Raw genomic sequence first — 57,671 nt, 5'->3', positions numbered from 1 at the left:
AACAGTTAGACCAGTGATTAGTGCCCCTATGGCAACAATGACAGTTAGGATAAACATGGTTTTTGCTCCCCATTGTTGGATGGCTGTCAACCCCACAAATGGTCCTAATACCATTGCCATATTTGTCGACATGACAAAGTATCCCATTCCTTCTCCTCTACGTGAGCTTGGGATAAGGTCTGCAACAATCGCTCCTACTGCGGTAGTGGCCATTCCAAATCCTACTCCGTGCAATAACCGAATGATAAGGAAGCCTGTTACCGTTTGGGGGAAAAAGTATAAAAGCGAAGCGGCTGCGAAAATAACAAGAGCTGTTAATAACACTTTTCTATTGCTGCCACGTTCAAGCCATTGGCCGGCAAGTGGTCTTGATATGATGGCTGATAACAAGAAAACAGTGGTCATTAAACCTGCCTGTGAAGCATTACTGTCAAATTCCTGCAAGGAGAAAATTGGCAGAGTTACGAGTAAGATATAGAAGGTTAAAAATAGAAAAAAGTTACTCAAGGAAATGTTTATAAAATCCTTCGTCCATAATTTAGGTTTGTTCATGTTTTTTTTCACTCCTTTACAAAAGCTGTTTTAACCAAACACTTTGCAATGTCAATAATTCTTGCTGTGAGGTTTCTGGAAAACTCTTTAATAATGTCTGATTACACTCCGTAACAACCTGTTCCCAATTTGGAAATTCCTTTATTGCTTCCTCTGTTAATTCGATATACTTCTCACGTTTGTCCTTGCCAGGGATTTGTTTTACATATCCTTGTTTAACAAGCCGTTGGATCGTCCGGGTCATCGGAGGAGCTTCAACAAATAAATAATCAGAGAGTTCTTTTTGGGTTAGTGAGCCTTTTGTATGTAAAACAAAAAGGACAGACCATTGCGCACTATATAAACCAAATGGTTTTAGAGCGTCATTAAGTCTATTGGTCAATTGTCGGGAAAGTTGATGAAGAGTATGAAATAATGCGTGGTTAGTCAAATTTTAGTTCACTCCAAAGTTAATATAAGTACATTACTTACCTGGGTAATTATTTTATTTACCTAGGTAACTATATCGATTTAAGACGAAAATGTCAAGAAATGTTCACCATTAATGGAGCTGGCGCGATTATCACAAATACCTTCAGAATCAAAATTCAGACGAAATAAAAAAGTCCGCGGATTCCATTCCGCGGACTTCATTTATCTTAATACATTAAAGTATCTCGCCTCTGGATGGGCAAATACCATGGCTGATACGGATGCTTCTGGCTCCATCATGCAGCCGTCCGTCAATTCAATCCCGATTTCCTCTGGTTGAATCAATGCAAATAATTTTTTCTGATCCTCTAAGTCCGGGCATGCTGGATAACCAAATGAGAAGCGCTGCCCCTGATACTTAGCTGTAAATCGATCCTGCATCGTAAACGTCAGCGGATCTGGGAATCCCCAGCGGTCGCGCATTTGACGATGAATCAATTCTGCAAAGCCTTCTGCTGATTCAAGCGCTAAAGCTTGCAAGGCATGACTCTCAAGGAAACGGCCTTCTGCCTTTAACTGGTCTGCCTTTTCACGGATTCCTCTTCCCGCAGTTACTGTAAAGAATCCAACATAATCTTTCTCCCCACTGTCAACAGATTTTACAAAGTCTGCTAAACATAAATGAGGTGCAGATTCCTGACGTGGAAAGTCAAATGTTTCAATAACAGTACTAGGCTCCTCTGGGTCATAAATAAATATTTTATTTCCCTCAGATTGAGCTGGAAAGAATTGATAGACAGCCGCAGGTAAAATCCAATTACCCTCATTAGCATCTGCTAATAAACCATCCACTACTTCTTTTACCTTTACGGCTTTTTCATTTTTCTCTGCAAGTAAATTAGCAATTTTACCTTTAACCCCTAGGTGGTGGCCAATTAACATTTGCATATTGATATATGGCTCAATATGGGATAGGGAATAGGTTTTTAAGATATGTTTCTTCGTATCCATCGGTGTAAAAACCGGAACTTCTGTCGAAACAGATGGTCTTGTTTTAACTGCGGTGGATACAGCTGAGCGAATAGGCAAATCGCGCGGAAGTTCAATCGCAGCTAGTTTTTCCCTTTTTTCAGCAATCAGTTTTTCGTACTCTTCTGGAGATTGAAGCTGATTCGCAAGTGATAATCCAGTCATAGCATCCTTGGCATAAAGAACAAGTCCATCATACTCTTTTGCAATTTTGGTATCGGTAAACTTTCTAGAAAGGGCAGCTCCTCCTACCATGATTGGAGTTGAGATACCAGCTTCCTTCATATCTTGTGCTGTTAACACCATTTGCTGTGCAGATTTTACTAGTAAGCCAGATAATCCAACGATGTCCGGTTTTTCTTTTTGGATGACTTGAACCAATTCTGTAGGTGTTACTTTAATCCCCAAATCATGAACATCATAACCGTTATTGCTAAGGATAATGTCAACTAGATTTTTCCCAATATCATGTACATCACCTTTTACAGTTGCTAAGATGACTTTTCCTTTGGAAGAAGAAACATCACCCTTTTCCATATAAGGTTCTAAATAAGAGACAGATGCCTTCATAACTTCAGCACTTTGGAGAACTTCGGCAACAATCAGCTGATTGTCGTTAAACAGTCTCCCTACTTCTTTCATGCCTTCCATTAATGGTCCATTAATGATATCAAGCGGGGCAGGGTACTTTTCAATCGCTAACGCCAAATCCTGCAAAAGACCTTCCTTCGTACCTTCGACCACGTAGTAAGAGAGTCGTTCTTCCAAACTCATATTTGGTACTGTACTCTTTGTCTCTTTCTTCTTGCCTCGATAAAATTCAGTAAAGGTAGCTAAGGTTTCATCTGTTGTGTTAAATAAAAGGGCTTCTGCTAATGCAACTTCTTCCTTTGAGATAGAAGCGAACCGCTCTAGTTTTTCAGTATTTACAATCGCATAATCAAGACCTGCTAAAGTACAGTGGTATAAAAACACCGAATTTAATATTTCTCTGCCAACAGGTGGAAGACCAAAGGATACATTGCTAATTCCAAGAATGGTTTGTGTCTTAGGAAGATGTTCTTTGATTAGCTTAATACCTTCCACCGTTGCTTTTGCAGATCCAATATACTGTTCATCACCTGTACCAACTGGAAAAACAAGCGGGTCAAATATTAGATCCTGGGGCTTTAAACCATACTTGTTGACGAGAATGTCATGAGATCGCTTGGCAATTTCCAATTTCTTTTCAGCTGTAACACCCATACCTTTTTCATCAATCGTACCAACGACGACAGCAGCTCCGTATTTATGAATCAGTGGGACAACTGCCTCAAATCTTTCCTCACCATCTTCAAGGTTAATCGAATTAATAATCGCTTTTCCTTGAGAATACTTGAGTGCTTTTTCAATTACTTTTTCATCTGTGGAATCAATAACAAGCGGAGCTTTTATTTTCTTCACTACTTCTGGAATGAAATTCTCCATGTCAGTTAATTCATCCCGATCAGGGTCCGCAAGACAAATATCAATAACATGTGCACCGCCTTTAACCTGTGCACGTGCAATTTCTGCTGCTTCTTCAATCTTACCTTCATTAATTAACCGTTTGAATTTACGAGAGCCAATGACGTTTGTCCGTTCACCAACCATAATCGGACGTAGTGTCGGGTCATCGTAAACAAATGGTTCAATCCCTGATACCATATGGAAATCAGAAGACTGAGCCTCGCGTGGTGAGTACTTTTTCATCTCTTCTGTAATGGCACGAATATGGTTAGGTGTTGTACCACAGCAGCCGCCAACAATATTCAGCCATCCGTGGGCAGCAAAATCAGCAAGCTTCTTTGCTAACGTTTCAGGTGTTTCATGATAATGTCCTTCCTCATCAGGCAGCCCTGCATTTGGATAACAAATAATCGCTGTTGATGCAAGGTTAGAAAGGGAACGAACATGATCCTGCATAAACTCAGGACCTGTTGCACAATTTAACCCAACTGCAACGGGACTCATATGCTCTAAGGAGATATAAAATGACTCAATGGACTGACCAGCAAGAGTGGTACCCATCGGCTCGATTGTACCCGAGACGATTAATGGAAGTACTTTTCCTGTTTTATCAAATGCATTTTTTATTCCAATAAAGCCAGCCTTTACATTCAGCATATCCTGACTTGTTTCAAGCAGCAGGAGGTCCACACCACCGTCAATCAGCCCAATGGCTTGTTCCTCATAAGAAGCAGCAAGTGCTTCAAAGGTGGTTCCGCCAGTAACGCTTAGCGTTTTTGTTGTCGGTCCCATTGAACCCGCAACATACCGCGGCCACTCGGCTGTTGAAATTTTTTCCGCTTCCTTCTTGGCAATTTGACCAGCAATTTTATTTAATTCATATGCTCTAAATCCTAAATTGTAGTCATCAAGAACAATACTTGTGGACCCGAAGCTGTTGGTTTCAATAATATCCGCACCAGCCTCCAAGTACTCACGATGAATTTTTGCGATTGTCTCAGGAGCTGTTATATTCAGATACTCATTACAGCCCTCGTATTGCTCGCCGCCAAAGTCTTCTGCTGTTAAATTTGCGTCCTGAATCATCGTACCCATGGCGCCGTCCATAACAAGAATCCGTTTTTGTAGTTGTTCACTGAATGGAGCTTTCAACATAGTTGTTCCCCCTTACTTGACTTGCACGCTGTTTAGCATATATAGCTAATTCCGTTGTTAGTTCATACCGTAAAAATGGTGTGATTAAATAAATCCCATTAAATAAATCTAGTGCTGTGTCAATTAACGATTTCGTTATTTCAATTCCTTCACGTGCTGCTAGAAGCGGTTGATCATTTAATGCAGACATCCTGTCACGAATCGATTGGGAGATTTTTATTCCAGGTACTTCATTATGAAGAAACTCTGCATTTCTACTGCCTGTTAGAGGCATCAGCCCAATATAAATAGGCGCTTTAAGGTGTTTTGTATGCTCATATACTTCAATCAATTTTTCCTCAGAGAAGACAGGCTGTGAAATAAAATAATCTGCGCCATATTCAATCTTCTTCTCTAGACGTTTTACGGCCTTTTCTACTGAACGAACATTTGGATTAAAGGCACCGGCAATGCTAAAGGCAGTTTTCTGGCCAAGGTCTTTTCCTGAAAAGGATAAGCCTTCATTCAATTGTTTAATCATTTGTATTAATTCAAATGAAGAAACATCATAGACTGACGAGGCGCCAGGGAAGTCGCCGACTCTTGCTGGGTCACCTGTAATCGCCAATACATCATTCATTCCAAGTGTATGAAGCCCCATTAAATGTGATTGGAGGCCGATAATGTTTCGATCTCTGCAGGAAATATGGATAAGCGGGCGCATTCCTAGTTCCTGTTTTACAAGATAACCAAGTGATTCATTAGATATCCGAACCTGTGCAAGCGAATTATCTGCAAGAGTTATAGCATCAATACCTGCGTGCTTTAATGCCTTCGCCCCTTCAAAAAACTTGGTTGTGTCTAGTTTTCTAGGAGGATCTAATTCTACGATTACCGATGGCTTTTCCTTAACTAATTCCTCTAGTGGCTGGAATTCTCTTTTTGGAGCATTACTTTCAACGACAATCCTTTGTTTAAATTTTACGACCTTTTCCGTAACTGGCTCACTATTTTTTAATTCTTGAGCGAATGCTCGGATATGCTCAGGTGTTGTACCACAGCAGCCCCCTAGTAGACGTACCCCTTCATTTCGGAAGGCGATTGCTGATTTGCTAAAATAATCGGCATCGCCCTCAAAGTGAAATTTACCGTCCGTATAAGCTGGCAGACTTGCATTTGGATAGGCTGATAAATATGCATGTACAGGAAGTTCAATCTGTTCTAAGCTTTTAAGCATATGATGTGGACCAAGTCGACAATTTAAACCTATTACATCCGCACCAAGGTTTTCGAGACTAGTCAGCGCCTCATTAATGGGTGTTCGGTCTTGTAGGATACCGGGTTCCTGAAGGGAGACCTGAGCTATGATAGGTAGATTGGTCTCTTTCCTAGCAATTGAAAGAACAGTACGAAGCTCCTCCAGGTCATAAAATGTTTCTAATAGCAGTCCATCGACCCCTTCTAACAATAGGCAATATAATTGTTCACGAAAGCTTCGTTTTAATTCTTCAATTGTAATTGTATTGGTCTTAATCCCGCGATTTCCGCCAATCGTACCTAGGACATATGCATCCTTTTGGGCTGCCTTTTTGGCATTTTCGACAGCTGCAGCATTGATTTCTTTAACAGAATCCTCAAGACCGTATCTTTGTAATTTTAAGTAATTGGCCGCATACGTGTTTGTTTGTATTACGTCAGCACCAGCATCAATATAAGCTTTATGGATTTCCTGTATCTTATCTGGATGTGAAAGGTTTAGTTCTTCAAGACAACTATCCTTTCCAAAAGAGTAGAGGAGAGTACCCATGGCACCATCAGCAATTAGTATTTGCTTCTCTAATTTTTCTAATAGACTCATATTATCCGCCTCTTTTTACAGTCAGTTGTTGTTCATTTACCACTTGAAGGGCTTGTGAAAAATCCTTTATTAAATCATCTGGATTTTCTAAACCAACAGAAAGGCGGAGAAGACTATTTTTGATTCCTCGCTTTTCTCTCTCTGCTTGCGGCATTGCAGCATGGGACATTTTAGCTGGATAGGATAAAATGGATTCTACCGCACCAAGGCTCACTGCAAATACAGGTAATTTTACATTTGAGACAAAAATCCTAAGAGCTTCTTCATCATAGAGGTCAAAAGATAATACAGCTCCTGCTCCGGCCGCCTGTTCTTGTTGCAATTCATGCTGTGGATGATTTTTAAGAGCTGGGTAATATACTTTTTCAACAAGTGGATGTTCCTCTAAGAACTCGGCAATTTTAAGAGCTGATTTCTGTGATTGTTCTAGTCTAACGTGAAGGGTTTTTAATCCCCTCAGTACGAGCCATGCATCCTGTACCCCAAGTACAGCACCAAAGGAATTTTGTAAAGAGTACAGTCTCTTTCCTAATTCTTCATCTTTTACAACCGCGAGGCCAGCAACGACATCACTATGACCAGACAAGAACTTAGTTGCGCTATGTAAAACAACATCCGCACCAAGCTCTAAAGGTCTCTGGTACTCAGGAGTCAAAAAAGTGTTATCTACATAAGTAATGGCGTTAATTTCTTTAGCCAAATCACTAATTGCTTTAATATTCGTTACCTTTAATGTAGGGTTAGACGGTGTTTCAACATAAAATGCCTTGGTATTAGGCTTAATGGCTGCTTTTACTTGATGAATGTCAGTCATATCAACAAAAGTATGTTCAATTCCGAAACGAGTCAGTACTTGAGTAACCATTCGAAACGTACCGCCATATACATCCTCCGTAATAACGATATGATCCCCGGAGGAAAGGAGGAGGAAGGCGGTTGAAATAGCTGCCATTCCCGATGAAAAAGCAAAGCCTCTTGTTCCACCCTCTAATTCAGCGATTACATCCTCGAGTGCTTCTCTTGTTGGGTTTGCACTTCTAGCGTAATCGTATTTTCCGAAACTTTCGATATCAAACTGATGGAAGGTGGATGCATGCTGGATGGGCACACTTACTGCTCCCGTGTTTGGATCAACCTTATGCTGATTATGAAGGAGCTTTGTTTCAAAACGATATTCTTCCGAACTCATTATCCAATCACTCCTTCTTTTAATTTAGCTAATGCCTGTTCAAGGTCTTGAATAATATCGGTTGGATCTTCAAGCCCTACTGAAAATCGTAATAACCGATTACAAACACCCGACTGAATTCGAATTTCTTCTGGAATATCAGCATGGGTTTGTGTTGCAGGGTACGTAATAAAGCTTTCTGTCCCGCCAAGGCTTTCCGCAAACGTAATAAGTGAAAGTTCCTGCAGGAATGGGTTAATCCAAGACTCATCCTGTAAGCGGAAGGAAACCATTCCGCCTCTTCCCGGGTAAAGGACATCCGTTACTCCTTCATGTGCAGAAAGGTAATCTACTATTGTTTTCGCATTGCTTTCATGCCGCTGCATACGAAGGGATAAAGTTTTCATTCCGCGCATCACCAGCCAAGAATCAAAGGGACTTAATACTCCACCTGCCCCGTTATGGTGAAATGCCAGCGCCTCACAAATTTCTTTCCCCTTTGCAACAATAAGACCAGCAAGGACATCATTATGACCGCCTAAGTATTTGGTAGCACTATGAATAACAATATCCGCTCCAAGCACGATAGGCTGCTGGAGAAGCGGGGTATAGAAGGTATTATCCACAATCAGAATAATTCCGTGTTTCTTTGCAATTTTTGAGACAGCACTGATATCAGATTGCTGCATAAGTGGATTGGTCGGAGTTTCAAGGAAAATAGCCTTAGTTTTTGGAGTAATCCGGCGCTCAATTTCTTCAGGACTACAGGTATTCACATATTGAGTCTCAAGTCCCCATTTTTTAAAGCCCTGTTCCAGTAAACGATACGTTCCTCCATATAAATCTTCGCTTACAATCCACTCGTCACCAGATTGAAATAGGGAAAGAATCGTAAAAATGGCAGCCATACCCGAACTGCAGGCAAATCCTTGATCTGCCCCTTCTAGGTCAGCAATTGCCTTTTCAAGGAGCTGCCGAGTAGGATTCCCTGTTCGTGAGTAATCATAGCCTGTGGATTGTCCGATACCTTCATGACGGTAAGCAGTTGAAAAGTATACGGGAGGATTAACGGTGCCTGTCACCTTATCACTTCTATTTCCAATTTGAGCTAACTTCGTGTCAACCTTATAAACCATTTTCCTAATCCTCCTTTTATATAAACAAAAAAAGTCTTCTATAAGAAGAAGACTTTTGGATGCGTATTCGCACAGGTCATTCTTCTTATCTCACAAGTTAACCAATAACTTGATGGACTTAGCACCTTTTCAATGAAATAAAGACATTGAAGGTTGCTGAGACTTCATAGGGCCATTCCCTCAGCCTCTCTTGATAAGAAAGTATAATATTTAGACTTTTTATAAAATTTACTACACTAAAGCAGAAGTGTCAATTACTATTTTCAGGAAATCATTTATAAAGGAAGACTTTTAAATTATCCTTACAATCGATGGTTGCTAGTAAGACATTGTCTATTTCCGTATTATATTGGTTTTTCAGATTATGAATGAGCCAATCCTTTTTTTTATTGAGTTGTGTTAATTCTTGAAAATTAATTCTACCTTCTTTAACAATTGTTTTAGGGAGATCAAAGGGTTCGGTGACCAAGTTATAGGTTGATGGGGTGATTGCTTCGTATTTTGGATCCAAAAAAACAGAAATCTTCCCATCGGCTTCCCACAATGCTAAGGCAACTTTGCTGACATCTTCTACTTTTTCTTCCCGTAATTCTTCTAATAAAATATCAATTGATATTCTAGCTTTATTTAACCCTTTATAGATAATCTCTCCGTCTTTAACAAGTGTAATCGGTGGAGGAGTAATTAGTTTTCTAATTCGCGGCCATTTCATTACAGTATAGACACTTCCAATATACAGGATCACCAACACCACTGTAGTTGTAAGGGAACCTTTTAGCCCAAGATGTTCATCCGACAATGGATGGGCAATAATGTTTCCGATAATTAGAGCAATTACGAAATCAAGCAGTCTTAGCTGCGCAATGGAACGCTGGCCCATCGCTTTGGCAACTAGTATCAAGAAAAAATAGCCTACTACCGCACGTAGAATCCACTCTATTGTCGTCAAGGATTCTTGACTATGAATGAAATTCATCGAAGACACATCCTTTATTAGTTAAGCCCTACTTTTCTAAAAACTTAACACAAACCGGGTATGGTACTGTAATATCAGATGTCAAAAGAGTTAGTTTGCCGGAATTTTCATCTCGCGAAAACAACACCAAATTGCTGGATTCTTGATTGGAGGCAACAACGAATTTTCCCGTTGGGTCAATTGAAAAATCCCTTGGCCAGTCTCCCTCGGTAGAAGTGTGCTCCAAGAAACGAAGTTCCCCTGTTTCCTCGTTGACCTGGAAGAGTGCAATACTATTATGACCGCGATTTCCAGCGTAAACATAACGGCCGTCCTTAGAAATATGAATCGCACTTCCTTGGTTATTTTCTTTAAAATCTTCCGGAATGGTGGAAATATACTGTTTTTCAGTGAAATGACCATTTTCAGGTTGATAGTTTAAAGCAATTACCTCGGAGCTGAACTCTGTCATAATATAAGCGTACTTGCCATTAGGGTGAAAAGCTAGGTGTCGTGGACCGCTACCGGCTTTAATTGGCAGCAGGCTCGCTTTTTTAAGTGTGCCATCTTCATTTACTTTATAGGAAATAAGAGCATCCGTTCCTAATTCAACTACTGCTAAATAGTTTTCATCAGGGGTTAGCCCTGCATAATGAGTATGTGCTTTTTCCTGCCTAGGGTCTGGGCCAGAACCCACGTGTTTGATGCTTGAAACAGCTGGCTGAACGAGTCCCTCGTTTGAATCAAGATTATGTGATTCTACATTCCCTTTATGGTAATTGGCAGTAAAAACATATCTGTTTTTACTATCTACACTAATATGGCACGGTGGTGAACCTTCAACAGCCTGATTATTTATCGCGGATAACTCACCGTTCGCTTCAATAGAAAATGCAGCAACACCGCCAAGCTCGCCTTTCTTCATAACAGAATATAAATACTGTTGATTTCCGCTGATCGTTAAATAGGTAGGGTTTTCTATAGCCGCAGCCAGTTTAATATCGACTATCGTTTTGGCAGTGGTGTCTAACTTGAAAGAATAAATACCTTTACTCTCTCCTTTTGTATAAGTTCCAATATAGCCTATGTAATCGGTATTTTCAGTCATCATTTATCTCCTCTAATTAAGTTAATCATTTTATTTTATCAAACTATGGGTAAATTATTAAAAGTTTTGTTTGAGAAAGTAAAAAGTCCACAGATAATCCGTGGACTTTTTGAAGGAATATTAACGAATTAAGTTGTTTTTTTCACTTCTGCAGTCGAACTGCGTATAATCAACTCTGGTTCGTATATGATAGACTGTGGGTAACTGCTGCTGTTTCCTTCAACTGCTGAAACAATCCACTTTGCAGCTTCAATACCCATCTCCATTTTCGGGTGAGAAACCGATGTTAATTTTACTTCGGTTGCCTCTGCTAAAAAGGAGTCATCGTACCCAACAATGGATACATCCTCTGGGACACGTAGATCAAGACCTCTTAACATTTCAATTACGCTTAATGCTGATTGGTCATTGTAGCACACAATGGCTGTAGGCATTTTTTCATTTGTATAAAAATTCTTTAATTGTTCAACTATTTTGCTTTGCTGGTCCTCTGTTGTATAGGTGACAACCATATCTGGAAAAAACGTTATTCCATGCTCTCTAAAAGCCCGGATAAAGCCTTGCATTCGGTTAACCCCTTGAAGGTCATCACTTTTGAATATTCCAATTATCTTCTGGTGGCCTAATTTAATTAAATGTTCAGTAGCAATAAAGCCGCCATACTCATCATTCATAATAATATGCGGTGGCATCAGCTGTGAATAGTATTGGTTAATCATTAAATAAGGGGTATTGTTTTGTTCTAGTTCTAAATAGTAACTAATATTAGGATTAAAATTACCGCTTTTTGTTGGTTCAACAATTAGCCCATCAATATTTCTGCTTAACATGGTTTGCAGGCACTGTTTCTCCTTTTCGACATCATTGTCTGTACATGCGAATGTTAAGGAGTACCCTTGGGTTGTCAAATAGGACTCAATACCTTTAATAATAGAAGGGAAGATATAATCTGAAATATAGGTGGTTATTACACCAATATTTTTCCCATTTGTATTTGAAATTTGAACCTGAGGCTCAGCGGATTCTTTTTTTAATGAGCAAAACGTTCCTGCTCCTTGTTCACGATAGAGCCATCCTTCGTGTACTAAATCGCCAACTGCCTGGCGAACGGTATGCCTAGAGACACCAAACATTTTAACTAGTTCATTTTCGGAATAGATTTTTTCACCAGGTTTAACGGCCCCGCTTGTGATCCATTCTGTTATTTTTTCTTTAACCATATTATATTTGGTTTTTTGTGCCACGATTTCACCACTTTCAACTTGCATACTAAAAATATTACTTATACGTACAACAACCAATGTATAGTCTAATAGTATCAAATAGAATAATGATACGCTATGAGTAAATTATGCACAAATAAAGATTTCATTAGACATGTAAGAATTAATATAAAAATATTTATTAAGATAGGCACTAAAAAATTTTATTTCTGAAAAAAATACCGTTGAAAAAATAGAGAAAGGTGGTACAATCGTCTTAAAGGTTATACGTACAAGTTAGGGTATAGAAAAGTGAAAATGCATACTTGTAGGGTATGGAAAAGGTACAGAAGATTTCTTATGCCCTTGTACGTATAATGTTGTGTGAAGCATATATATATAAATCATATTTTTGTAAACGCATTCTTACATAAAAAGGCAGGGTGATAGGGAATGACGAAATATTCGATTGGTGTAGATTATGGAACACAGTCTGGAAGAGCGGTGCTTGTTGAGGTGGGTACAGGGAGAGAGGTTGCTACTGCTGTTAAGGAATATACCCATGGGGTAATGGATGAGTACTTACCAGATGGAAAAACAAAGTTGGAACACGATTGGGCTTTGCAGCATCCAGCTGATTACCTTGAAGTCTTAGAAATTACAATTCCAGAAGTTTTAACCAAAGCACAAGTTTCGGCAGAAGATGTTATCGGTTTAGGAATAGATTTTACAGCTTGTACGGTCCTGCCAATTGATAAGAATGGAACACCGTTATGCTTTCAACCAGAATATAGCAGCAATCCTCACAGCTATGTAAAGCTATGGAAACATCATGCTGCACAAGACGAAGCAAATCGTTTAAACGAAATAGCAGAGGAACGTGGAGAAAAGTTCCTATCTCGCTATGGCGGGAAAATATCATCTGAGTGGATGATACCAAAAGTTTGGCAAATTTTAAATGAGGCACCAGAAATCTATACTGGTGCAGACCAAATACTAGAAGCAACTGATTGGGTTATTTCACAATTAACGGGAGAAATAACCCGTAACAGCTGTACGGCTGGTTACAAAGCCATTTGGCATAAGCAAGATGGATATCCATCAAACGAATTCTTTAAGGCGCTTGATCCACGGTTGGAAAACGTTGTCGAGGAAAAATTATCAACAAAGATTTTCCCGATTGGTGCCAAAGCGGGAGAAATCACTGAAAAAGCAGCGAAGTTAACTGGGCTGAAGCCTGGTACGGCGGTTGCGGTTGCGAATGTAGATGCACACGTCGCGGTTCCAGCAGTAGGAATAACGGAGCCTGGTAAATTGTTAATGATCATGGGAACTTCAACTTGTCACATTCTGCTTGGGGAAGAAGAGAAGGTAGTTCCGGGTATGTGTGGTGTCGTTGAGGACGGTGTAATTCCAGGATATATGGGGTATGAGGCTGGACAATCATGTGTAGGTGACCACTTTGAATGGTTTACGGAAAACTGTGTACCACAAAGCTACCAAGAAGAAGCGGATGCAAGGGGAATTAATATTCATCAGCTGTTAACTGAAAAGGCAAGCAAGCTTGAAGTTGGTGAAAGTGGACTATTGGCATTAGATTGGTGGAATGGCAATCGTTCTACTCTTGTTGACGCTGACTTGACTGGAGTATTGTTAGGCGCAACCCTATTAACAAAACCTGAAGAAATCTACCGGGCATTAATCGAAGCAACCGCATTTGGTACTAGAATGATTGTTGAGACTTTCCGAAACAACGGTGTTCCAGTAAACGAAGTTTTCGCTGCTGGGGGAATTGCCGAAAAAAATAGAATGATGATGCAAATTTATGCAGATGTTCTAAATATGGATATTAAGATCTCCGCTTCATCTCAGACACCTGCATTAGGTTCTGCTATGTTCGGTGCAGTAGCAGCTGGAAAAGACCGCGGCGGTTACGATACAATCACAGACGCTGCAAAAGACATGGGACGAGTAAAGGATTATATCTATCAACCTATTAAAGCGAACGCTGATAGTTATCAACAGCTTTTCAATGAATATGCCCGTTTATATGACTACTTTGGACGCGGAGAAAACAATGTAATGAAGACCCTGAAAAAAATTAAGAAGGAAAGCTCCTTAAAGAAAACGGAGGAGACAGTATGTTAGAAAAATTAAAAAAAGATGTTTTGGAAGCAAATTTACAGCTTCCAAAACATGGACTCGTTACGTTTACATGGGGAAATGTTAGTGGAATCGACCGTGATCAAGGACTCGTCATTATTAAGCCAAGTGGTGTTCCATACGAAGCGCTAAAGCTGGAAGATATGGTTGTAGTGGATTTAGAAGGAAACATTATTGAGGGAACAAAGCGCCCTTCTTCTGATACCCCAACACATCTTGCGCTTTACCGCTCATTCGAACATATTGGTGGAATTGTGCATACACATTCGCCTTGGGCTACTTCTTGGGCACAGGCTGGCCGTTCAATTCCTGCTTTAGGTACAACACATGCTGATTACTATTATGGTGAAATACCTTGCACACGTACCTTAACAAAGGAAGAAATAACGAGTGCATATGAGTTAGAAACAGGAAATGTCATTATTGACACATTTGAAACAGGGGGCATTGATCCATTAGCAATGCCGGGTGTTCTCGTTTCAAACCATGCGCCGTTTTGTTGGGGAAAAGATGCCAGTCAGGCTGTTCATAATGCAGTAGTACTTGAAGAAGTAGCCAAAATGGCCCTGCATACTTTTCAATTAAACTCGCAAATTGAACCAATTGATCAATTTTTATTAGATAAACACTATCTTCGCAAGCATGGTGTGAATGCTTATTACGGTCAAAAGTAGACAATTTTTTATATGGTCACATCTTAATATGCATATTTATTAATCTATTAAACTCCAATCAAACACATTTTAAGGGGGATTTACCTTGTTAACGACAAAAGCGTATGAATACTGGTTTGTTACTGGAAGTCAATTACTTTACGGAGAAGATGTACTAAGAGCAGTAGAAGAAAACTCAAAAACGATTGTCAATGGCCTGGATGATGACTCAGCTGTTCCTTATAAACTCGTATTTAAATCCGTTGTTAAAGATTCAGATGCAATTCGTAAATTAATCCTAGAAGCAAATGCAGATGAAAATTGTGCAGGTATCATTACTTGGATGCACACATTCTCACCATCGAAAATGTGGATTGCGGGCCTCGCTGCACTTCAAAAACCACTCTTACATTTAGCTACTCAATTTAATCGCGATATTCCATGGGATTCCATTGATATGGATTTCATGAACTTAAACCAATCCGCACATGGTGACCGTGAGCATGGTTTTATCCACAGCCGTATGAATGTAAAACGTAAGGTAGTGGTTGGACACTGGGAAAATCCTGCAGTTAGAGAACGGATTGGCAGCTGGATGCGTACTGCAGCAGCGTTTGCAGAAAGCAAAAACCTTAAAGTAGCAAGATTTGGCGATAATATGCGTCAGGTAGCGGTAACAGAAGGTGATAAGGTCGAAGCGCAAATTAAATTTGGCTGGACTGTAAATGGATATGGTGTTGGTGACTTAGTACAAAAAATGGATGAGGTGTCTGAGCAAGAAGTAGATCAGCTTTTAGCTGAATATGAAGAGCTTTATGATTTAGTCCCTGAAGGTCTTACAGAAGGTCCAGTGAGAGACTCCATTCGTTATCAAGCGAGAATTGAACTAGGAATGAAAGCATTCTTAATAGAAGGAAACTATACAGCATTTACGACTACTTTCGAAGATTTACATGGTATGCGTCAGCTTCCTGGTCTTGCTGTTCAACGTTTAATGGAGCAAGGCTATGGCTTTGCTGGAGAAGGTGACTGGAAAACAGCAGCATTAGTTAGATTGATGAAAATTATTGCTGGTAACGAAGGAACATCCTTTATGGAAGACTACACATATCATTTTGAGCCAGGAAATGAAATGGTTTTGGGTGCCCATATGCTTGAGGTATGTCCTACCATTTCAGCAACTCGTCCTAAAATCGAGGTTCATCCACTTGGAATTGGCGGCAAGGAAGATCCTGCGAGAATCGTATTTGATGGAAAAGGCGGCTCTGCATTAAACGCATCAATTATTGACCTTGGACATCGTTTCCGTCTGCTTGTAAACGAAGTAGATGCCGTACAGCCAGAAAAAGAAATGCCAAACCTTCCTGTAGCTAGAGTTCTTTGGAAGACACAGCCGTCCCTAAGCCAAGCTGTTGAAAATTGGATTCAGGCAGGAGGAGCTCACCACACAGGTTACTCCACTAAAGTGACAACTGAACAATTAAGAGACTTTGCTGAATTAGCTGGTATTGAAATGGTCGTCATCAATAACGATACTAACACTCATGCCTTCAACAATGAATTACGTTGGAATGACCTTATTTACCGTTAAATCTAACATAAATAAACAAACTTGGGGCTATTAGCTATAATAGCCCTCGTGTTTAATATTGGAACACATTAGTGATTGAATAGTAAAAAGGCGGGGAATTAAGTGACTGAAAAAAGTCTATGTAGAGGCTGCTCTGATAGTGTAATTGTAACGGAAGAGGTAATCGAGGAACTTGTGAAAGAAACCGAGGAAGATTTATCTGTAATTGTGTCCGATGATGTCTACGAAGCAAGATTAAAAATTTGTAATTCTTGTTCTTCCCTCCGGTACGGGACCACTTGTGCTCTTAGTGGATCGATTGTCCGTTACCGGGCTAAATTTAAAAACAAAGCATGTCCGCTGGCAGGAAATCCAAAGTGGGAGAAGGTCAACTAACGAAAGGAATAGTGCGAAAAATAAAGCTAAGATGATTTTAGACTAAGATGTATTAATAGCTGAATCTGTTATGGCGATTTTCCATGTACTAATCTTGTATATCTTCTTCCAACGATATTTAATTGGAGGAATGACAACAGGCGGGGTTAAAGGGTGATATAAACTATTTTACTATTTTGCAATTTGAAGGGAGAAAACTATGAGTAATAAAGCAAAGATGATACTAGAGAAAGATTTTAGGATTTCGGAAATAGATAACCGTATTTATGGTTCATTCGTTGAACATTTAGGTCGTGCAGTTTATGGAGGGATTTATGAGCCAGGGCATCCACAAGCAGATGAGATGGGGTTTCGCCAGGATGTGATTGAAATGGTAAAAGAACTTCAAGTACCGCTTGTTCGTTATCCAGGAGGAAACTTTGTTTCGGGGTATAACTGGGAGGATGGAGTCGGACCTGTTGATCAACGTCCTCATCGATTAGAACTCGCATGGAGGACAACAGAAAAGAATGAAATCGGTACAAATGAGTTCATGAGATGGGCAAAGCTGGTTAATGCAGAGGCTAATATGGCGGTGAATTTAGGAACGCGTGGCATTGATGCTGCTAGAAACTTAGTGGAATATTGCAATCATCCAGGTGGTTCTTATTACAGTGATTTACGTATTTCACATGGTGTAAAAGAGCCATATAACATTAAAACATGGTGTCTTGGAAATGAAATGGATGGTCCATGGCAAATTGGACATAAAACAGCTGCTGAATACGGACGTGTTGCTCAAGAAGCAGCGAAAGTTATGAAATGGGTTGATCCAACCATTGAGCTTGTTGCTTGTGGAAGCTCAAATCGTAATATGCCAACATTTGCAGATTGGGAAGCAACTGTTCTAGATCATACATATGACCATGTGGAGTTTATCTCATTACATCAATATTACGGTAACAGAGATAACGATATTTCCAATTATCTAGCATTGTCACTCGAGATGGATGATTTTATTCGTTCGGTTATTTCAATTGCGGATTATATTAAAGCAAAAAAGAGAGGCAAAAAGAAGATAAATCTATCATTTGATGAGTGGAATGTATGGTATCACAGTAAGGAGCAGGATAAGTTAATCGAACCTTGGAGTGTTGCACCTCCGCAGTTAGAAGATATTTATAACTTCGAAGATGCCTTATTGGTTGGTTGTATGCTGATTACTTTGTTAAAGCATGCAGATCGGGTGAAAATTGCCTGCCTTGCTCAATTAGTAAATGTAATTGCACCAATTATGACAGAAGAAAATGGACCGGCATGGAAACAAACCATTTTCTATCCATATATGCATACTTCCGTTTTTGGTCGAGGAGTATCCTTAAATCCAATCATTTCAAGCCCTAAGTATGATAGTAAGGATTTCACGGATGTACCATATTTAGAATCAACAGCTGTATACAATGAAGAACATGAAACTTTAACGATTTTTGCTGTAAACCGTCACCTTGAAGAAGGATTAGAGTTAGCTGTCGACATCCGTAATTTTGATGGTTACGAAGTAATTGAGCATATTGTTTTAGAAAATGATGGCAACCTGAAGCAAACCAATTCTGCCAAAGGAACTCCAGTAGCACCACACTCAAACGGTAATGCAAAATCAGAGAATGGCGGGGTAACGGCTGTATTGCCTAAATTATCTTGGAACGTAATTCGTTTAGCGAAGCGCAACTAATATGATAGTAGGAGGAGCGGGAGGACAAATAGGTGAAAGAATGTGTTACCAAGTTCGTCACAGCTTGGAATTGACGATGACCTTGTAAAAGCAGCTTATCTGAAGCTCATAAGCAAAGAAACCGGTTCACGGCTTTAACATTTTTAAATATGGCAGCCCCTAACTAGTCCAGAAAAACCAAATTATACCTTTTAGCTGGGACAACTTATTAAATTGGTGAAGGAGAATTATAATGAAATATCGCAGGCTGGGAAATAGTGGCTTAAAAATAAGTGAAATTGGGCTAGGAAGCTGGCTTACTTATGGGAAATCAGTTAATAATCAAACTGCACATAATTGTATTCATAAGGCATATGAACTGGGTATTAACTTCTTTGATACAGCAAATGCTTATGAGAACGGGAGAGCAGAAGAAGTCCTAGGTGAGGCTTTAAAAGAATATCCTAGAAGTTCCTATGTGGTTGCAACAAAGGCATTCTTCTCAATGGGATCAGGACCCAATGATCGCGGTCTTTCAAGGAAACATATTATGGAGCAATGTGACGCCAGCTTAAAACGCTTGGGATTAGACTATATTGATCTCTATCAATGTCACCGCTTTGACCCAGAGGTACCAATGGAAGAAACATTGTATGCACTTGATGATTTAGTTAGGCAAGGGAAAATTCTATATGCCGGTGTGAGTGAATGGAGTGCTGCTCAAATAGAAAAAGCAGCAGGAATTGGTAAAGCCAATCAGTTAAGGCCGATTATTTCAAACCAGCCTATTTATAACATGCTTGAGAGATACATTGAAAGTGATGTTATGCCTGTTTCCGTTGAAAACGGGCTGGGCCAGATTGTCTTTTCACCTTTGGCACAGGGGATTTTAACTGGTAAGTATAAGCCAAATGCAGAAAAACCAGCAGATAGCCGTGCAGCGAATGATTCGGTAAACACTGTGATTAATAGCTATTTTCGAGATGATGTTCTTCACTCTGTCCAAAAACTAAACAGTTTGGCGAATGAATTAGGAGTGACACTAAGTCAATTATCACTAGCTTGGATCCTGCGCCATCCGGGCATTAGTTCTGCGATTGTTGGGGCAAGCAAACCACAGCAGATTGAGGAGAATGCAAAAGCAATAGATATTACTCTCGATCACGAGGTTTTAAGAGAGATTAATACTATCCTTGAAGATATAAAAGACTTTGCACCGAGAAGATAATACCAAGTATTCTAACAATGTAAATATGATAGGTAGAGTATGCCCATTGGGTATGCTCTCTATTGCGGTATTAGTTAAATGCATTTATTTTTCAAAGATGATAAACTCTAATAAATTATAAGAAGGAGTTTGATCATGGCAAAACGAAAAAATAGTTCTAAAAAAGGAACGAAGAAACCTGCGTCCTCATCCTCATCATCAAAATTTGTGTTTTGGATCATTGGATTGATCGCAGTAGCTATTATTGGTTTTATCTTTCTAGCGAATAACCAAAAAAACGATGAGCCTGTAAAGGAAGAGATTGATTATGCAAATCAACCCTTTCTTGGGAAAGAATCTGCACCTGTTTCTATTGTTGAATTTGGTGATTACAAATGTCCGAATTGTAAAAACTTCGCTGACACCACTGTTCCATTAATTGTAAAGGAATTTGTTGATACGGGAAAAGCGAAATTCTATTATTTCCATTATCCATTTATCAATGTTGATTCCAAACGGACAGCTAAATTTTCAGAATCAGTTTATCATGAGCTTGGTAACGAAAAATTCTGGGAGTTCCATGACCTAATCTATAAGAAGCAACCAGAAGATACAAGGTATGAAAAGGTAGATGTCTTTACGGAAGATTTCTTAAAGGAAACACTCCAAGAAATAGCGAGTGAAGAGGAAGTTAAAAAGGTAGCAGACTATTTTGATACGAAAGAACCTGAGGATGCTTGGGAAGCGGATAATGAACTAGGTGAAAAATTAGGAGTGAATGGAACACCTACCATTTTTGTTAATGGTAAACGGTTTGATGGTCAATCCTTGGATGATTTAAATAAAATGGTTGAAGATGCTGCAATGGAGAAAAAGGATGAGTAAATCCTTATTACTTGCATGGGTTGCATCGCTTATTGCAACCATTGGAAGCTTGTACTTTAGTGAGGTTCTTCATTACATTCCATGTACACTTTGCTGGTACCAAAGGATTTTTATGTATCCATTAGCCATCATGCTAGGGATTGCCTTTTATCAGAATGATAGAGGAATTGTGAAGTACGCTTTACCACTATCCATAATTGGGATGATTATTTCCGTCTACCATACTGCACTGCAAAAGATACCATACCTGCAGCAATTTGAAATGTGTACAAGTGGTGTGCCCTGCTCAAAAGATTATATTAATTGGCTTGGCTTTATCACCATTCCAATCTTGGCGTTTACGGCATTCACGATTATTACCTTTTGTTTAGTAATGATTGCTCGTGGCAATAAGGGAAAATAGAACTAAGACTCAGCAGGTGCTGAGTCTTAGTTTTTTACTGTTGGGTAGTAAAAAATTTAGATTGATTTACCGAGAAATGCGGTTAACATCCAAACGTGTTTTTCTAAACCAGAATGAATAGCAAGGAGCATATCTCCTGTTGTTTCATCATCCTTTTCTCCAGCAAAGCTCATTCCTTCTTTTAATTCACCAATGATAATAGAGAAGTCATTGATAACAGCTTGAACCATTTCCTCGGCACTTTCATTACCATCTGCTTCCTTAATAGAAGATAGTTCAAGGCACTCTTTCATAGTTGCTACTGGTCTGCCGCCAATTGCTAATAAACGTTCTGCTAACTCATCGACATGCAATCCAGCTTCGTTATAGAATTCCTCAAATTTAGCATGTAAGGTGAAAAATTGACTGCCCTTCACATACCAGTGATAATTATGTAACTTGATATACAATACGGACCAATTTGCTATTTGTTTGTTAAGTACGCTGACTAACTGATTTTCCACGTGTATACCTCCATTATTTTTGTCTTCTACTATATTATTACCTAAGATTCAGATAGAAACCTGTACCAAATTGAGGGATATTTTGTCAATCTAGTGAAGATTAATTATGTTACAAGGATATTTTATGAAATAAGCCTGAAATAGAATGTAACAATTTTTCCTTGATTATCCACTAAAGGAATTAATGAGGAGATAGTGTCACATTGGTTTATTATTCCAATTGATAGAGAAATGCTTTCATACCAGTAGCACTTTATCCAATTCTTTATCTGGATATTTTTGGGTAATGATATAGTATGTTACAACTGGTAGCCTTATTAGTAGAGAAACAAACGAGAATACTAGGAGGCTAACAAAACATGAATAAATTTAAAAAAATTATCATTGCAGCGGGATTAATCTTTTCAATGTCAGCATTTACGGGTGTAACCAAATCAGAAGCAGCTACAAATCATAAAGTACAATACGGTGAAACCTATTGGAAGATTGCAACAAAGTATGGAGTACCGATTACAAGCTTAATGAAGGCGAACAACGCAACAGGTTCTCTATTATATGCTGGTTCAAATCTAGTAATCCCCAATGCTACTATTTCAGCAGCTGATAAAGACTTAATGGCACGTCTTGTTCAAGCAGAAGCAGTAGGGGAACCTTATGCAGGGAAAGTTGCAGTTGCAACTGTTATTTTAAATCGTGTGGCAAGCCCGGATTTCCCTAACTCAGTCAGAGAAGTAATCTATCAAATTTCGAATGGACACTATGCGTTTACTCCAGTCCAAAACGGTCAGATTAATCAAGCAGCTGATGCTGCTTCTAAAAAGGCTGTTAATGAAGCACTAGCTTTCCAAGGAAAAGGAAATGGTTCTTTATTCTTCTATAATCCAAAAACAGCAGTAAGCCAGTGGATTTTTTCACGCGAAGTAACAGTAACAATCGGTAATCACCGTTTTGCAAGATAATAAATAGTTAAAGGAAGCTAGTCACTATTGTGGCTAGCTTCCTTTTTTAATATTCACAGTCTAAGTAATTTTATAGTGTGATTCAAATTTATAAATGTAATACCTTGGCTTTAATATTCAATATAATGCTTTAAATTTAGGTCTTTGCTGTGTTACGATAACGGAATAAAGCGGACTGGGAGAAGAGGGTGTTTTAGATGATACGTACAATGTTATTTGATGTGGATGGCGTTTTGTTAAGTGAAGAGCATTACTTTGATGCATCAGCTTTAACTGTTTGGGAATTGTTAATTAGTAATAATTATTTGGCATTGTCACCCGAAAAATACAAAACAGACTGTACTCCAACAGAAATGAAGGAAATTCGGGAGACTGTGTTTGGAAAAAATGATGAGACCCTAAAGCTTATGAAGTCGAGGGGACTTAATGCGAATTGGGATATGATTTATTTGTCTTTTGGCCATCAATTCATTCATCTTTTATCTCAAATTACGGAAAACGAGCAGGAGAGAATAAATAGCTGGCTGCAAGAACCCATTACTAGAGAAGTTTTGCTTGAAATAGGCGGGGTACTAGATAAATATAACGTTAACTTAGATTTCAATCGATTTGTTCCTGAATTTGAACGTTCAACGGAAACAAAGCAGGAATTGTTCAATTATCTAAATCAATTAGTGGAAGAAAAGCTGGGGGTTCAAACGAACATCTTTAGTGGAATTAGCGAGCTATGGTCAGTATGTGAGCATATCTGTCAGGAATGGTACGTTGGTGATGAGAATGTGGAAAACTCCACTGGTAGACCTTCTGTGCAGTTAGGGAAGAAGGGTTTCTTAGCGAATGAGACTACTTTAGCTGCTAAAGAAGAGATTGAAGCACTCTTTTCATTCCTTAAGGAATCTGGGGTGAAAATAGGGATTGGAACCGGTAGACCTGAGCTTGAGACTATACAACCCTTCCACCACTTAGACTGGCTAAAACACTTTGAAATCAATCATATTGTCACTGCAGATGATGTGCTGAAAGCAGAAAAGGGATTAAATGAAAGAAGGTCACTGTCAAAACCAGAACCGTTTACGTACATTTTGGGTCTAAAGGGCAGAGACACTTCAGTCGAGGATTGTTTAAATACGCCCTTGCCAATTGATAATGGTGAAGAGGTACTCGTGGTGGGGGATTCCTTGGCAGACCTTCTGGCTGCGAGAAAAATGGGATGTCAGTTTGCCGCTGTATTGACAGGATTATCCGGAAAAGATGCAAGAAGTACCTTTGAAAAGCACGAGGCAGACTATATTCTTGATACAGTGCTTGATGTGAGGGGGATTATTGAAAAAAACTAAGAGGGATTGCCATGCAATCCCTCTTTCAATTATTTAACTTGTTCTAACTCAAGTCTTCCTGGATAAAAGGAATCAACATTTTCTAACTCTAACGATTGAGCTATGTTTAAACCGTTAATTTGTGTAAGGGCACGAATTACCTCTGTAGTAATTTGCTTATCAAGAGTTAACACCATGACAGCTTCCCCACCGACAGTCGTTCTTCCTACTTGCATCGTTCCAATATTAATATCATAATCACCGAGAAGGGATCCAACCTTGCCAATCATACCAGGGACGTCCTGATGTTTTATAAGTAAGAGGTGGCTTTCTGGTCGTACATCAATACGATACTCGTTAATTTTCACGATTCTTGCGCCATAGCCGTTTAAGACTGTCGCACCAATTTTAGCTGTTTCTGATCCTTTTGTAATAGCAAGCTCCATATAGTTGGCAAAGCCTTTATTAGTAGCATTTTTCTGGACATTATAGGAAACTCCCTGTCCTTTCAATAGATGAAGCGCATTTATCAAATTAACAGAATCACTTAGATGGTAGGAAAGGATTCCTTTAATCATGGTTCGAGTTAATAGTTCCGTATCCTCTTCGATTAAATCACCATAATAATTGATTTCTATTTTAGAAGGAGCATGTTTCAATAATTGAACTACAAGCTGACCCATTTGTTCTCCAAGGAGTAAGTATGGCTGCATCTTTTGTTGCGACTCCCCAGACATTTGCGGCATATTTACAGCATTACGGATAGACTGTGTTTCGAGAATTTCAATGATTTCTTCACTTACTTCTTGGGCAACTTTTTCCTGCGCCTCTACAGTAGATGCTCCTAAGTGCGGAGTTACGATAATATTAGGGTTATCTAACAAATCTGGATTAGCAATAGGTTCCTTTTCAAAAACATCAAGTGCTGCGCCTGCGACATGTCCAGCTTGAATGGCTCTTACCAATGCCTTTTCATCAATAATTCCGCCTCGTGCGACGTTAACAAATCGGACTCCTTTTTTTGTTTTGCTTAGGTAGTCGTCGTTTACAAGTCCTTTGGTGTCGTTTGTAAGTGGTGTATGAATCGTAATGAAATCAGACTCACGTGCAATTAAATCAAGACTAGCTTTTTTCATTCCTAGTTTTTCTGCTCGCTCTTCCGTTAAGTAAGGGTCGTATCCCAGTATGTTCATTCCAAAGCTTTTAGCACGCTTCGCGACTTCGGTTCCGATTTTCCCCATACCAATAACACCAAGTGTTTTTTTGTATAATTCTACACCCTTGAAAGAATTACGGTCCCATTCTCCGCCCACAGTTTTTTTGTGAGCTTGGGGAATCATTCTTGCCATAGAAAGCATCATCGCTAAAGTGTGTTCTGTGGCAGCGATTGTGTTGGCACCAGGAGCATTTATGACAATGATTCCTTTTCCAGTAGCAGCATTCACATCAATGTTATCTACCCCTACACCAGCTCTTGCAATTACCTTTAGACGGTCAGCATATTGAAGCAATTCCGCCGTTACTTTTGTTTGACTGCGTACAATTAATGCTTCGTACTCTCCAATAATATTCTTTAGCTCTTCCAGCTTTAGTGTAGGCTGGCGCTCAACGATAAAATTTGGGTGATCAAACAACTTTTTTAATCCAGTATCACTAATACCATCTGTTACAAGTACCTTAAACATTCTTTCCTCATCCCTTTCATTTTCCTAATATAAAATAAAAATCCCTCATAACAGACAGATTTGTCTTGTTATGAGGGACGTGATCTACGTGGTGCCACCCTCTTTTGCTGCTAGAAACATGCAGCCTCAAACATGTTAACGGGATTTCCCGGGCATTCCTACTATATTTCAGTCTGCCAGTTCAGAAGGGCTGGGCTTGACTAAGAAAATGCACCGGTTCACAGCAGCCACCGGCTCTCTTAAGCATTCTCTTACTGCCGTCTTCATCATTACATTTTAAATATTTACCTGAATTTAAAGAATATTCTACATCGATACCTTTAGTATTGTAAAGGGATAAAATGAATAATTTTTTGAGTATTCAAATTTAAAAATTTTTTTAATAAATACAGGTCAATACTGGTGCGGTGTTAAGCGATTACATTGAATTTTTAAAAAAATTAGTCTATTGTAATTATATTGAGAGAATCATATAATGTCTACTATATAAATACAATTGTACGCATGTGGTAGACAGTTTTGGGAGGGGTTAGTATGGAAGCAATTAAAATTGGGTTACTCGGTTTAGGAACAGTCGGTTCAGGTGTTGTGAAAATTATTAAAAATCATCAAGATAAATTAATGCATCAGGTGGGCTGTCCTGTTGTAGTTAAGAAAATCCTGGTCCAAGATTTACATAAAACAAGACCAGTTGATGTGGATCCGGTTTTGTTAACGTCATCCCCATCTGATATCCTGCATGACCCCGAGATAAATGTTGTAATTGAAGTGATGGGTGGAGTGAAAGAAACAAAAGAATATTTGTTAAGTGCCCTCCGTCAAGGAAAGCATGTGGTGACGGCAAACAAGGATTTAATGGCCCTTCATGGATCAGAATTATTATCTGTTGCTTCTGAAAATGGATGTGACTTATTCTATGAAGCAAGTGTTGCGGGAGGCATTCCTATCCTAAGAGGATTAGTGGATGGCCTTGCTTCTGATCGCATTACCCAAATGATGGGGATTGTAAATGGAACCACTAATTATATTTTAACAAAAATGAGCCAAGAAGGTTTAGCATATGAGGAAGTCCTCAAAGAAGCTCAAGAGCTTGGCTTTGCAGAAGCAGACCCTACTTCAGATGTTGAGGGATTGGATGCAGCCCGAAAAATGACAATATTAGCTACCTTAGGTTTTTCAATGCATATTGACCTTGACGATGTAAAAGTAAGTGGAATCTCAAAAATTACAGAAGAAGACTTACGTTATGGAAAACAGTTAGGTTATACAATGAAGTTGTTAGGTTATGCTCACCGTGAGGGTGAAAAAGTAGAAGTAAGTGTCCAGCCTACATTCTTGTCCGACAATCATCCATTGGCTTCTGTTCAAAATGAGTATAACGCCGTTTATGTATATGGTGAAGCTGTTGGTGAAACAATGTTTTATGGACCAGGTGCTGGAAGCATGCCAACGGCAACAGCAGTTGTTTCTGATTTAGTTGGGGTTATGAAAAATTTACGACTCGGTGTTAATGGCCGAAGCGCAGTAACACCGCAATACCCTAAGCGCTTAAAGGATGATAATGAAAAGTATTCTAAATACTTCTTACGAATCCATGTGCAGGATGAGGTTGGCGTATTTGCAGAGCTTACTTCCATCTTTGCAAAGTATGGTGTAAGCTTTGAGAAAATATTACAGCTGCCTGTTAAGAAGAATGAGACATCTGAAATTGTCTTAGTTACACATCGGGCATCACTGACAAATTACGATGCAATCCTTTACGAATTAAATGATTTACCAGCAGTTAAAGAAATAAAAAGTGCATATAGAGTGGTGAGGAAATCATTATGAGATGGCCAGGATTAATTGAAGCATATAAAGAATTTTTACCAGTAACGAATGAAACACCTATGCTTACCTTGAACGAAGGAAATACCCCTTTAGTAAAGCTTGAAAGGCTTTCAAAGGAATGGGATGTTGAGCTTTACGTTAAACTTGAAGGTGCAAATCCGACGGGTTCTTTTAAAGACCGCGGGATGGTAATGGCAGTTGCAAAGGCGATAGAAGCTGGTAGTAAAACGATTATCTGTGCTTCAACAGGGAATACTTCTGCAGCGGCTGCAGCTTATGCTGCCCGAGCTGGAATTCGATGCATTATTGTGATTCCTGAAGGCAAAATTGCCTTAGGGAAGCTTGCTCAAGCAATGATGTACGGAGCAGAAATTATCTCCATTGAGGGGAATTTTGACCAAGCACTACAGATGGTCCGCAATATTAGTGAAGAAGAACCGATTGCCCTTGTGAATTCGGTTAATCCTTATCGTTTAGAAGGACAAAAGACAGCTGCCTTTGAAGTGTGTGATCAATTAGGGGCTGCTCCAGATATTTTAGCGATACCAGTTGGAAACGCCGGTAACATCAGTGCCTATTGGAAAGGGTTTAAAGAATACGCAAATCATAAGGGAACAGGACTGCCTAAAATGTATGGCTTTGAAGCAGCAGGAGCAGCAGCACTTGTTCATAATCGTGTATTTGAAAATCCAGAAACGATTGCAACAGCGATTCGAATTGGAAATCCCGCTAGCTGGAACTTAGCTGTTGCTGCTGTAGAAGAATCCAAGGGTCTATTTGATGAAGTGAGCGATGATGAAATTGTAGCTGCTTATAAGAAAATAGCTGCTGCTGAAGGAATCTTTGCAGAACCGGCTTCATGTGCGTCAATCGCTGGTGTGATGAAGTCCCTTCAAAAAGGCAAAATCGAAAAGGGATCTAAGATTGTTGCTGTGCTTACCGGAAATGGTTTAAAAGATCCGGATACAGCTATTCAAAGCAGCTTTGTAGACGTAAAAAAATTACCAAATGATGAGCAAGCCGTGACACAACATATCAAGGGAGTTGTCAATCGATGACTCTAACTGATGGGAAGTTTGTAATCCAAGTACCAGCAAGCTCTGCTAACCTAGGGCCTGGCTTTGATTCAATCGGTGTTGCCCTAGACTTATTTTTAAACTTAGAGGTAGAAAAAAGTGAGAAGTGGGAATGTTATTCCACTTCTGAAGAATTAAAGGATCTCCCAACAGACGAACAGCATTTTATCATTCAAATCGCACTTCAAACGGCCAATAAATATGGAAGGGAGCTATATCCTTGTAAAATCAAGGTTGAGAGTGACATCCCATTGGCTCGAGGTCTTGGTTCAAGTGCCTCAGCAATTATTGCCGGAATTGAACTTGCTGATTATGTTGGAGCAATAGGATTATCAAAAAAAGAAAAGCTATTGCTTGCAACAGAAATAGAAGGCCATCCTGATAATGTTGGTGCATCTTTATATGGAGGGCTTGTAATCGGCAGTTATCAACAAGGAGAGGTTGAAGTCGTTTCGATCTCTGATATTTCTTTTGAAATGGTTGCCGTCATCCCGAAGGAAAGCTTGCTAACGAAGGATTCTCGCGGTGTTTTGCCAATTGAATTTTCCTATCATGACAGTATCCGTGCTTCTTCAATCGCAAATGTATTAGTGGGAGCACTACTAAGTAAGAATTGGGAGTTGGCAGGTAAGATGATGGAAAAGGATATTTTTCACCAGCCTTATCGAAAGCCGCTGATTCCATTTTATGATGACGTTGCGATCTTCGCTAAAGCTGAAGGAGCATTCGGTGTGGCCTTAAGTGGTGCGGGCCCGACAGTATTATGTTTTTGTGAAAAGGGCAAGGGTAAATTACTACAGCAATCTTTAAAAACAGCGTACCCTGACATGACAGCTAAAATGCTAAGCATAGACTTTACAGGGAGTACAGTATCCCAACTTAATAATTGCATTGTGAAATAGGGCCGAAATATTCGGCCCTTTTTTCTATATTGGCAAGTGATGAACAATTAGAGGTAAACTATTAATAAAGGAGGGGATTTTAAATGCCATTTATAAACAAAGTTGTTATTGTAACTGGGGGAGCTAATGGAATTGGGCGTGGTATTGCATCTGCCTATGCGAATAAGGGAGCAAAGGTGCTGCTTGCAGATGTGGATGAGAATTCAGGTAAAAAGACAGAATCAGAACTTAAACAAGAAGGATTCGATGTACTTTTTGTTCAGACTGATGTGAGAAATCCTAGTGATATTAATTTCATAATGAAAACGGCAAAAAACACCTTTGGCCGTGTAGATGTGTTAATTAATAATGCTGGGAAGGGTTTGTTCAAATCACTGTATGATGTAACGGTAGAGGAATGGGATGATATCATTCAAACCAATTTGAGAAGTGTCTTTCTCTGTTCTCGGGAAGCAGCAAAGTATATGAAAATAAAGAAGGTGGTGCAATTGTAAATATAGCTTCAACCAGGGCGACGATGTCCGAGCCAAATTCAGAGGGCTATGCTGCAACGAAAGGTGGGATTGTCGCCATTACTCATGCATTAGCCGCCTCTCTAAGTAATGATCGAATAACCGTTAATGCCATTTCACCTGGATGGATACACACTGGCGACTATTCACAATTAACAACCATTGACCATGATCAGCATTTTTCAAAACGGGTTGGTACACCAGAAGATATCGCAAGAGCTTGCCTTTACTTAACAGCGAAGGAAAATGACTTTGTTACAGGAATTAATTTGGTTGTTGACGGCGGCATGACAAGAAAAATGATTTATGAAGAATAATATGATAAAATAGTGTAAAAATTGAAAAAATAGAAAGGAGGATAAATAAATGAAGCTGCCAATTATTCAAACAAAACTGCGAATTCCAGTTGTTAAAGATGAATTTATTCGAAGAGCCAAGCTTACGAGGAAGATGAAGAAAATTCCTGAATATCCTTTGACCATTATTCATTCAGGAGCTGGTTTTGGAAAAAGTACGGCGCTTGCTTTATTTATGAGGGATGAAAATATCCCAGGCTGCTGGTACTCCATCTCATCAATGGATGACGACATCCTTCCGTTCCTTTCTTATATCCTCCATTCAATAAGAGGAACTATTCCTGACTTTGGACAGGATATTGAGAAGTATATTGAGACAATGGATCGCTACATAAGAGAAGAAGATTTAAGTTATTTATGTTCATTATTTATTAATGAGATTCTTGAAATTAATTCTGATCTCACATTAATTTTGGATGATTACCATCAAATTGAGCATTCATATACGATTAATAGCTGGATTGAAAAATTATTGCAGCATATACCTTCTAATTTACACATGGTTATCTCAAGCCGCAGTCGTCCTGGCTGGAAGCATTTAACGAAAATGAGGGCAAACGGGCAGCTTTTAGAAATTACACGGGAAGATTTAGTGCTTACCATTGAAGAAATGGAATTGTTATTAATCGACTTATATGGATTAGAAATAGAGCCCGCTCATTTAGACAGTATTTTTCAGCTTACAGAAGGGTGGATTATTGCACTGTGTATGATAGCACAGCAGATTCCTCTTACTGGGGATATTTCAACCCTTTTAGAACATTCCTCCTATTCACTCCAAGATTTATTTGACTACTTAGTAATGGAAGTCTTTTCGAAACAGCCTCCAATGATTCAGCAATTTTTAGAACAAACATCCATCTTAGATACTCTTGAGGAAGAACTTTGTGATGAAGTAATAGGAATTCAAGGTGCTTCTAACATGCTTGAGCAATTAAAAGAGAGAAATTTGTTCATTCAAAAGATTGGTTCAAAACATTATCGTTACCATGCACTTTTTAAAGAGTTTTTAGAAAATGCCTTTTTAAAAAACAACCCCGTTACCTACACTGCACTACATGAAAAATGTGCACGGTTCTATGAAAAAAGACTGATGTGGGAAGAGGCACTTTATCACTATAAAAAAATCAGTCATTACAAAGCAATTGCTTCTATCTTACAAGAAAATGGGATTAAAATGCTTGAAGGCGGGAAGCTAAAAAGCCTGTCAGATCAATTGACGTTGATTCCAGTGCTAGAGCTAGATACGTATTATCTACTCTGGTTTCTTAAAGCAGAAGTCCACCGATATCGCTCCCAATATCACGAGGCCGAGGAATGTTATGATAAAACCTATTTAGAGGCCGAAAAGAGACAAGATTATCTCGGGATGAGCAAGGCTCTAGAAGGAAAAGCGAAGATTTATTTAGACACCATTCAGCCTCATCAAGCCGAGAAGTTATTATATGAAGCGATTGAAGCGAGAGAGAAAAGTACAAGTTCAGAAGAGGAAAAGGCAAAGTTATATTACTTACTCTCTGAAAATCTATTAAACTCTGGAAAATCAACTAACGCTGAGAAATGGCTGCAAAAGGCAAAAACGTACAGCCCGTCAATATTGGATGGGAATATTGAAGCAAGGTTGTTTTTAAGAACAGGTCGTTTTGAAGAAGCAAAAAGATTCCTTCTCCACCAAAAGGAAGAATTAACAGGTAAAAATAGGATTGAACTTCCCAAATCCCATAGAGAAACAGAATTATTATTATCTTTAATAGAATCCTTTACAGGAGAAGGATTGAAGGCAAAAGAATTAGCACAAGCAGGCATACAACAGGGGATTAGTTTAAAAGCACCTTTTGTGGAAGCTTGCGGCTGGATTCGGATGGGGCATGCCGTGCAAATTCTCAATAAATATGATTCGGATTTAGCAGAACAGTGCTACAATACTGCATTAGATATTATGAGCAGGCTGAATGTAGAAAGAGGAAAGGCCGAACCGTTAATGGGACTTTGTATCCTTTACGGAACAAGGGGAGAATATGAGCGGGCATTAGAAGCAGGGAAAAGGGCTTTACAGGAGACTGAAAAAGTTCAAGATATCTGGCTTTCCGCACTAATTAGTCTATGTATGGGAATCACCTGTATTTATAATGAAAGACTAAATACAGGATTATCCTACTTAGAAAAAACGAGAGCATTATTTTATCAGTGTGAAGATTCCTTTGGACAGATGTTATGTAGTTTCTGGCTAGCTTATATTTATTACTTAGAAAAAGAACAAGATATGTTTAGAGAAAGTATGGATAAGTTCTTATATATGGTTCAAAAAAATAATTTTGAGTTCTTTTTTCATAAAGTGTCAGTTTTTAGTCCAAGGGATTTACAACTGTTTGTTCCGCTGTTAATAGAGTGTACAAAAGGAGATATTCAAAAGTCATTTGCTGTAAAGGTCCTACAAGATATGGGAATCACGGCATTGGATTCACATCCTGGATATTCGATAAGAGTTCAAACACTGGGGCAATTTAAGATCTGGCTTGGAGAGAAGGAAGTTGGGGAAAAAGATTGGCAGCGTGAAAAAGGCAAGGAATTGTTTCAGCTCTTTATTACAGTAAACGAACTAATATCCAAAGAGGAGATAATCCAAATTCTCTGGCCAAATCAAGATACAAAAAATGCGGACCGTGATTTTAAAGTTGCATTAAATAGTCTCCAGCATGTACTCGAACCAACTCGCAAGGCAAGGGCAGCACCTTTTTTCATTATAAGAGAAGGGATGTTTTATGGAATAAATCCTCATGCCAATATTGAATTAGATACAACTCAATTCCAAACCTTAATTGAACATGGTTTAAATGAAATATCCCAGGAGAAGGTGATCCCTCTTTTAGAAAAGGGATTAAAGCTTTATCATGGAGAATACTTGCCAGATCGAAGGTATGATGATTGGTGTATAAGTAAGAGAGAGAGTATGCTGGTTTATTTTTTAAGAGCAGCTGAGAAAATAGCTCAAATAATGGTCCGCCAAGAAAAGTATGACCAAGCCATTTATTGGTGTGAAAAAATACTAAAGCGTGACCGGACCTGGGAAGAGGCCTATCGATTGTTAATGTATTGCTATTATCGAAAAAACAATCGCCCACAGGCAATGAAATGGTATCAAAAATGTTTGACAGTCTTAGAGGAAGAGCTTGGGGTCTCACCATTGGAACCAACAAAGCAAATGCACGACATGATTATCGAATCAGAAAAATATATAATCTAATCGGATAGACCTAGGACTTCTAAATATACCAAATGAACGGAGCGGTTTCTTTATGAAATGGCTCCCTTTCAATTGCGAATAAGCCCGTAAGAATATTTGTAAATTTATGTTAAAAGCACTTGACCTAAGAATACTTTTTGGACATAATAATAAAGTAAGAATTTTCATAAAATTTAATTTAATAAGAAAAGTAGTTTACTAGACTTCTAAAAACTATACCAGTTAAAAACAACAAAAATGATAACGCTTTCTTTACGAAGGAGGAAATGATTTGCTTGCTTTATTGTCATTATTGATCATTACAGGTGTCTGCCTTTTTCTTGCTCTAAAAAAGAAAAGACCCTTCTTCCTAGCTGTACCCATCCTATCCATCTTTGCTTACTTCCTCATTCAAATCATCCTTGTACCGGCACCATTTATGGAAACCATCAAATTTATTTTTAGTCTAAGGTAATGATTTTTCCCGAGCCTTGTTATAGGGCGCGGTGAGAATAGCAGCCGCCAAGCTGCAGTTTCTTAATAGGGGTGGTGCCGAGAAAAATCTGGTTATCAGCATTTTTTATTTCATTTAAATCAATCAATACTTACCGGGGGTGGAGTTTTGAAGAAAATTGATAAGAAAGTAGCAGACAGCTATTTTCGTGAAAAGACTCGAAATATGGTTATTTATTTTATCGTGTGGTTTCTAGTTTCATATGGGGTTGTCCTTTTTGCGGAGCCTTTGAGTGAATTTACAATTAACGGTTTTCCACTCCATTACTTTATGGGAGCACAGGGAGCAGTAATAACCTTTATTATCCTTTTGTTTGTTAATGCAAAGCTGGGTGACGCCATTGATAGGAAATATGGGATTGATGAGGAGAAAAATAAACAGATTAGTTCGGGAAAAGTACTTGATCATTAAACCCTTGAGAAATACTGCTCACTTGACTGTAAAGAGAGCAAAAGGAGCTCATAAAAATTTTTGTAAGTGAAAAAGGGGGATGACATTGGATACACAATTTTTGGTCTCATTATCCATTATTTTAGCAACATTTGCATTGTATATTGGAATTGCCATTTATAACAAAGCAAAGGCAACGTCGGATTTCTATGTAGCCGGACGGGGTGTCCCGCCAATTTTTAACGGAATGGCAATCGGAGCAGATTGGATGAGTGCCGCTTCATTCATTGGTATGGCTGGAACCATCATGCTTCTTGGCTATGATGGCCTTGCGTACATAATGGGATGGACAGGCGGATATTTGCTGTTGACATTCCTATTAGCGCCGCAGCTAAGGAAGTATGGACGCTATACAGTACCGGACTTTATCGGTGACCGTTTTGACAGCCATACGGCCCGAGTCATTGCAGCTATATGTACAATCATAATCAGTTTTACTTATTCTATTGGACAGCTTTCTGGATCAGGTGTGGTAATTGGCCGATTATTCGAGATTGATGCTAAAGTGGGAACGATGATAGGGGTTGTTCTTATTGCCTTCTATGCAGCGTTTGGCGGTATGAAAGGAATTACTTGGACACAGGTAGCTCAATATATCATTTTAATTATTGCTTACTTAATTCCAGTAATTTTTATGTCACTTCAACTTACAGGGAACCCAATGCCTTGGATTTCTTATGGTGAGCTTGTTGGTAAAATGGGAGAACTCGACCGTGAATTGGGTATCTCGGAATACTTTGCACCATTTACAAATGGGACGAAGTGGCAATTTTTGGCGCTTATGTTTACACTAATGGCTGGTACGGCAGGATTGCCGCATGTAATTGTCCGTTTCTATACGGTTTCAACGATGAAGGCTGCTCGCTGGTCAGGTGCCTGGGCGTTGCTTTTCATCGGGCTGCTTTACTTATCAGCACCTGCTTATTCTGCATTTTCACGGTTCATCCTGATGACAAAGGTTGCAGGCAGCAAAATAACAGAACTGCCTGCATGGACAAAAACTTGGGTTGATACAGGTAAGCTGCAAGTAGCAGATGGAAATGGAGATGGAGTCCTTCAATGGAGCGAATTAATTATCTCCAATGATATTGTTGTTATGGCGACACCGGAGATTGCCAATCTTGGGATGTTTGTAATCGGCTTAGTGGCAGCAGGTGCGATGGCAGCTGCATTATCAACTGCCGGAGGTTTGATGATTGCTATTTCATCATCATTTGCCCACGATATTTACTATCGTGTCTTAAAACCAAATGCAACCGAGAAAAAGCGTCTATCTGTTGCCCGCTGGTCAATCGTCCTTGCAACTCTTTTCGCTGGTCTTATCGCGCTTAACCCTCCAGGGGCCATTACACAAATCGTTGCCTGGGCATTCGCACTTGCAACTGGAACCTTCTTCCCTGCACTAGTGCTTGGAGTTTGGTGGAAGCGTTCAAATTCCCAAGGTGTTATTGCTGGGTTGCTAGTTGGTTTAGGCGTCACGTTGGCATACATTTTTGCAGCGAAATATGGCGGCTTTACGATCCTCGGCATCATTGATACAGGTGCGGGAGTTTTTGGTGCAGCAGCTGCATTTGCTGCCAACATCATCGTTTCACTTATGACACCGGCTCCTTCTCAAAAGATTCAGGATGAGGTTATGGACCTTCGCTATCCAGAACAAATGGTTTATAAAAATGGCGATGTTTGGATGAATGATGATGGATCAAAATCAGTATAATTTGTACAATTTAGAGGCCGTGAGGTTTCACCCCTTTTTTTGCGGGGTGGACCCTGACACGGCCCAATCTCTCCTAGCTTTGTGTGAAATCCGTCAATTTAAAAAAAATGAAATCATGTTCAAAAAAGATAAACCCCGTGAAGGCCTTCTGCTTATGATTGAAGGTCTTTCAGAGGTAGTTGTAAGAAATGAAAGCAATAACAGAGATGAAGTCTTGGAGGTCTTACAAAAAGGAGAAATGATCGGGTTCTCAAAACTAGCTGATTTCCTTGGAGAGTCAAAACCGAGTATGAAAAACGATGTCATGGTTGAGGTAAAAGCTGTTAGTGCTGTCAAGGTATTATATATTCCTTTCGAGGTCGTAACGAGAAGATGGGATGATCCGGCAGTCCATGACTATTTGCTGACACAGGTGGCTACTCGCTTAAAGGATATATATACATCCCTAGCTGAACAGGTCAAGCTTGCACGGGATTATGGTGAAAATGATACGATCAAGCTTCGTGTCCAGGATATTATGAGTGAAAAAGTTGTCGCAGTTACGTCTGAATCAACGGTACAGGAAACAGCTCGGCTTATGCATGAAAAGAGAATAAGTTCAGTTCTGGTAATAGAAAAAGAGATTTTAAAAGGGATCATTACTGAAAGGGATATGGTGGCAAGAGTGGTTGCCCGAGGTGTGCCAATGACGGCCGCAGCCCAAGAAATTATGACTCCTAACCCCCTTTCTATTTCTAGGTTTGCTTTTTATTATGATGCCATTTCTATGATTCTTCTAAAAGGAATTAAACACTTACCGGTAATAGAAGATTCAAAGGTAGTCGGAATCGTTACATTATCTGATTTATTACGGAAAAAAAGCGAAAATGTTATGAAAACCATTCAAAAAATCGAACAAGCTGATAGAGGCAGCCTTCCTTTGGTGAAGAGTGCCATTTATGAAGTAATTGAAACTCTGGTGAGAGATCGGGTTCCGATATTAAAAACCTTCGAAATCGTAACTAATTTGTACGACCGTCTTGTTTTAAGAATAGTTGAGCTTTCTATTCAAAAACTGCAGGAAAGCGGAAGGCAGCAGCCCTGTTCTTTTGCCTTTTATCAAATGGGCAGCAGCGGCCGTGAAGAGCAGTTTATCCTGACTGATCAAGATCATTTTCTTGTTTATGAGGATGATGGAGATAAAGAAAATGCCTATTTTACTGAATTAGGAAGAGAGATTACTGACAACATGGAATCAGCAGGTTATGCCCGGTGTAAAGGGTTGATGATGTGCAGTGAGCAGAAATGGCGCGGGTCTCTGGCTGTCTGGGAAGAACGTCTTCGGAAATGGATGCTTCAATCCACAAATGACAATTTGTTATTAGCTGAAAACTTCTTTTCATACCGGTTCATTGCAGGCAGTGATAAATTGCATGAAAAGTTTGAGAAAGTGATTTCAAATCAAATGGAAAGGTCGAGAATTTTTTTATACCAGCTTGCGCAAATAGAGAGAGAGCGTATGATTCCTACTCTTGATCACCCTATTCGTTCTTTATTTAAGCTCGAGCGAAAAACCATTGATATGAAAAAGGAGGTTTTATTTCCCTACCATCATAGCCTGCAAATATTATCTCTTTTGCATGGAAACCAATCGGGAACCCCGATAGAAAAAATTGATTGGCTTATGAATAAGAGAGTCTTTTCCGATGTATTTGGAGAGGACCTCAAGGAAGCAATCAGCCATATCTTAACTCTCTATGCCAACCAGCGCTGGCAGCAGGTAAAAAGCGGCAATGAACTGACATCTATTGTCTCTTTTACTAGATTGTCTACCCGGGAAAAAGAAGAATTGATATTAAGCTTAAAAACAGTAAGGGAGCTTCAAGGTCAGGTGTTTACACACTTTTCGTTATAGCTCCTAAAGAGGAGGCGGGTAATGTTTTTTCGCAGAAAAAATGTATCGTGTGCCTTTAAATATGAAAATATTCCGCTGTCAACTCCCCTGGAAAACCTTGATTTTGTTGTTTTCGATACAGAAACAACAGGATTTCAGGTGGCGACAATGGACCGAATCATTGAAATTGGCGCTGTTTCTGTAAAGGGACTAGAAGTTCGTGAGTCTGATACTTTTCAGACCTATGTTAACCCCAATCGGAAAATTCCTCAGGAAACGGTAGCGCTTACCTCTATTTCTAATGTGCAGGTAGAAGGTGCACCACAAGCTTTAGAGGCAATAATGAGTTTTTTTGATTTCGTCGAATCGAGAGAAGCCGTATGTTTAGTAGGTCATTATGTCAGTTTTGATGTGCTTGCCTTGAAAAGTGAATTTAGCAGGGAAAAGCTTGCTTTGAAAAAATTTCTGACCATCGATACGCTTGATCTTATCGGATTTATTGCACCGTCCTATGATATGAGGGATTTAGAACGATATGCAATGGCTTTTGGAACAAGAATCTATGACCGGCATAGCGGATTGGGAGATGCGTTAACAACCGCTTATTTATTTATTGAGCTGCTATGGCAATTTAAAAATCGAGGATACAGCACGTGGGGAGAATTAATAAAAGCAACCGACAGCCAAATGAGATCGCTGCAATAAAATTAACGGTATTTATCTAGTGCAGCTCAACTGAGCTGTATTTTTTTTGTCTAGCTGCAGCGCCCAGGGGCTTCCGCTTTTCGTTTTTGTAACTTGCTTGTAACTCTTGTTTTCTATTATTAACTCAAAGGCATTGCAATGGTTTTTTACAATTAATTAGGGGGAAAAAAAGTGAAGGTATTTAAAGGCAGAGTTTTCTTATTAGGATTACTTATTTTTATGATGGTTTTTGCTACAGCATGCAGCTCTGAAAAGACAGAGGGAGATACAAAGGGTAACGGTGAACAGGCTGAGACTAAGGAGCCAATAAAAATTGGTGTTCTTGCCTCAACAACGGGTGCCCTAGAATCTTATGGTAAACAAACATTAAGAGGGTTTGAACTAGGTCTTGAATATGCAACCGAAGGTACTATGGAGGTTGCTGGCAGAAAAATAGAGTTTGTGGTTGAAGATACAGAAACGAAGCCGGAAGTTGCCGTTCAAAAAGCTACCAAGCTATTAGAAGAAGATAAAGTTGACTTTTTAGTGGGATCTTCCAGTTCTGCTGATACGCTAGCGGTGTTGCCGCTTGCTGAAGAATACCAAAAAATTATGATTGTTGAACCAGCAGCCGCTGATAGTATCACAGGCTCTGAGTTTAATAAATATATTTTCCGTTCCGCACGAAATTCCTCACAGGATGCCGTTGCCGGTGCAGCTGCTATTGCTGGTAAGGATGTAAAAATAGCAACACTTGCACCGGATTATTCCTTCGGACGTGATGGGGTAGCTGCCTTTAAAGAAGCAGCTGAAAAACTTGGCGCAGATATTGTATTAGAAGAATATGCAGACCCAGCAGCAACTGACTTTACTTCCAACATTCAAAAGATTATCGATGCAAAACCTGATTATTTATTTGTGGTTTGGGCGGGTGCAAACTCTCCTTGGAAGCAGATTTCAGATATGAAGGTACAAGACAAGGGCATCAAAATTTCAACAGGGGCACCGGATATCGCAGCTTTGGCTACTATGGAACCGCTTGTTGGCATGGAAGGCTTCACAGTTTACTATCATGATCTTCCAAAAAATAAAATTAATGATTGGCTCGTAACGGAACATAAGAAGCGATTCAACGATGAAGTCCCTGATTTATTCACACCAGGTGGAATGAGTGCAGCGATTTCAATTGTTGAAGCATTAAAGAAAACCGAAGGTGACGCAGATGCTGATAAATTAATTGAAACAATGGAAGGCATGAGCTTCGAAACGCCAAAAGGAAAGATGACCTATCGCAAAGATGACCACCAAGCCCTTCAAGCATTATATGCCATTAAACTAGAAAAGAAAGACGGGGTTCCATACCCAGTTCCTGTACTAATTAGAGAACTAACACCAGAAGAAACAGCCCCTCCAGTACGTAATTAAAAAAGTGTTCTTTTAAAAATATGAGGGTTTGACCTGTCTATATGGTCACCCTCTTCCTTATTTCTATCTACAAGACTGGTGGTGAAAGCATGAAAACCTTAATAGAAACAGAAAATTTATCGATAACCTTTGGAGGGCATACGGCTGTTGATTCTGTCAGTATTTCCGTTCCAGAAAAACATTTCAAATCCATCATTGGTCCAAATGGTGCTGGAAAAACAACATTCTTTAATCTGTTAAGCGGTCAATTAAACCCTACAAATGGAAAAATCTATTTTCGTGGAAAGGACATCACAAAACTTTCTTCGACAAAGCGAACGAGAGAAGGAATAGGACGCTCTTTTCAAATTACCAATGTTTTCCCTAATCTAACCGTTCTTGAAAATGTAAGACTGGCAGTTCAGTCCAAGGCCGGAGTTCGCTACCAGATGATATTTCATTATAAGAAATATCGAGAATTCGAAACAAAGGCTCTTGAATGGTTACGATTGGTGCTATTAGACGATAAAGTAGACTCTTTGGCGAGTAATTTGGCACACGGGGAAAAGCGAAAGCTAGAAATGGCTATGCTCCTAGCACTTGAAACGGAGGTTCTTTTATTAGATGAACCGACTGCAGGTATGTCTTTAGAAGATGTTCCTGCGATATTAGAAGTCATTAAAAGAATTAAGGAACAAGGGAATCGGACGATTATTTTAATTGAGCACAAAATGGATATGATACTCGATCTATCAGATTCTGTAATGGTGCTATTTAATGGCAGGCTGCTGGCGGATGGAACACCGGAGGAAATCATGAAAAATGAAACGGTCCAGTCTGCCTATTTGGGAGGTATCAGCTATGAAACAGCTGCTGAAGCTTAATAATATCGAGACATTTATTGGACAGTATCATATTTTACAGGGTGTTTCGCTTGAGGTGAAGAAGGGGGAGGTTACGGTACTGTTAGGAAGAAATGGTGCCGGAAAAACAACCACCTTACGGACGATCATGGGACTAAATCCAGCCTCAAAAGGCAGTGTTGTTTATAAAGGAGAAGAAATCCAAGCATTGCCCACCTATACCATTGCCCAAAAGGGAATTGGCTATGTTCCAGAGGACCAGGGTATCTTTGCAGGATTGACAGTCGAAGAAAATATGAAGGTAGCCATTCAAAAGGAAAATGAAGAAACCAACAAACGTCTTGAATATATTTTAAATTTGTTCCCTGACTTAAAAAAGTTCTGGAAAAAGCCTGGAGGGTTACTAAGCGGTGGTCAAAAACAAATGCTTTCCATCGCCCGAGCCTATGTAAATGATAACGAAATGTTATTAATTGATGAACCTAGTAAAGGTTTAGCTCCTATCGTTGTCGAGAAGGTGATGGAATCCATCCTGCAAATGAAGGATCAAACCACCATTGTCTTAGTGGAACAAAATTTCATGATGGCAAGTACCATCGGTGATTGCTTTTATATTATCGATGATGGAAGAACGGTAAGTAATGGAACAATGAAACAATTAAAAGAAGATGAGGAAATGAAACGAAAGTACTTGGGGATTGCTTAGGGAAGGAGGAAAGGTTTGAATGGAGCTTTTATTCAATTTAACATTAAATGGATTGGCAACAGGCATGCTGATTTTCTTATTAGCAGCAGGACTAACCCTTATTTTCGGTTTGATGGATGTACTTAATTTTGCTCACGGTGGTTTGTTTGCCTGGGGTGCCTATAGCGGCATTTGGATTTATTCCACTACCGGAAGCTTTCTAATTGGAATTATTGGGGCCATTCTTACTGGTTTTATTCTAGGGATTATTACGGAAAGGTGGATCATTAAGCCAGTTTACGGAAACCATGTTCAGCAAATTCTAATTACACTTGGCTTAATGCTGGTTCTATCAGAGATGCTGAAAGTAGTTTGGGGACCGAATCAATTAACGGCCAATCCACCTGAATATTTGAGTGGCAGCTGGGAAATTGGCGATATGATTATCATTAAATATCGAGTATTTATTATAGCAATTGGATTGCTGGTTTTTGCGGGAGTACAATTTTTGTTGAAAAATACTAAAATCGGTCTGGTTGTCAGGGCTGGCGTTATGAATAAAGAAATGGTTCAGGCATTGGGGATTAACATTAAGAAGGTATTTATGTTTGTCTTTATGATTGGCTCCGGTATGGCAGCACTTGGAGGAGTACTTTTTGGACCATACTCTGGTGTTATTCACGCAGGGATGGGGATGGAGTTTGCCATATTAGCGTTTATTGTGGTTGTTATCGGCGGGATGGGAAATTTCACTGGATCAGTCATGGCTGCAATTTTAGTTGGATTATCTGGTTCATTTATGGCTTATTACGTACCAGAATTATCTTTGGCAGTAAATATGCTTTTAATGGCTGTTGTGTTGATTGTAAAGCCACAAGGACTTTTTGGCGGGAAGGGGTGAGAGTATGAAGTGGATTGTAAATAATAGAATAAATGCTATTTATATCATCATTGCTGCCTTTTTGTTTCTCTTGCCTTTCGTCTATGAATCTAGAAATATGTTAATCCTGTTAACCCAAATTTTTGTATTTGCCATCCTTGCGATGAGCTATGATTTATTATTAGGCTTTACCGGAATTGTTTCCTTTGGTCATGCGATGTTTTTTGGTATCGGGGCCTACTCGATTGGGATATTCATGAAGCGTTTTGAGCCAACGATGCTTCATTTTATTTATGCGGTACTGGCAACGATTCTTATCACGGCAATCGTAAGTTTTATTGTTGGTTTACTTACCCTGCGTTTGAAAAGCCACTTTTATGCGATGTTAACCATGGCATTAGCTGGATTGTTTTTAGTGTTAGCGGAAAAATGGCGGACCTTAACGTTTGGAAATGATGGATTTACTTTTCGAGTGCCGGAACTGTTTATCGATCGGACTAATTTTTACCTCATCTGTTTGGCAGCAATGATTGCTACTTTTATGATTTTAAAACGCTTTACCAACTCCCCTCTTGGGAGAGTGCTTCAGGCCATTCGGGAAAATGAACAAAGAACAGAATCTTTAGGTTATCAAGTATTACATTATAAGATTGCTGCTAGTGTTGTTTCAGGTGTTTTAGCCGGGATTGCTGGGATTTTTTATGCAATGTCACTTCGATATGTGAATACAAGTGTATTCACAATGGATATTACCTTAGACGCTTTATTGATGACCATTATTGGCGGAGTAGGCACTTTAGTTGGTGCTATTATTGGTGCAGGATTAATTGAATTTGCACACGATGGATTAACGGAGCTGGCAAAAGAACATTGGATATTTGAACGCTGGATTATTTTCTTTGGCATCATTTATATTTTGGTTGTTATTTTCTTTCCGCTGGGTATTGTGGGGACACTAAGGAAATTCACTTGGAAACGAAAAAAACAGCAACCTGCTAAGAAAAAAGAAAATTTAGCAGGTTAGAGGGAGGCTTAAGTGGAACCAATACAAATTGCTTCCTTCATCGTTCGTTTTCAACTAGCATCTATTGACATAGAGACTGGTAAAAAGCAATGGAGGATTAAGGTTACCCATGTTCAAGAAGAGTGGGAAACTTTATTTGAGAGTATTGAAGAAGCTACTGCTTTTATGCTGTCGATGGTAGAAGACACTTAATCAAGGTGGTGGATGTTTTGCAAATAGGAATCGTAAGTACGGGTCTTTATCTCCCTCAGGATTATCTAACCGGAAAAGAGATAGCAGAAAAGGCTAGTATTCCTGCTCATATTGTTGAAGAAAAGATGGGAATTAAAAAGAAGTATGTTCCTGGGCCTGATGATCATACGTGTCAAATGGGAATCATTGCGGCAAAGGAAGCAATTAAAAATGCAGGAATCGACCCAATGGAAATTAATGTAGTTATCTATATTGGGGAAGAGCATAAGGAATATCCACTTTGGACGGCTGGAATTAAACTACAGGAAGCTGTTGGAGCCTTAAATGCCTGGGCATTCGATGTTGCTTTAAGATGTGGAACGACCGTTATGGCGCTTAAGGTAGCAAAGAGCTTGATGATGGCAGATTCCACAATCCAAACTGTGCTGCTAGCAGGGGGATATCGAAATGGGGATTTCATCGACTACCAGAACCCAAGGACGCGTTTTATGTTTAATCTAGGTGCAGGCGGCGGTGCCATTCTGTTGAAAAAGGGTCACAATGAGAACCTCTTGCTAGAAACGGAGCTGCTGACAGATGGAACATTCTCTGAGGATGTTGTTGTTGTTAGTGGCGGTACCAAAAATCCAATTACAAAAGAAGCGATTGATCAGCGGCTAAATATGCTGGATGTCCTTGATCCTGAGGGGATGAAACAGCGTTTGGAACAGAAATCAATGGCTAATTTTCTGAAGGTAGTTCGGGAATCTGTAAGAAAAAGTGGATACAAAGAGGAAGATATCTCATTTATAGCCATGCTTCACATGAAAAAATCTGCTCATGAATATGTATTAAAAGAATTAGGTTTATCACACCAGCAATCAATCTATCTGGAGGACTATGGTCATATCGGTCAGATTGATCAAATATTATCTCTTGAGCTTGCCGTAAATGAAGGGAAGTTAAAAGAGGGTGACATTGTCGTTTTAGTTAGTGCTGGGATTGGCTATGCCTGGGGAGCCTCTACAATTAAATGGGGAAGGGTGATGTAATGGTTAATGTGACGATGAAAGAGGTAAAGTTAACAAATGGAGAAACAATAGCCTATCGAGAAAGGGAAGGCGGTGATAAAAAGGTTTTATTAATCCATGGAAACATGACTTCTTCTAAGCACTGGGACCTTGTCCTAAATAATATGTCTGAGGAATATAAGTTATATGCTTTGGATTTACGAGGATTTGGAAAATCCAGCTACAATAAACTTATTACTTCGATCAAGGACTTTTCAGATGATGTTAAGCTCTTTGTCGATGAAATTGACTTAAAGGATTTTGCAATTGTGGGTTGGTCAACAGGTGGTGCTGTCGCTATGCAATTTGTTGCCGATAATCCAGGTTATTGTACTAAGCTGATTTTATTAGCTTCAGAATCTACTAGAGGGTATCCGTTTGACGGAAAAACGAATGTGAATGACGAACCTCGAAGATTTTTCGCCTATGAAGATATTAAACGTGACTTAATTCGGACCATACCTGTTCAAGCTGCCTATGACACGAATAATGTCGACTTATTAAAACTAATATGGAACGCTGTTATTTATACAAAAAATCAGCCTGCACCTGAGCTGTATGACGAATATGTTCAGGATATGAGAACACAGCGAAACTTAGCCGAGGTACATCATTCTAACAATACGTTTAATATCAGTCATCATCATAATGGATTGGTAGAAGGGAATGGACTGGTAGATCAAATTAATGTACCTGTCCTTGTATTAAGAGGTGACCGTGATTATGTTGTTAGTGCTGAAATGACAAAAGAATTAGTAGAGGATTTAGGAGCAAAAGCTAAGTTTGTAGAGTTAAAGGATTGTGGGCATTCTCCCCTTGTTGATGACTTACCTCAATTACTAAAAGAAATGACAAAATTTTTAAAGAATGAGGTGTTCAAATGAGATTAAAAGACAGAGTGGCTCTTATTACTGGTGCGGCAAATGGAATTGGCTTAAAAGCTTCAGAAGTATTTGCCAAAGAAGGTGCGAAGGTGGCCATGGCTGACTTTAATGCAGAACAAGGTGAAAAGAGGGCACAAGAATTAAGGGAAAAGGGATATGAAGTAACTTTTTTTCAAGTGAATGTAGCACAGCGTTCCAGTGTAGATGCAATGGTTGAGAAAGTCCGAGAAGTCTACGGAAACATCGGAGTCCTTGTAAATAATGCAGGAATTACAAAAGATGCCATGCTTTCAAAGCTAACTATCGAGGATTTTCAGGCTGTTTTGGATGTAAATCTTACAGGAGTATTTCATTGTACACAGGCTGTATTGCCTTCGATGATTGAAAATGGAAAAGGAAGAATTATTAATACCTCTTCTGTTTCAGGCGTGTATGGAAATGTTGGCCAAACGAATTATGCGGCAACCAAAGCAGGTGTGGTCGGCATGACGAAATCATGGGCAAAAGAGCTTGGGCGCAAAGGGATAAATGTGAATGCGGTTGCTCCTGGTTTTATCGAAACAGGAATGACAGCGAAGGTTCCTGAAAGAATATTAGACCAAATGAAACAGATGGTTCCGCTGTTAAGGCTGGGGAAACCAGAAGATATCGCAAACGCCTACTTGTTTTTAGCATCCGATGAATCAAATTATATAAACGGAACAGTTCTTCATGTGGATGGCGGGATAATGATGTAATTAAAAAAGCGGAAGCGCTTCTAGGCGCTGGAGCTAGATTGAAAAAGAGCGGCCTTTTAGGTCGCTTTTAGCCTAACACTTGTAACTTTGATGTAACTAAAATTCTGTAAGATGTTCTCATCTAGTTGTGAAGGAGAGATTGAACAGTGAGGTGGGAACTTGACTGGCTTGAAAATAGAGCAAGGTTATCGCCAAATAAAAAGGCAATTATAGATGAAGATAAAAATAAATCCTGGACCTTTGAAGCAGTAAATAAACGTTCGTCCTCAGTGGCTGGATGGTTAAAGAGTCAAGGTGTGAAAAAAGGGGATCGGGTGGCGCTTCTATCGCCAAACGATATTAGTTATTTTGATTTGCTGTTTGCATGTGGAAAAATTGGCGCCATCTTTGTTCCACTAAATTGGCGGCTGTCTGAACAAGAATTAAATGAAATATTGTTGGATTGTTCACCGTCATTACTTGGTATCCATCACAAGTTTGAGAACATGTATACCTCTCTACAGGCTGTAGTACCTTGTTCTTTTTATGTTGGAGAATCTAAATATGAAGAGACTGCGACATTGTTTGATAGCAGTACTCATTTAGAACCAATCTCAGAACAGGACCCCTTTGCCATAATCTATACAGGGGGAACAACCGGTAAACCAAAAGGAGTGGTGTTAAGCCATCAATCCATTCAATGGAATGCGATAAACACAATTCTTAGCTGGAATTTATCAGAAGAGGATGTAACGATCAACTATATGCCGATGTTTCATACAGGCGGACTAAACGCATTGTCGCTTCCAATCTTAATGACCGGCGGGACGGTTGTTATTGGGGATCAGTATACTGGACAAAAAGTGGTACATTCCATACAACGGTACAACTGTACAATTATTCTCCTTGTACCAACGATGTACCATTTACTCATTCAAACAGAAGAGTTCCAGAGAAGTGAATTTCCATCGATGAAAGTATTTTTATCAGGTGCGGCCCCATGTCCATTTCACGTATATGAAGCCTTTCAGAAAAAAGGCTTAGCTTTTAAAGAAGGATATGGATTAACGGAAGCTGGCCCAAATAATTTCTTTATAGATCCCGAAGAAGCGCAAGTGAAACGGGGGTCCGTTGGAAGACCAATGTTATTCAATGCAATTAAACTGGAAAAGGAAGATGGTCAAGAAGCCGCCGTTAACGAGGTTGGGGAACTTTTAATAAAAGGAAAACATTCCTTCTCACATTATTGGAATAACAAACTTGCAACACAAGAAATAAAGTTAGAAGGCTGGATTCATACAGGAGACTTGGCAAAGAAGGATGAAGATGGATTCCATTATATTGTCGGAAGAAAAAAGGATATGATCATCACGGGCGGTGAAAATGTTTATCCACTTGAGATTGAACATTGGCTTGCATCTCACCCTGAGGTTGATGAGGTGGCAGTAATCGGACTCCCGGATGAAAAATGGGGGGAACTTGTTGCAGCCTTTATCGTACGAAAACATCCTCAACCGTTAGATGAGCAGGAGCTAAAAGACTATTGTGAGAGAAAATTAGGCAGATATAAAATTCCGAAGAAGTTTATCTCTTTAAACGAACTTCCAAAAACTCATGTTGGAAAAATCGATAAAAAGAAGTTAAAAGAATTAAGTACACAAATTTAAAAGGAGCACCCAAGCTAAACGGGTCCTCCTTTTCTTCATTTCTGCGCAAGTTTTAAGGCGGTATCCGTAATAGTCAGGTCAACCTGCAGCTGCTCACTTAAGTTATGCGGGTGATAGAAGCCTCTAGCAATCATATAGTTGGTGATTTTTTCATGTGTTGCAATGGCAGCATTTAATTGTTCTCTTAAGGTAGCTTTTAATTCTGGGGTGCCTGTTTCAGTAATTGCAACCGCATAATTTCTTACTCCTGCTTTAGCGGAAATAAGAAAATCTGTTGCAATTACCTGGTCTGTCATTCCGCCCATTCCCATTAAATTTTGGATTAGCTGATTCATGCTTGATCACTCCTATCAGTTAAAAACTTCTGGAGTTGCTGTATATGCTGTTTCCCATTGACAGCATCTTCAGATAGAATGGCTTTCAATTCTGGATCTTGGGCTAAAACACTCATGGTAGTAACCTTCGTTAAACTTAGATTTTTAAAGGTTAACAATTCATGAAGGTCAAGCGTCTCGTGAAGACCAAGGTATTTTGTCATCGATATTCCTCCAAAACGAACAGACTTAATCCTCTATATATTTTCTAAGTCTAATGAGGTTTATTCATTTTTGCATAAAAGGAAATAAGAATAGGAGAAAATAGAGACAGAACCTGGAGGTGAGTGTGTTGGTCAATGAAACCCTAGCCTTACATGAAACAATGGAGACACATGAGATTCTAAACTTTAAAACAGTTTGCTTACTTAGGTCAAAATTAATGCAGGGCATTTGCTTCGATAATGAGTTAAAAGCACTTATGGAAAAGGATGTTCAGCAATCCATTAAGGATATTAATGAAATCGTAGGTTTTTATAAAAACAGCCAATTGCTGCAATAAGCGAGGTGAAAGTATGGAAGATTATTTAGATCCTAGAAATGCAGAGGGGATGCCGAGTTTAGCTGATTCGGCATTTGCTATGGACTTTTTATTATCCGTAAAAAATGGGATTCGTAATTATGGATTTGCGATTACAGAGACCGCTAACCCAGAACTAAGAAGAATTTTTCACAAGCAAATGGAAGCTGCTATCGATTTGCATACTGAAATAGCTGATTTAATGATAAAGAAGGGCTGGCTGCATCCACATAATTTTAAAGAGCAGTTCCCGGTTGATATGAAGGCAGCAGAGACAGCGGTTCAGATTGCAAAGCTTAACCTTTACCCTAACGATACAGATCGACAAGGGATGTTTGCTACACCAAACCAATAAAAGGAGGGGATAGAGATGAAGGCTGTTACATATCAAGGAATTAAGAATGTTGAAGTTAGGGAAGTGAAGGATCCAAATATCAAGAATCCAGATGATATCATCGTTAAAATTACTTCATCCGCTATTTGTGGATCTGATTTACATTTAATTCATGCGATGATTCCTAATTTGCCAACAGATTATGTAATAGGTCACGAGCCAATGGGAATTGTTGAAGAAGTTGGTCCTGAGGTTACAAAGTTAAAAAAAGGGGATCGGGTCATTATCCCATTTAACGTAAGCTGTGGACACTGCTGGTATTGTACTCACGATTTAACCAGTCAATGTGATAATGGTAATCCTCATGGGCAAGGAAGCGGGTTCTTTGGTTATTCAGAAACAACAGGAGGCTATGCTGGCGGGCAGGCAGAATACATGCGGGTTCCTTTTGGGAACTTCACACCATTTAAAATTCCGGAAAATTGTGAAGTGGAGGATGAAAAGCTTGTGCTGCTTGCTGATGCCGCACCGACTGCCTATTGGAGTGTGGACCATGCTGGGGTAAAGCCAGATGATACCGTCATTGTTTTAGGCTGTGGACCAGTAGGGTTGCTGGCACAAAAGTTTGCTTGGCTAAAAGGTGCGAAAAGAGTCATTGCTGTAGACTACATTAATTACCGCCTCCAGCATGCGAAGCGGACAAATAAAGTTGAAATAGTTAATTTTGAGGACCATGAAAATGTGGGAGACTATCTGTTGGAAATTACTAAGGGCGGAGCAGACATTGTCATTGACGCAGTGGGAATGGACGGAAAGATGACCCCGATGGAGTTTTTGGCAACGGGAATGAAGCTTCATGGCGGAGCTATGGGTGCGATTGTAATTGCCAGTCAAGCAGTACGAAAGGGCGGAACGATTCAACTTACGGGTGTTTATGGGGGAAGATATAATGCTTTTCCACTTGGGGACATCTTTCAGCGCAACGTCGACATTAAAACGGGGCAGGCACCGGTTATTCCTTATATGTCATTCCTGTACAATATGATTAATGAAAGAAAGATTGATATCAGTGACATCATTACCCATGTCTTGCCACTCGAGCAAGCAAAGCATGGATATGAAGTATTTGATACAAAAACAGAGGATTGTATAAAAGTTATTCTTAAACCATAACAAAAACGGGGCGGAGTTTTTCTGACCCGTTTTTTCGTGTTTAGCTTTAAGGTTTAATCAATTCAGGAGCACTTTCAATAAATAATTTAGATAACATTGATTGGGTTTTGTTTTGATTATAAACGAGATAGAAAAATCGTTCATTATCGAATCCATTAATTTCATGAATTCTAAGTAACTTTCTATCGTAGTATTCCCTTGCAGCCATTTCCGAGATAATTGCTATGCCAATATCCTGGAGTACAAACTGAATTAAACTTTGTCCACTTTCTGTATAGGCAACAATATTCATTTGGTCTTTTGTAATTTGATTTTTCGTCAAAAATTTTTCAATAAGAGAATTCGTTCCAGAATCAGAATTTCGCATAATAAAAGGAAACTGTAAGAGATCATGGATATCAACAGAACCAACAATATCAGAATGATGTGATGTTATAAGGACTAAACTTTCTTTAAGTAAGGGAATATAGCATAGCTTTTCGTTTTCATATTTTTCACCTATAATACCGAAATCCACAGAGCCATTTAAAACCTTATCGGCCACATTTTTTGAGGAGGATTGGTTAATATGAAAGGTTGCTTTTGGGTATTGATTTCTAAATTGCTTGACCATTTTTGGAACCATAAATTGCCCAGGTACTGAGCTTGCGCCGATTCGAATCATTCCTCTAAGCTCGGTCACACCCTCCTTTAAGTCCAACATTGCTTGGTCCTTCATTAATAAAAGCTTCAGCGCCCACTGATACAAACGCTCTCCAGAGGGCGTAAGAATGTTCTCTCTCCCTACTCGATCAAATAGACTTACATTTAAAGTTCTCTCAAGTGTTTGAATATGGGAACTGACTGTTGATTGACTTAAAAAGATGTCTTCGGCTGCTTTAGAAAAGCTTTTATGCTCAACCACCTTCGTAAAGACAAACAATTGGTGTAGATCCATTAACTTACCACCTTTGTATTCATAGAGTCGATTTATATTCATCGGTAGAATAGATAAATTGAATTTATCTTATCATAACATTTTTTTATAATAGAAATGAACAGTGGTTATGAACAGTTTTTGAAATAAATACTGTGAAAATATTACTAATTGATAGGAGCTATATTATGTCACTCCAATATATACCAGATCATATTTATGATGCTGGACCTACAGGGTGTGGGGAGCTGATTATGAATCTGTTCCTAATGATGAAAAAGTTGAATAGCAGTCAGATTATTGAGGTTATTTCTTATGACCCAGGTGCAAGGGAAGACATCCCCGCTTGGTGTAGAATGCAAAAACACACTCTGCTAGATCGTAAGGATTTTGGGAAAATCAGTTATTACTATATTGAAAAAGGCTGATTCTAGTCTTTTACATAAAAATGAATACTCGGAGGAATTTATTATGGCAGGAAAATTTTTAGTTAGTTTAACAAATGCAAAGAACAACCCGGACAAAGCGACAGTCGGTTTTGTTGTAGCAAATGCAGCAGTTGCGTCTGGTCAGGAAACAGTTGTGTTTCTAAACGTTGAAGGCGCTTACTTAGCGGCGAAAGGATATGCTGACGATATTCACGAGACAGGATTCGCACCTTTAAAACAATTAATGGATAACTTCGTTGAAGCGGGCGGAACGCTTTGGGTTTGCAGCCCTTGTTACAAGAAAAGAGAGTTGGATGAAGAAAACCTAGTTGAAGGTGCAACCATTGTTGGTGGAGCGAAATTAGTAGAGTTCCTTAGCCTGGGTGCAGCCTCCATTACCTATTAAGCGCAGGTGAAGAATATGGAAAATGCACATGCTGTCTGTGATGGCGGTGACTTAGATTGTGGCTCGGGCTTACTATTAATCATAAAACAAGCAATGGACCCGTTAAACAATGGTCAAATTCTTGAAGTCCGAAGCAGGGAGAGAAGTGTTGCCGAAGACCTGCCGGCCTGGTGCAGAATGGTTAATCATGAATTTCTTGGTTCAAATCCAGGTGATAATACAACTTGTTACTTTATAAAAAAAGGAACAAATGAGGCTGAACTAGAGAAGGATTTACAGGCTGCAAAAGGGTATGAATGGAGTGTACGGGTCCGAGGAGAAAAGGATTTATCTGTAAAAATTCATTCGCGAAACCATACATTCTCAGCAGGGCAGCCTGTAGACTTCAGCCCAAAAGTTCCTGCCCCTAGTGCTATTGATTACTTACTCGCCTCATTAGCTTCCTGTTTAACTGTTGGGTACAAAGCACAAGCTTCGCGAAAAAATATTGTGATTGATAATCTGGAATTATCATTAAAAGGCGGCTTAGAAAACGTCTTATTCCATATGGAGTTAGAGGATGTTGGAAGTCCGAAAGTCAGCCATATTGATGGTACCTTTTATGTTTCGTCACCAGAACATGAAAATGTGTTGGAAGACTTATGGATGAATACACTTGAGAGATCACCGATTTATCAAACTCTTAATCAAATGATAATGATTGATATTAAACTTTCAATTGTATTTTAACAAGGAGGATAATACGTGAAATTACCTCAATTCCCGACCACTGTTATTGGCAGCTGGCCAAGATCGAATGAAGTAAAACGAGCAATGCGTGATAAACGTGCCGGTAGAATAAGTGAGGCAGAGTTCGATTCTATCGCTGACCAGGCTGTATTAACATGTTTAAAATGGCAAGAGGATGCTGGAATCGATATTGTTTCCGATGGAGAACAGAGGCGGGACAACTTTATCTCATTTGTTGCCGAGCATTTACATAATGTAAAGATGCTAACGGTATCTGAGCTTCTTGATTATGTTGAGGATAAAGCAAGCTTTGAGGAAATACTCGGAACATTAGATGTTCCAGCTTTCTCAATGTCAAATCCGGCAGCAACCGGGAAAATTAGCCGAAAAAAATCATTAGCACTTAATGACTTTTTATTTCTTAAAAAACATACAAACAAAGCAGTGAAAGTTGCACTACCAGGTCCCTACCTGCTAACAAGATCGATGTGGGTGGAAGGATTGTCAAAGGAAGCCTATCCGACAAAAGAGGATTTGTCAGTAGATATTATTAAAGTTTTGCGAGAAGAACTGGAAGATTTGATTTCAGCTGGTGTTGAATTCGTCCAATTTGATGAGCCAGTCTTAACAGAGCTTGTATTTACCAAGAAAAATGCAAATAGGACCTTTATGTGCGGAGCGTTGACAGCAAAGGCTGATGCAGAGGAAGAAATTGCGTTCGCTTTGGATCTAATGAACCAGGTTACAGCTGGAATGCTAGGAAGAGGAACAAGGGTTGGTGTTCATGTTTGTAGAGGTAATTGGAGCACTCAAGAAGAAGTCTTGTTAAAAGGTCCATATGATCTGTTGGTTCCTTATTTTTCTAATGTGAATATTGATCAATTAATACTTGAATATGCAACGCCTCGTGCAGGTGAGATTGACTCTATTCGCAATTTTGGTGAGAAAGAACTGGGATTCGGTATTATCAATCCTAGAACGGAAGCGATTGAGACTGTTGAGGAAATTCTAGCCCGGGTGCAGGAAGTTAGAAGTTATTTACCGGATGAAAAAATATTTTTAAATCCTGATTGTGGATTTGGAACATTTGCACAACGTCCAATGAATAGTGAAGAAATTGCCTTCGAAAAATTGAAAGTGATGTCTTCTGCTGCAAAAAAATTACGGGAAATGGTAGTAGTATAAATGATAGAAGGCAGGTAATAGAATGGGACAAATGATGAATATTAAAGTAGAAGGAAAAGGTACTATAATGCGGACAGATATGGCTGCAGGAAAACATACAATCGCGATTGATGAGCCCATATCATTTGGAGGCAGGGATTCTGCAATCGACCCTATGTCTACACTTCTAGCCTCCCTTATTGGCTGTGAAAATGTAATGGCTCAGTTAATTTCAAAAGAAATGAAATTTGACCTTCAAGGAATTTCTTTTGAGGTGGAAGGAAATTTAGATGTAGCGGGGTTAATGGGGGATTTAACAGTAAAACCTTACTTTCAAAATGTCTTGGTAAAAGCATTTTTAGAAACATCAGAGCCTGATGAGAGAATTGAAGAGTTACAAAAAGCAGTAGATTTACGCTGCCCTGTTTTCAGAACCTTAAAGGATGCGGGAATACCGATAGAAAATCATTGGGTAAAAGCAACGGTTATAGCTTAATCTTATTTAAGATCTTATCACATTGATAAGGTCTTTTTTTTGGAATAAAAGAATATTTGCCTTTTTATTGTTAAACCTTCAATATTAATAAGACAAAAATTATTGTTATAGATAGAGAAAGTAGGGATATTTTTGCCTGATTTTATATCATTAGGTATTTCTGAATCGACCGTAAATAAGTTAAAGGAATTCGGTGTAGCAAAACCGACACCCATTCAAGAAAGGGCAATTCCATTCGTAATAGGTGGTAGAGATGTTATTGCACAGGCGCAAACAGGAACTGGAAAGACATTCGCCTTCATACTGCCCATATTAGAAAAAATTAATCCACTTGCTTCACATGTACAAGCACTTATTGTGACTCCAACCAGAGAATTGGCATTACAAATTACCGAGGAATTTGAAAAGTTGACCAAAAATATTGATGGAGTTGATGTGCTTGCAGTTTATGGGGGCCAAGATGTTGAAAAGCAGCTAAAGAAGCTAAAGAAAAATGTTCAAATCGTTGTTGGGACACCTGGAAGACTGTTAGACCATATTAGAAGAGGGACAGTTAACTTATCAGAAGCTTCATTGCTAGTTCTCGATGAAGCAGACCAAATGCTCCATATAGGTTTTCTGAATGAGGTTGAGGATATTATCAGGGAAACACCTAAGACTCGTCAGACTATGCTCTTTTCTGCAACAATGCCTGAGGAAATACGGACACTAGCGAATAAGCATATGCGTAAACCTGAATACATCCAAGTTGAGAAAACGCAGGGACCAGCAGCAAATGTTAAACTAATTGCCATTCATACCATTGACCGAGCAAAGCAAGCAACATTAATTCAATTGGTTGAAACACATAGACCGTATTTAGCTGTTATATTTTGTAGAACCAAACGCAGAGTCTCAAAGTTATATGAGGTTCTTAGATCTCACAAATTTTTATGTGATGAGCTGCATGGTGACCTATCACAAGCCAAAAGAGAGCAAGTGATGAAACGTTTCCGGGATGGGGATATTCAATTGTTGATAGCGACGGATGTCGCAGCAAGAGGACTTGATGTTGAAGGAGTGACACATGTATTTAATTATGATATTCCTCAAGATGCTGAGAGCTTTGTCCATCGGATTGGAAGAACAGGAAGGGCTGGCACCAAGGGGTTAGCTATCACTTTTTACTCTTCAGATGATCGTCCAACACTTGATATGATTGAAAAAGAGCTTAATATTACAATTCAAAAACAAAATCTAGATAATAGTGAAGGTAAGCAAGATAATAAAGCAGGTTCAGCACAGACATCAGTAAAAAAGGGTTATTCGAATAAAAACAGAGGTAATGATCGTAAAACAGAGCTGAAAAATGATGGTGGTAATGCACGTACAAGAAAACAAAGAGAAGGCACGCCAAAGGGAACTAAAGCAGGTTCTGTTAAGGGGAAACGTCCGAATGTAAGACCCGGGGATAAGAGAAGAACCCAATCGGATTCTAGTAAAAGTAGAAGAATGACATAAAAAAACCCTTGCGAGGCAAGGGTTTTTTTAAAATGGAGACTATCGGGATCGAACCGACGACCTCTTGCATGCCATGCAAGCGCTCTCCCAGCTGAGCTAAGCCCCCGTATGTGGTACAAGAAAATTATATCTTTCTCATACCAATCTTGCAATAGTAATTTTTACTTTTTCTACAGTTAAGAGTAAATTAACCCATGCTTTCTATTTCAACCTTATGAACGCCATCTAATTTTGAAACAGAATCATACACTTCGGTAGTTTTTTCCCGATAATCTACCGCTATTAATATCTGCACGAGATGGTCGCCGTTATCTAAATCCTTTATGCGGAGCCTTCGGATAATATATTTTCTGCCCATAATAAATGAAATTGCATCTTCAATTTGAATTTTATCTCTAATAAATAATTGAAGGCTAATTTCTTTTTCGCGCAATTGCTTTGGCCCAATGAACTTCATGACATAAGGTACCAACTCTACGCTAATAATTAGTAAGGCGACACCTACAAACGCTTCGATAAAGAAACCTGCTCCTACAGCAATACCAATTCCAGCTGCTCCCCAAATCATTGCAGCCGTTGTTAAACCGGAAATACTATCATTTCCCCGTCTAAGGATTACACCTGCACCTAGAAAACCGATGCCAGAAACAATTTGTGCAGCAAGACGCAGAGGGTCCATGGTGATTTTTACATTATCTGATTCAGGAAACATATAAGCAGATTCTATTGAAACAATTGTAAGTAGGCAGCTCACCACAGATATTACAAGGCTCGTCTTAAGTCCTACAGGTTTTCTCTTTAATTCGCGTTCAAGCCCAATAATAAGTCCTAAAATTGCTGATATACCAAGCTTTAATAATATATCGTAATCAACATTCTCCATTGACTTCACGTCCATTACTATTGTGTTTAATGATAAATAGAATATAGTTATTACTATTATACGATATTCCAGCGATGATAAATAAAGAAATATTACTTATTACTGAAATTATGCTTTCTTCCTTTGTACGTCTAAACTTTTATAAGTTCTTACTAATTACATATACATAAATGGTTTGAATTATGAATCCACCACTTATCTGATTTATCTTTTGACTGTTAAATACTCTTTATTCTTTTCAAAATGCTAAAATAAATGGTTATTTAACTTCCAACTAGAAATAAAGGAATCAAAAAAAATTATAAATTATATTGCAATCATTTTTCGAACATGTTATATTAAATCTCGTCCTCACGAGTGAGTCACACAACGAAAAAAAGAAATTAAAAAAGTTGTTGACACCGACATGAAGGATATGTTAAATTAGTGAAGTCGCTTTCGAGCTTACTTAATCGGACGGGCTCATTAGTGAAAGAATTTGTTCTTTGAAAACTAAACAAACAAGAACGTCAACAAACAATTTTTTAGCTTTTTATAAAAGCTAAGCCAACGTAACAAATGAGCTATATCAACTTTCTTGGAGAGTTTGATCCTGGCTCAGGACGAACGCTGGCGGCGTGCCTAATACATGCAAGTCGAGCGAATCAAGAGGTGCTTGCACCTCTTGGTTAGCGGCGGACGGGTGAGTAACACGTGGGCAACCTGCCTGTAAGACTGGGATAACACCGGGAAACCGGTGCTAATACCGGATAATCCTTTTCCTCTCATGAGGAAAA

53 protein-coding genes, 1 tRNA gene, 1 rRNA gene, 2 pseudogenes, 1 riboswitch and 1 other annotated feature (1 of these 59 running past the window's edge) are annotated in these 57,671 nt (G+C 39.1%); of the genes and pseudogenes, 41 read left to right on the top strand and 16 right to left on the bottom strand.

What is annotated here, in order from left to right:
* The 9 genes from M3189_RS09545 to M3189_RS09505 form a co-directional block, all read right to left on the bottom strand.
* Positions 1-552, bottom strand: the beginning of a protein-coding gene (locus tag M3189_RS09545; protein ID WP_251633653.1) for an MFS transporter. It extends 651 nt beyond the left edge of the window; 552 of the gene's 1,203 nt are visible here — the first part of the coding sequence; it begins with the start codon at positions 550-552; its stop codon lies off the left edge, out of view.
* A 16-nt stretch (positions 553-568) separates the two neighbouring features.
* A complete protein-coding gene (locus M3189_RS09540) occupies positions 569-982 on the bottom strand; it encodes a MarR family winged helix-turn-helix transcriptional regulator (RefSeq protein ID WP_251633651.1) in 414 nt (137 codons plus the stop codon).
* A 203-nt stretch (positions 983-1,185) separates the two neighbouring features.
* Positions 1,186-4,635 (bottom strand): methionine synthase, encoded by a 3,450-nt coding sequence (metH, locus tag M3189_RS09535; protein WP_251633650.1) that lies wholly within the window; start codon positions 4,633-4,635, stop codon positions 1,186-1,188.
* On the bottom strand, positions 4,613-6,472 hold the full coding sequence (locus M3189_RS09530) for a bifunctional homocysteine S-methyltransferase/methylenetetrahydrofolate reductase (protein WP_251633647.1): 1,860 nt from the start codon (positions 6,470-6,472) through the stop codon (positions 4,613-4,615). The genes metH and M3189_RS09530 overlap by 23 nt, the downstream gene beginning before the upstream one ends.
* Before the next feature lies 1 nt (position 6,473).
* Positions 6,474-7,661, bottom strand: coding sequence for a cystathionine beta-lyase (metC, locus tag M3189_RS09525; protein WP_251633646.1), 1,188 nt, complete (start codon positions 7,659-7,661; stop codon positions 6,474-6,476).
* Positions 7,661-8,776, bottom strand: a complete 1,116-nt coding sequence (locus tag M3189_RS09520) for a methionine biosynthesis PLP-dependent protein (protein WP_251633644.1) — start codon at positions 8,774-8,776, stop codon at positions 7,661-7,663. The genes metC and M3189_RS09520 overlap by 1 nt, the downstream gene beginning before the upstream one ends.
* Positions 8,777-8,858: 82 nt before the next feature.
* Positions 8,859-8,976: riboswitch (SAM riboswitch) on the bottom strand.
* Between the two features lie 71 nt (positions 8,977-9,047).
* A complete protein-coding gene (locus M3189_RS09515) occupies positions 9,048-9,752 on the bottom strand; it encodes a DUF421 domain-containing protein (protein WP_251633643.1) in 705 nt (234 codons plus the stop codon).
* Positions 9,753-9,780: 28 nt separating this feature from the next.
* Positions 9,781-10,839, bottom strand: a complete 1,059-nt coding sequence (locus M3189_RS09510) for a lactonase family protein (RefSeq protein WP_251633642.1) — start codon at positions 10,837-10,839, stop codon at positions 9,781-9,783.
* 128 nt (positions 10,840-10,967) lie between these two features.
* A complete protein-coding gene (locus M3189_RS09505; RefSeq protein ID WP_353057413.1) occupies positions 10,968-12,083 on the bottom strand; it encodes a GntR family transcriptional regulator in 1,116 nt (371 codons plus the stop codon).
* 411 nt (positions 12,084-12,494) lie between these two features.
* Here M3189_RS09505 and araB point away from each other — a divergent pair, with 411 nt between their 5' ends.
* The 9 genes and pseudogenes from araB (at position 12,495) to M3189_RS09460 (ending at position 21,008) form a co-directional block, all read left to right on the top strand.
* Complete coding sequence (gene araB, locus M3189_RS09500) at positions 12,495-14,189, top strand: ribulokinase (RefSeq protein ID WP_251633639.1); 1,695 nt, start codon at positions 12,495-12,497, stop codon at positions 14,187-14,189.
* The gene (gene araD, locus M3189_RS09495) at positions 14,183-14,878 is read left to right on the top strand and encodes an L-ribulose-5-phosphate 4-epimerase (protein WP_251633637.1); all 696 of its coding nucleotides are present in this window, start codon (positions 14,183-14,185) and stop codon (positions 14,876-14,878) included. Before araB ends, araD begins: the two co-directional genes overlap by 7 nt.
* Before the next feature lie 85 nt (positions 14,879-14,963).
* The gene (gene araA, locus M3189_RS09490; protein ID WP_251633636.1) at positions 14,964-16,448 is read left to right on the top strand and encodes an L-arabinose isomerase; all 1,485 of its coding nucleotides are present in this window, start codon (positions 14,964-14,966) and stop codon (positions 16,446-16,448) included.
* A gap of 102 nt (positions 16,449-16,550) precedes the next feature.
* Positions 16,551-16,823, top strand: a complete 273-nt coding sequence (locus M3189_RS09485; RefSeq protein ID WP_251633635.1) for a DUF6171 family protein — start codon at positions 16,551-16,553, stop codon at positions 16,821-16,823.
* Positions 16,824-16,869: 46 nt separating this feature from the next.
* Positions 16,870-16,980: pseudogene (locus M3189_RS09480) on the top strand (arabinose transporter permease); the annotation flags it as partial.
* Between the two features lie 42 nt (positions 16,981-17,022).
* On the top strand, positions 17,023-18,534 hold the full coding sequence (locus M3189_RS09475; RefSeq protein WP_251633634.1) for an alpha-N-arabinofuranosidase: 1,512 nt from the start codon (positions 17,023-17,025) through the stop codon (positions 18,532-18,534).
* 232 nt (positions 18,535-18,766) lie between these two features.
* On the top strand, positions 18,767-19,741 hold the full coding sequence (locus M3189_RS09470; protein ID WP_251633632.1) for an aldo/keto reductase family protein: 975 nt from the start codon (positions 18,767-18,769) through the stop codon (positions 19,739-19,741).
* A gap of 135 nt (positions 19,742-19,876) precedes the next feature.
* On the top strand, positions 19,877-20,605 hold the full coding sequence (locus tag M3189_RS09465) for a DsbA family protein (protein ID WP_251633631.1): 729 nt from the start codon (positions 19,877-19,879) through the stop codon (positions 20,603-20,605).
* Entirely contained in the window at positions 20,598-21,008 is a 411-nt protein-coding gene (locus tag M3189_RS09460) for a disulfide oxidoreductase (protein WP_251633629.1), read from the top strand. The genes M3189_RS09465 and M3189_RS09460 overlap by 8 nt, the downstream gene beginning before the upstream one ends.
* 56 nt (positions 21,009-21,064) lie before the next feature.
* Here the strand turns inward: M3189_RS09460 and M3189_RS09455 are convergent, their stop codons facing one another.
* A complete protein-coding gene (locus tag M3189_RS09455; RefSeq protein WP_251633628.1) occupies positions 21,065-21,511 on the bottom strand; it encodes a Dps family protein in 447 nt (148 codons plus the stop codon).
* Positions 21,512-21,870: 359 nt separating this feature from the next.
* Between M3189_RS09455 and M3189_RS09450 the strand changes: the two genes are divergently transcribed.
* Positions 21,871-22,470 carry a cell wall hydrolase gene (locus M3189_RS09450; RefSeq protein WP_251633627.1) on the top strand — a complete coding sequence of 200 codons (600 nt, stop codon included), beginning with the start codon at positions 21,871-21,873 and terminating at the stop codon, positions 22,468-22,470.
* 197 nt (positions 22,471-22,667) lie between these two features.
* On the top strand, positions 22,668-23,807 hold the full coding sequence (locus M3189_RS09445; protein WP_251633623.1) for an HAD family hydrolase: 1,140 nt from the start codon (positions 22,668-22,670) through the stop codon (positions 23,805-23,807).
* Positions 23,808-23,836: 29 nt separating this feature from the next.
* Here M3189_RS09445 and serA read toward each other — a convergent pair whose 3' ends face one another.
* Entirely contained in the window at positions 23,837-25,471 is a 1,635-nt protein-coding gene (gene serA, locus M3189_RS09440) for a phosphoglycerate dehydrogenase (RefSeq protein WP_251633621.1), read from the bottom strand.
* 70 nt (positions 25,472-25,541) lie between these two features.
* Positions 25,542-25,750 (bottom strand) — a binding site (T-box leader).
* Positions 25,751-26,005: 255 nt separating this feature from the next.
* Between serA and M3189_RS09435 the strand changes: the two genes are divergently transcribed.
* From M3189_RS09435 to M3189_RS09340, 20 genes and pseudogenes are all read left to right on the top strand, one after another.
* Positions 26,006-27,301: a homoserine dehydrogenase gene (locus tag M3189_RS09435; protein ID WP_251633620.1), complete on the top strand. Its 1,296-nt coding sequence runs from the start codon at positions 26,006-26,008 to the stop codon at positions 27,299-27,301.
* On the top strand, positions 27,298-28,359 hold the full coding sequence (thrC, locus tag M3189_RS09430) for a threonine synthase (RefSeq protein ID WP_251633619.1): 1,062 nt from the start codon (positions 27,298-27,300) through the stop codon (positions 28,357-28,359). Before M3189_RS09435 ends, thrC begins: the two co-directional genes overlap by 4 nt.
* Positions 28,356-29,279 (top strand): homoserine kinase, encoded by a 924-nt coding sequence (gene thrB, locus M3189_RS09425; RefSeq protein WP_251633618.1) that lies wholly within the window; start codon positions 28,356-28,358, stop codon positions 29,277-29,279. Before thrC ends, thrB begins: the two co-directional genes overlap by 4 nt.
* Before the next feature lie 83 nt (positions 29,280-29,362).
* Positions 29,363-30,108: pseudogene (locus M3189_RS09420) on the top strand (glucose 1-dehydrogenase).
* A 49-nt stretch (positions 30,109-30,157) separates the two neighbouring features.
* A complete protein-coding gene (locus M3189_RS09415) occupies positions 30,158-33,391 on the top strand; it encodes a BTAD domain-containing putative transcriptional regulator (protein WP_251633617.1) in 3,234 nt (1,077 codons plus the stop codon).
* Between the two features lie 271 nt (positions 33,392-33,662).
* Positions 33,663-33,845 carry a hypothetical protein gene (locus M3189_RS09410; RefSeq protein WP_251633616.1) on the top strand — a complete coding sequence of 61 codons (183 nt, stop codon included), beginning with the start codon at positions 33,663-33,665 and terminating at the stop codon, positions 33,843-33,845.
* A gap of 147 nt (positions 33,846-33,992) precedes the next feature.
* Complete coding sequence (locus M3189_RS09405) at positions 33,993-34,295, top strand: DUF4212 domain-containing protein (protein WP_251633615.1); 303 nt, start codon at positions 33,993-33,995, stop codon at positions 34,293-34,295.
* A gap of 85 nt (positions 34,296-34,380) precedes the next feature.
* A complete protein-coding gene (locus M3189_RS09400; protein WP_251633614.1) occupies positions 34,381-36,051 on the top strand; it encodes a sodium:solute symporter family protein in 1,671 nt (556 codons plus the stop codon).
* Positions 36,026-37,945, top strand: coding sequence for a DUF294 nucleotidyltransferase-like domain-containing protein (locus tag M3189_RS09395; RefSeq protein ID WP_251633612.1), 1,920 nt, complete (start codon positions 36,026-36,028; stop codon positions 37,943-37,945). Before M3189_RS09400 ends, M3189_RS09395 begins: the two co-directional genes overlap by 26 nt.
* 21 nt (positions 37,946-37,966) lie before the next feature.
* A complete protein-coding gene (locus tag M3189_RS09390; RefSeq protein WP_251633611.1) occupies positions 37,967-38,629 on the top strand; it encodes a 3'-5' exonuclease in 663 nt (220 codons plus the stop codon).
* Between the two features lie 219 nt (positions 38,630-38,848).
* Complete coding sequence (locus M3189_RS09385; protein ID WP_251634261.1) at positions 38,849-40,033, top strand: substrate-binding domain-containing protein; 1,185 nt, start codon at positions 38,849-38,851, stop codon at positions 40,031-40,033.
* An 89-nt stretch (positions 40,034-40,122) separates the two neighbouring features.
* Positions 40,123-40,896 (top strand): ABC transporter ATP-binding protein, encoded by a 774-nt coding sequence (locus tag M3189_RS09380; protein ID WP_251633610.1) that lies wholly within the window; start codon positions 40,123-40,125, stop codon positions 40,894-40,896.
* Positions 40,874-41,581, top strand: a complete 708-nt coding sequence (locus M3189_RS09375) for an ABC transporter ATP-binding protein (RefSeq protein ID WP_251633609.1) — start codon at positions 40,874-40,876, stop codon at positions 41,579-41,581. Before M3189_RS09380 ends, M3189_RS09375 begins: the two co-directional genes overlap by 23 nt.
* Positions 41,582-41,600: 19 nt before the next feature.
* On the top strand, positions 41,601-42,461 hold the full coding sequence (locus tag M3189_RS09370; RefSeq protein ID WP_251633607.1) for a branched-chain amino acid ABC transporter permease: 861 nt from the start codon (positions 41,601-41,603) through the stop codon (positions 42,459-42,461).
* Positions 42,462-42,465: 4 nt separating this feature from the next.
* On the top strand, positions 42,466-43,464 hold the full coding sequence (locus M3189_RS09365; RefSeq protein ID WP_251633606.1) for a branched-chain amino acid ABC transporter permease: 999 nt from the start codon (positions 42,466-42,468) through the stop codon (positions 43,462-43,464).
* A 12-nt stretch (positions 43,465-43,476) separates the two neighbouring features.
* Positions 43,477-43,656, top strand: coding sequence for a hypothetical protein (locus M3189_RS09360; RefSeq protein WP_251633605.1), 180 nt, complete (start codon positions 43,477-43,479; stop codon positions 43,654-43,656).
* A 17-nt stretch (positions 43,657-43,673) separates the two neighbouring features.
* On the top strand, positions 43,674-44,687 hold the full coding sequence (locus M3189_RS09355; RefSeq protein ID WP_251633604.1) for a 3-oxoacyl-ACP synthase: 1,014 nt from the start codon (positions 43,674-43,676) through the stop codon (positions 44,685-44,687).
* On the top strand, positions 44,669-45,589 hold the full coding sequence (gene phaZ / locus M3189_RS09350) for an intracellular short-chain-length polyhydroxyalkanoate depolymerase (protein ID WP_251633603.1): 921 nt from the start codon (positions 44,669-44,671) through the stop codon (positions 45,587-45,589). The genes M3189_RS09355 and phaZ overlap by 19 nt, the downstream gene beginning before the upstream one ends.
* Positions 45,586-46,326, top strand: a complete 741-nt coding sequence (gene fabG / locus M3189_RS09345) for a 3-oxoacyl-ACP reductase FabG (RefSeq protein WP_251633602.1) — start codon at positions 45,586-45,588, stop codon at positions 46,324-46,326. The genes phaZ and fabG overlap by 4 nt, the downstream gene beginning before the upstream one ends.
* A 146-nt stretch (positions 46,327-46,472) precedes the next feature.
* The gene (locus M3189_RS09340) at positions 46,473-47,972 is read left to right on the top strand and encodes an acyl-CoA synthetase (RefSeq protein ID WP_251633601.1); all 1,500 of its coding nucleotides are present in this window, start codon (positions 46,473-46,475) and stop codon (positions 47,970-47,972) included.
* Between the two features lie 35 nt (positions 47,973-48,007).
* On the opposite strand, the gene M3189_RS09335 is transcribed toward M3189_RS09340, so the two are convergent.
* Positions 48,008-48,307 (bottom strand): spore coat protein, encoded by a 300-nt coding sequence (locus M3189_RS09335; protein WP_251633600.1) that lies wholly within the window; start codon positions 48,305-48,307, stop codon positions 48,008-48,010.
* On the bottom strand, positions 48,304-48,510 hold the full coding sequence (locus M3189_RS09330; protein ID WP_251633599.1) for a hypothetical protein: 207 nt from the start codon (positions 48,508-48,510) through the stop codon (positions 48,304-48,306). The genes M3189_RS09335 and M3189_RS09330 overlap by 4 nt, the downstream gene beginning before the upstream one ends.
* 161 nt (positions 48,511-48,671) lie before the next feature.
* Between M3189_RS09330 and M3189_RS09325 the strand changes: the two genes are divergently transcribed.
* The 3 genes from M3189_RS09325 to M3189_RS09315 are packed head-to-tail and all read left to right on the top strand — an operon-like array spanning position 48,672 to position 50,373.
* A complete protein-coding gene (locus tag M3189_RS09325) occupies positions 48,672-48,848 on the top strand; it encodes a spore coat protein (RefSeq protein WP_435368081.1) in 177 nt (58 codons plus the stop codon).
* A 13-nt stretch (positions 48,849-48,861) separates the two neighbouring features.
* Positions 48,862-49,221, top strand: a complete 360-nt coding sequence (locus M3189_RS09320) for a spore coat protein (RefSeq protein WP_251633597.1) — start codon at positions 48,862-48,864, stop codon at positions 49,219-49,221.
* Between the two features lie 15 nt (positions 49,222-49,236).
* Positions 49,237-50,373 carry a zinc-dependent alcohol dehydrogenase gene (locus tag M3189_RS09315; protein ID WP_251633596.1) on the top strand — a complete coding sequence of 379 codons (1,137 nt, stop codon included), beginning with the start codon at positions 49,237-49,239 and terminating at the stop codon, positions 50,371-50,373.
* Positions 50,374-50,419: 46 nt separating this feature from the next.
* Here the strand turns inward: M3189_RS09315 and M3189_RS09310 are convergent, their stop codons facing one another.
* Positions 50,420-51,310, bottom strand: a complete 891-nt coding sequence (locus M3189_RS09310) for a selenium metabolism-associated LysR family transcriptional regulator (protein ID WP_251633595.1) — start codon at positions 51,308-51,310, stop codon at positions 50,420-50,422.
* 167 nt (positions 51,311-51,477) lie between these two features.
* Between M3189_RS09310 and M3189_RS09305 the strand changes: the two genes are divergently transcribed.
* The 6 genes from M3189_RS09305 (at position 51,478) to M3189_RS09280 (ending at position 56,012) form a co-directional block, all read left to right on the top strand.
* Positions 51,478-51,717, top strand: a complete 240-nt coding sequence (locus M3189_RS09305; protein ID WP_353057412.1) for a sulfurtransferase TusA family protein — start codon at positions 51,478-51,480, stop codon at positions 51,715-51,717.
* A gap of 43 nt (positions 51,718-51,760) precedes the next feature.
* A complete protein-coding gene (locus tag M3189_RS09300; RefSeq protein ID WP_251633593.1) occupies positions 51,761-52,123 on the top strand; it encodes a DsrE family protein in 363 nt (120 codons plus the stop codon).
* A 15-nt stretch (positions 52,124-52,138) separates the two neighbouring features.
* Positions 52,139-52,852, top strand: coding sequence for a sulfurtransferase TusA family protein (locus tag M3189_RS09295; RefSeq protein ID WP_251633592.1), 714 nt, complete (start codon positions 52,139-52,141; stop codon positions 52,850-52,852).
* A gap of 15 nt (positions 52,853-52,867) precedes the next feature.
* Positions 52,868-54,037 carry a cobalamin-independent methionine synthase II family protein gene (locus tag M3189_RS09290; protein WP_251633591.1) on the top strand — a complete coding sequence of 390 codons (1,170 nt, stop codon included), beginning with the start codon at positions 52,868-52,870 and terminating at the stop codon, positions 54,035-54,037.
* A gap of 22 nt (positions 54,038-54,059) precedes the next feature.
* The gene (locus M3189_RS09285) at positions 54,060-54,512 is read left to right on the top strand and encodes an OsmC family protein (RefSeq protein WP_251633590.1); all 453 of its coding nucleotides are present in this window, start codon (positions 54,060-54,062) and stop codon (positions 54,510-54,512) included.
* A 132-nt stretch (positions 54,513-54,644) separates the two neighbouring features.
* Positions 54,645-56,012 (top strand): DEAD/DEAH box helicase, encoded by a 1,368-nt coding sequence (locus M3189_RS09280; RefSeq protein WP_251633589.1) that lies wholly within the window; start codon positions 54,645-54,647, stop codon positions 56,010-56,012.
* A gap of 33 nt (positions 56,013-56,045) precedes the next feature.
* Here the strand turns inward: M3189_RS09280 and M3189_RS09275 are convergent.
* A tRNA-Ala gene (locus tag M3189_RS09275) sits at positions 56,046-56,118 on the bottom strand.
* An 81-nt stretch (positions 56,119-56,199) separates the two neighbouring features.
* Entirely contained in the window at positions 56,200-56,895 is a 696-nt protein-coding gene (locus M3189_RS09270; protein WP_251633588.1) for an MgtC/SapB family protein, read from the bottom strand.
* Between the two features lie 574 nt (positions 56,896-57,469).
* Here M3189_RS09270 and M3189_RS09265 point away from each other — a divergent pair.
* A 16S ribosomal RNA gene (locus M3189_RS09265) occupies positions 57,470-57,671 on the top strand; the annotation flags it as partial.

This window comes from Neobacillus niacini (assembly GCF_023715415.1).
GTDB lineage: Bacteria > Bacillota > Bacilli > Bacillales > Cytobacillaceae > Neobacillus > Neobacillus niacini_C.
This window is presented reverse-complemented; position numbering and strand designations above follow the sequence as displayed.

What these genes read in the sequence shown, in the direction of transcription:
- metH (WP_251633650.1), bottom strand. Translation starts at nt 4,635, where the DNA reads ATGTTGAAAGCTCCATTCAGTGAACAACTACAAAAACGGATTCTTGTT.
- M3189_RS09530 (WP_251633647.1), bottom strand. Translation starts at nt 6,472, where the DNA reads ATGAGTCTATTAGAAAAATTAGAGAAGCAAATACTAATTGCTGATGGT.
- metC (WP_251633646.1), bottom strand. Translation starts at nt 7,661, where the DNA reads ATGAGTTCGGAAGAATATCGTTTTGAAACAAAGCTCCTTCATAATCAG.
- M3189_RS09520 (WP_251633644.1), bottom strand. Translation starts at nt 8,776, where the DNA reads ATGGTTTATAAGGTTGACACGAAGTTAGCTCAAATTGGAAATAGAAGT.
- M3189_RS09515 (WP_251633643.1), bottom strand. Translation starts at nt 9,752, where the DNA reads ATGAATTTCATTCATAGTCAAGAATCCTTGACGACAATAGAGTGGATT.
- M3189_RS09510 (WP_251633642.1), bottom strand. Translation starts at nt 10,839, where the DNA reads ATGACTGAAAATACCGATTACATAGGCTATATTGGAACTTATACAAAA.
- araB (WP_251633639.1), top strand. Translation starts at nt 12,495, where the DNA reads ATGACGAAATATTCGATTGGTGTAGATTATGGAACACAGTCTGGAAGA.
- araD (WP_251633637.1), top strand. Translation starts at nt 14,183, where the DNA reads ATGTTAGAAAAATTAAAAAAAGATGTTTTGGAAGCAAATTTACAGCTT.
- M3189_RS09475 (WP_251633634.1), top strand. Translation starts at nt 17,023, where the DNA reads ATGAGTAATAAAGCAAAGATGATACTAGAGAAAGATTTTAGGATTTCG.
- M3189_RS09470 (WP_251633632.1), top strand. Translation starts at nt 18,767, where the DNA reads ATGAAATATCGCAGGCTGGGAAATAGTGGCTTAAAAATAAGTGAAATT.
- M3189_RS09465 (WP_251633631.1), top strand. Translation starts at nt 19,877, where the DNA reads ATGGCAAAACGAAAAAATAGTTCTAAAAAAGGAACGAAGAAACCTGCG.
- M3189_RS09460 (WP_251633629.1), top strand. Translation starts at nt 20,598, where the DNA reads ATGAGTAAATCCTTATTACTTGCATGGGTTGCATCGCTTATTGCAACC.
- M3189_RS09450 (WP_251633627.1), top strand. Translation starts at nt 21,871, where the DNA reads ATGAATAAATTTAAAAAAATTATCATTGCAGCGGGATTAATCTTTTCA.
- M3189_RS09445 (WP_251633623.1), top strand. Translation starts at nt 22,668, where the DNA reads ATGATACGTACAATGTTATTTGATGTGGATGGCGTTTTGTTAAGTGAA.
- serA (WP_251633621.1), bottom strand. Translation starts at nt 25,471, where the DNA reads ATGTTTAAGGTACTTGTAACAGATGGTATTAGTGATACTGGATTAAAA.
- M3189_RS09435 (WP_251633620.1), top strand. Translation starts at nt 26,006, where the DNA reads ATGGAAGCAATTAAAATTGGGTTACTCGGTTTAGGAACAGTCGGTTCA.
- thrC (WP_251633619.1), top strand. Translation starts at nt 27,298, where the DNA reads ATGAGATGGCCAGGATTAATTGAAGCATATAAAGAATTTTTACCAGTA.
- thrB (WP_251633618.1), top strand. Translation starts at nt 28,356, where the DNA reads ATGACTCTAACTGATGGGAAGTTTGTAATCCAAGTACCAGCAAGCTCT.
- M3189_RS09415 (WP_251633617.1), top strand. Translation starts at nt 30,158, where the DNA reads ATGAAGCTGCCAATTATTCAAACAAAACTGCGAATTCCAGTTGTTAAA.
- M3189_RS09395 (WP_251633612.1), top strand. Translation starts at nt 36,026, where the DNA reads ATGATGATGGATCAAAATCAGTATAATTTGTACAATTTAGAGGCCGTG.
- M3189_RS09390 (WP_251633611.1), top strand. Translation starts at nt 37,967, where the DNA reads ATGTTTTTTCGCAGAAAAAATGTATCGTGTGCCTTTAAATATGAAAAT.
- M3189_RS09385 (WP_251634261.1), top strand. Translation starts at nt 38,849, where the DNA reads ATGATGGTTTTTGCTACAGCATGCAGCTCTGAAAAGACAGAGGGAGAT.
- M3189_RS09380 (WP_251633610.1), top strand. Translation starts at nt 40,123, where the DNA reads ATGAAAACCTTAATAGAAACAGAAAATTTATCGATAACCTTTGGAGGG.
- M3189_RS09375 (WP_251633609.1), top strand. Translation starts at nt 40,874, where the DNA reads ATGAAACAGCTGCTGAAGCTTAATAATATCGAGACATTTATTGGACAG.
- M3189_RS09370 (WP_251633607.1), top strand. Translation starts at nt 41,601, where the DNA reads ATGGAGCTTTTATTCAATTTAACATTAAATGGATTGGCAACAGGCATG.
- M3189_RS09365 (WP_251633606.1), top strand. Translation starts at nt 42,466, where the DNA reads ATGAAGTGGATTGTAAATAATAGAATAAATGCTATTTATATCATCATT.
- phaZ (WP_251633603.1), top strand. Translation starts at nt 44,669, where the DNA reads ATGGGGAAGGGTGATGTAATGGTTAATGTGACGATGAAAGAGGTAAAG.
- fabG (WP_251633602.1), top strand. Translation starts at nt 45,586, where the DNA reads ATGAGATTAAAAGACAGAGTGGCTCTTATTACTGGTGCGGCAAATGGA.
- M3189_RS09335 (WP_251633600.1), bottom strand. Translation starts at nt 48,307, where the DNA reads ATGAATCAGCTAATCCAAAATTTAATGGGAATGGGCGGAATGACAGAC.
- M3189_RS09330 (WP_251633599.1), bottom strand. Translation starts at nt 48,510, where the DNA reads ATGACAAAATACCTTGGTCTTCACGAGACGCTTGACCTTCATGAATTG.
- M3189_RS09325 (WP_435368081.1), top strand. Translation starts at nt 48,672, where the DNA reads ATGGAGACACATGAGATTCTAAACTTTAAAACAGTTTGCTTACTTAGG.
- M3189_RS09320 (WP_251633597.1), top strand. Translation starts at nt 48,862, where the DNA reads ATGGAAGATTATTTAGATCCTAGAAATGCAGAGGGGATGCCGAGTTTA.
- M3189_RS09315 (WP_251633596.1), top strand. Translation starts at nt 49,237, where the DNA reads ATGAAGGCTGTTACATATCAAGGAATTAAGAATGTTGAAGTTAGGGAA.
- M3189_RS09310 (WP_251633595.1), bottom strand. Translation starts at nt 51,310, where the DNA reads ATGGATCTACACCAATTGTTTGTCTTTACGAAGGTGGTTGAGCATAAA.
- M3189_RS09305 (WP_353057412.1), top strand. Translation starts at nt 51,478, where the DNA reads ATGTCACTCCAATATATACCAGATCATATTTATGATGCTGGACCTACA.
- M3189_RS09300 (WP_251633593.1), top strand. Translation starts at nt 51,761, where the DNA reads ATGGCAGGAAAATTTTTAGTTAGTTTAACAAATGCAAAGAACAACCCG.
- M3189_RS09295 (WP_251633592.1), top strand. Translation starts at nt 52,139, where the DNA reads ATGGAAAATGCACATGCTGTCTGTGATGGCGGTGACTTAGATTGTGGC.
- M3189_RS09285 (WP_251633590.1), top strand. Translation starts at nt 54,060, where the DNA reads ATGGGACAAATGATGAATATTAAAGTAGAAGGAAAAGGTACTATAATG.
- M3189_RS09270 (WP_251633588.1), bottom strand. Translation starts at nt 56,895, where the DNA reads ATGGAGAATGTTGATTACGATATATTATTAAAGCTTGGTATATCAGCA.